Raw genomic sequence first — 56,531 nt, 5'->3', positions numbered from 1 at the left:
ATTTCAGTTATTTACTACTTGCTTATGTCGGAAAGTGACAGAAGAGGGATACAGCTGGTTGTTGGAGACTCAATGCAAGTAGTTCCGGTAAGCGATCGCCTACTTGTGCTAATTGTTGAGATAATTCCTCTGATACTTCTAGAATGATTCTTGGCATGGGGATTGCATTGGCAATTTACTATTATTAAATGATATATCTCGGATATATCTCGAAATCTTTCATTACTCTGGCGATCGCTCCGACATTACTCACCCCAGCTACTACCAAGACAATTCCTAATCCAGCCAAGCCCATTTTACATTTTATTGCCTCCTGCCTTCTGCCTCCTGCCTCCTGCCTCCTGCCCCCTGCCTTTCTTGGCAATAACAGACTAACAAAATATGTCTCACATTCTGGTCGAAAATCTCAGGAAGACTTTCTTTGTGTCTGAACGTTCCTCTGGGCTTTTCGGTTCAATACGAGGACTTGTGCAGCGAAAAACTAAAGAAGTTTATGCCCTCAAAGGAGTTTCGTTTTCCCTGGAACGGGGAGAACTTGTAGGATATATTGGCCCAAATGGAGCTGGTAAATCGACCACGATTAAAATTTTAAGCGGTATTCTCGTACCTTCTAGTGGAAAATGCCTAATTGGCGGACGAACTCCTTGGAAAGATCGAATCAAGCACGTTAATCGTATCGGTGTAGTGTTTGGTCAAAGAACACAACTCTGGTGGGATTTGCCAGTAATTGAGTCTTTCGATTTGCTGCGGGATATTTATCGCGTTCCCCAATCAGAATATCGTCAGACACGCGAAGAAATGATTGATTTGCTTGGTCTTGGAAACTTTCTCTCGACTCCGGTGAGGCAGTTAAGCCTTGGTCAAAGGATGCGATGTGACTTTGCAGCCGCAATGCTTCACAGACCGGAAATTCTTTTTCTTGATGAACCTACTATTGGGCTTGATGCAGTTTCCAAGCTTGCAGTCAGAAAATTTATCAAAGCGCTAAATAAAACTCATCAAGTAACCACCATCCTGACTACTCATGATATGGATGATATCGAGGCATTGTGCGATCGCATAATTATTATTGGTGGAGGTGAAATTCTTTGTGATGGAACTTTAACAGCATTGCGTTCTCAAGTTTCCTCGCGTCGGTATTTAAGAATCGACCTAGCAAACGATGATTTCTTTTTTGAAGAAGAAGGAGTCAGTATTATCTCTAAAGAAGGTCGCACTGTAACTCTCGCCTTCGATCCCACAAAGCTTTCTGCTGCATCTTTGATTAGCCAAGTTACCTCACAACATGAAGTAGAGGATCTTTTTGTAGAAAATCCACCTATTGAAGAGATAATTGCGGAACTTTATGCAATTTCAGCAGGAATTGTCCCATGAAAGCATATTGGTCACTGTTTGTTGCTAGATTTACACTGCTGTTGCAATACCGTGCTGCTGCTTTGGCTGGTGTTGGAACTCAGCTTTTCTGGGGGTTAGTAAAAATAATGGTTTTACAGGCATTCTTTACTCATACAACCTCTGCTCAACCTATGACTTTTCAACAAGCTGTAGGATATGTGTGGCTGGGACAGGCGTTTTTGATGGCAATTGTCCCTTGGGGAGGTGATAGAGATATTCAAGAACTCATCCGAACTGGTGCTGTAGGATACGATCTTCTCCGACCCACAGACCTTTATTATTTTTGGTTTACTCGCGCTTTGGCACTTCGCACAACGCCCCTGATACTTCGTAGTATTCCGCTTCTTGGAGTCACAATTTTTCTTTTTCGCATTTTTGGGCTTGATGAATGGTCGCTTTCTTTTCCACCCTCCTTTGCTTCTTTTGTTGCCTTTTTTATCTCTTTTATTGGCGCAATTTTACTTTCATCTGCATTAACTATGCTTCTGACTGTATCAATGATGTGGACAATTTCGGGGGAGGGAATTAATAGTATTCTACCTACTTTTGTTACTATCTTTTCTGGCATGCTTGTTCCGTTGCCACTTTTTCCTGAGTGGAGCAAGCCTTTTTTGAATGCACTTCCTTTTTCAGGACTAATCGACAAACCTTTTCGTCTTTTTACTGGAAATCTTCAACCAAATTCCCTGTTTAATATATTACTGCATCAAGCTTTTTGGATAGTTGTGATTATTATCCTTGGGCGTGTTCTTGTGAGATATGGCATTAGAAAGCTTGTAATTCAGGGAGGATAAGTCAATAATTCGTAATTCGTAATTATTTTAACTAAGAAGATAGGTTAAGTAATTTATTTTAGATAGAAATTACAACGCGACTATGAATGATTTTTTGCTTTACCTTCGATATATTTCTGTATCTTTTAAGTCGCAAATGCAGTACAAAGTTTCCTTCTGGCTGCAAGTTATAGGACAGTTTTTAGTAACTGCTGTTGAATTTTTTGGAGTCTGGGCACTTTTTAGTCGTTTTAATAGTATTGGTACGTGGACTTTAAATGAAGTTGCTCTATTTTATGGAATAATTAATATTTCTTTCGCCTGTGCTGATGCTCTTGGAAAAGGGTTTGACTCATTTTCAACAATAATTAAAAGTGGAGACTTCGACCGTTTACTTGTTCGTCCACGCACCACAGCACTTCAACTGTTAGGTAAAGAGTTTACTTTAAAACGAATCGGAAGATTATTTCAAGGGATTGTTGTTATGTGGTGGTCACTTTCATCTCTCCACATCCCTTTAACTTTTAAAAATTTATGGCTTTTAGGTACTTCATTTATTGGTGGAGTTGCGCTCTTTGTTGGCATTGTCATTATGCAAGCAACCATCACCTTCTGGACTATTGAATCTCTCGAAATTATGAATATCCTCACTTATGGAGGAGTGGAAACGGCTCAGTACCCTCTTGCAATTTATAGCAAGTGGTTTCAGCGATTCTTTACTTTCTTGATACCGCTTGCTTGCGTCAGTTATTTTCCTTTGCTTGCAGTACTTGAAAAAGAAGATACTTTTTTAGTGCCTTTGTGGTTTTGTAATGTCTCGCCAATCGCAGGCATTATCTTTCTAATAGTTGCGCTTAAGCTTTGGAAAATAGGAGAGCGATACTATTGTTCTACTGGGAGCTAAACAAAATTTTAGGTGTGTACTCAGACGTATTTTAAATGGACAGATTTACTTTTGTTGACACAGTTTGGTTTTATTGCACCGACTTACTTAAATGGGGATTCCCCATATTTATGCTGATTTACGTGTAATTACATACGCATTATCGAAAAAATGAAGTATAAAGTAACAGGGCAGAAAGAGAGTTAAAAACAAAAATAAAGATTCTTTTTAGAAAAAGTATTTTCGCCATCCTCGATTTCTACTGCCCAACTTTCACGAAACATAGTTGGAGATCATAGAATCTATGCAGCACGTATTTAAGCAAAGTTTTATATTTTCAGTCACTACTGCGATCGCTTTATTATTTGCAGGTTGTGGCGAAAGTAAAGTTGCTCAATGTAACAAAATCATAAAAGTTGCTAATCAGGGATCTACTCTAGGTCAGGAATTCGCTAAAAATCCCAATCCTGCAAAAGGTTCCAAAGCTCTAACTGAACTTTCTGGTAAGATAGATCCACTTGCCAAAGAGATGAAAGCACTGGAAATTAAAGATGAAAAATTGCAAGGTTTTCAAGGACGCTTTATCACACTTTATCAGAACATCAGCAAGCAATTGAATAATGCAGCAACAGCCATAGATAAAAAGAATCTACCAGCAGCAAAGGGATTTTTGGTATCTCTGCAAAAGAGTAGTAGCGAAGAAAGTTCAATAGTCAATGAAATTAATAGCTATTGCTCTGGTAAATAACCAACTCTTGCTCCTACCTCTGCAATTATCAGTGCTGGATCGCTCATTGAAAACAGCCTGCTCAACCGGAGTAGGCGCGGGGGGTGCAGCAGTAACGTTCTGCCCCCAACGTTGCACCAAATTAAGGGTGCGACTGCGCGATCGCAGTTTGTCGATCGCCCGCGATCAAGTCATGACAATCAGGTAGCGCATCAAACGATCGTGGTGAGCCGGGTCAATCGGACGCTGCCATAATGACAGAAAAATTTCCTGGGTTAGGTCTTCGGCTTCCGGCTGGCTTTGCAAAACTTTCAGCGCCACTCCATACACCACGCTGCCGTAGCGCTGGTAGAGACACCTTAACGCCGTTGGCAGATGTGCCTTCAGGTCATCCAAAAGTGCGGCATCGCTCTTCGATGACGGTTCTGATGAATGGCGATCGCGAGAACTTAGATCCATAGATTCAGGTGAATAGACCGAGGCTAATTTCTCTGCAAAAATGCCTAATGTATCTTGCAGCGTGAGTGCCAATCCTGATTTCATAACTTCTTTTGAGCATAGAGCAAACCTACTCTGATCTCTAAAACGATTGATGAAGCTAATTGGATGAGTCTAGCGTCGAAATTTTTTAGAAGTCGGTTATTTCGTTCTGATATAACTTGCACCCCAAACCGAACGAACCGCAAACAGCAGTCTAGCAAAGGACATTTAAAAAGTTTAAATCCAAAATTAGTTGCCAGTCGTCTTAAAGGTAGAGACAAGTAAGTAACCCAGTTAGCATTCTTTTCAGGCAGAAGTTGCAACTAAATTCCTGAGATCGCGCTAATTGCTTACCTACCCACTCCTACAGCTTTTAACACTGGCCATTTGCAATGTCCCGACGAAATTTATATCGTCAATTTGCAACGCCCTTCTTTGGCAGTTTGGATTCGACCAATTTGCCTGAAAGTTTGTGCTGCATCCCAGCATTGAAGGTCAGTAAAACCGCTGTAGCCAAACAACCAATCTTAGAGGTAATTCTATGCGACGCTCTATGCTGTTAACAACATTGCTGCTGTTTGCCGCCATTTTGCCTGCTGCCGCGCAGACCCAAACCGCACCAACCAGCTTCAATCCCTACATGGCAAAGCAACCTTCTGCAAACCAGCTTAATTCATTTAATCTGGCAACTCTTGCGTATCAAGGCTACTTAAAAGATCAAGGCATTCCCAGCAATGGTGCATTGATGTCAGCGATCGCGTCTGGAACGATCGCGGCTCAAGACATTATTCAAGCTGCTGTTAAAGCGAATCGACTACCTAAGCAAACACTAAGCGATCGAGGCTATCGCCATAACCTTGAAAATCAATTGCAAGGATTTACAGCAGACTAAAAAACTGGCGTTACTCAATTAATTATGATGAAAAACACATTTCGCAAGTACCATCGGCTAATTGCTACACTCTTTTGTTTGCCATTACTCTTTACTGCTCTGACTGGCTGCTTCGTTGCCATCGCAGACACATGGTTGCATCAAGAAGAACTGGCTGGATTTTTAATTACTGTTCACACCTTGCAAATCTTCAAACTCGATGCCATTGTGCCAGTTTTAAATGGGCTAGGTCTAATTGGCTTAGTGGCTACCGGAGTGAGCATGACTGGACTGTTTGCTAAACGCCATCAACCAAAACGGATGGAAGAACGCTGATGAAATACATTTCTTATTTTTTCATAGCGATCGCCAGTGCCTTCTTGGCCATCCTGTTGTCGTTGTCATCCTGTAGTCCAAACCATAAGGCAACGACTAACCAACCAATGGCGATGAAAGCTCAACCCAAGGAGCAACCCCAAACTACTCAACAAACTGCCGATACTACGGTCAAAATTCGTAATTTCAAATTTGAGCCAGCGAATTTGGCTCTAGCTGTTGGTAAAACTGTTCAATTTATCAATGTCGATGAAGAACCCCACACGGCTACGGCTACGGATGGTACTTTCAACTCTAAAGCACTGGATACCAATCAAACCTGGAACTACACCGCCACTAAACCCGGAACCTATCCCTATATTTGCTCAGTTCATCCCTTTATGAAAGGGACGCTGACGGTAACAAATAAGAAAAACTAACCAGAGGAATACCAATGCAACGCAGAAAATTTATTGAACACGTAGGCTGGACAGGACTCGGTATTGTCTGGGCTGTTGGTGGAAATGGCTTATTAACTGCCTGTCAGGTGGGAGAACCAAATGCTCAAAAATCATCCACGGCTTCACCGTTTTCCTTCGTTCAAATTAGCGATACGCACATCGGTTTCAAAAAACCTGCAAATGAACACGTGACCGATACACTTCAGAAAGCGATCGATGCGATTAATGCCTTACCTACTCCACCAGCCTTTGTCATTCACACCGGAGATATCTCCCATTTGTCTAAACCAGAAGAATTCGATCTGGCCAAACAACTGCTTTCTCAATTGAAAGTCCCACTATTTACCCTACCAGGGGAACACGATACGATTGGCGATCGCGGCAAAGCCTACGAGGAAGCTTTTAACCGCAAGGATGCCAAAGAAGGCTTACAGGTTTGGGATCGGGGGGGAATACACTTTGTCTCCTTGACCAATGTGCTGGACTTTGGGGCAACCGGCACGGGCAAACTAGGTGAGGCGCAATTGGACTTGCTCTCTAAAGATTTGGTAAACCAGAAACAGGATACACCTCTAGTTGTTTTCAGTCATATTCCTCTATATAACCTTTATCCCAAATGGGGATGGGCAACTGCTGATTCGGCTAAGTTGCTTTCACTGCTATCTCGCTTTGCATCGGTAACAGTGTTAACGGGGCACATCCATCAAGTGATTGAACACAGCGAAGGCAATATTCGCTTCCACACTGCTGCGGCAACTGCTTATCCCCTCCCGGCTCCAGGTCACGGCGATCAACCTGCTCCCGTCAAGCTCCCCGAAAATAATCTTTTGGCAGTGCTGGGATTCCGCACAGTTGAGGTAATTTCCGGGAAGGATACTAGAGTTGACCAACATGCTCTAAGCTAGAAATATAATTCAACAAATACTAAGAGCGATCGCATTCTGGGCGCTTTCGGATATAGTCCAATACGATTGATTCAGTTAAGAATTATTGGTCTTTGAAGACGCGATAATCGCGTCTCACATCAGGTTTTTGGGCTTAACTGAACCGTATTGTTTGAGCAGTGACAAAAGAAAGTTAAACAGACCTTAAATCAATCCTTATTAATTAACAACGCAACCGAAGAAGCTCTTTTACGCTTGCGTATCGAGACAGCACCAAACATAGTGCAAGTAAACAGCGAACCTAGAATTGTTGAGGGTTCTGGGACAGTATAGACGCTCACCTGATTACTTTTAGATTCTATTAAGGTTAAACGAGTTAACTTATCGAAAGTACGGGAATATTTCCCCTTAAAGCTAGTCAAAGCATATTCCTGTGTTCCGCCAAAAGATTTATCAATAGTAGTCTGATTTGAATCAAGAGTTATGTTACTACTCGGTTCAAATACAAAAGCATCATTGTTACCTATAGTTGATAAATTTCCAGAAATCTTGAAAGAGTCTAAAAGATTACCAGTATCGCTGTCGTATAACTGATATAAAAACTCTCCACTAGCATTTGCACGTTCAGTCACGGCATCATCAATGGATGTTTTCAGGTTAAATAAGCCACTGAAATCAAAAGAAAACTCTTTGTCAACTATGAAATCATAACCGATAATCCCAGCAAAGCTTTCCGCCGATCCTGTATAGCCATCACCCTGACCTTGAGCTTGGCTGAAGGACAAATTGGAGGCAGAGTTGTTTACATCGATATTAAACTTAGCCTCAGCGTTAGCATCAGCAGTTACTTGACCACCTGTGCTAATTGCTGTGGTTACATTATCAGTCAAAGTCCTAACATCTGAAGGGCTAGTACTAAAGTTGTTGATGTTGAATTTGGACTCAGAATATGCAAGGGTAGCAGCTTGGCTCGGTAAGGTTGCCAATATCGAAGTAGCGATCGCTGGAGTAGCCAATGCCAAAAAATGCTTTACAACTTTGGTGTAATTTTTCATACAATTTATGTTTTTATTTTCCGATGTTAAGATTGCAAATTTGTCATGCTTGTCTACTGCCTTACTAATGAGTAAGAACAAATTATAGGCAAGCAGGATGTTCAGCTTGAGAACTTTTCAAGCCATGTTTGTCTTATGTAGAAGAAATCTTCTATTTAAGGACTAATTTTTATTTACCATTTGCACACTTTTATATAAGTAATAACCGTATAAGTAATTTAGTTATTAGACTTGATGTGCGTTCAATTGGTTACATATTTATACTAGTCGTGCATCCACTAGTTTCTTGTAAAGGTAGAGTAAAAAAGAGCGTTTTTTAATTGGAATTTACGTAAGGATTCCGTAGGGAGAAGTTCACAAATTCAGTAGGGAGGAGTTCACATAAGTTCATATAAATGATGTTAGTGCCACAGCATCCTTTGATGAGCAAGCAATTCACTGTAAAATCAAGCAACGATCGCCTGTACCAATTATCGAAGTCGGATTGGTAGCAATAAGGTTCGGTTAAGGTGCATACTCTAAATAGCGCCATAGGTATGAGACTGCACCAAAGAGTTATGGCAGTTCTCGTACAAATGAGGTTTTATTAAACTCCCCTGCGGGAATGCGTTCGCGTAGCGTCTCGTAGAGAAGCGCATCTGCGTTTAAATTTCAACACTCAATTCGCCGCGATTTTAGGTAAAGCTGCACTAAGAATCATGAATAGCTAACGGCAACAACAAGCGACTGACTACCCGATTATCTGGTAACTGATAGAAATTCAACTCTCCTCCTAGTTCTTGCATGAGGTTTTGGCAGATCGCCAGATGTAAAGCTGGTGGTTGGTCGAGGTTGGAAGGAACAAGCACATCTTTCGGTGTATTATCATCTAGTTCCGTGAGTAGCTGTGGTTCGATCGCACCGTTATATGTGATTGATAATTCTAAAGATGTCTGATGTTCAGCCCCTCCAGTTGTAGAAGAAGAATATTTTATATCTAAGGGTTTTGACGCATCTAAACGGCGACACCAAATATCAATTCTGCTACCGGTTTGAGAACGGTTACAGGCAGTAACCAATAATTCATGGATCACTAATTCAATTTTGACAATATCACCAGCGATCGCCATTGCAGATTGAGCGCTGGAGGGAGGAACGCCTCTAACTAATGAAGAATTCTTGGGTGCTTCTTGCTCGTCAATTGGTTGTCCCAAACCATGTACACCAATCCACAGCTTTTGTTGTTTAAGTAAATTTTCGATCCGTTCGAGCGATCGCTTCAGTAAACTGGCTATGGGCATAGTTTCCCAACTAATATGTAGCTGCCAGTGTTCGAGTTTTAGCATTCCACTCATGGAGGTGGCTGTATGGTCTAACTGCCGCAGTAATAACTGGTAGCGCATCTGAGTCAATTCATTAGCAGGAATGCCCAAATCGTGTATTTGTTTCAGGGAATGGGCCGTTATTCTTTGAATTTCCTCTAGACGACGATGTTTGTACCAGTTGAGTTGTCGTAATTCTTCGGTTGTGGATTCTAAAAGCCGGGTAATTTGCTTTTCACGACGCCACCAAGCTAATTGAGAAATCAGAGTTGCTGTTGCACTAAGGTTTTGTTCTGACCAGCGACGCTCTTGATAGTCTACTAGCAATACTACACCTGTAGTTTCATAATCAGCAGTTGTACGTAATGCCATTACCAAAATTTGACTTTTTTCTGGAACATTCAACCATTTCCGGGTTTCTGGAGGTAAATTATCCACCTTCAAAGTCAGATAATTTTCTGTAGCAAGCGCCCACTGAATTAAGGCTTCAGCCTGGATAGAAATAGATACATCAGAAAAAATCCCAAATTGGCTATTGTCAATCACTCCAGGAATAATTTCTGCGCGACTTTCACCAGGTGCCCAAGATAGCATTAGCGCTAGGGGACAGCCCAAAATTGAGGCTATTTGTTCGAGTGCTGTAGGTTCTAAATGCTTTTTTTCGACCTCAATGCTGTTTTGGGATTGTGTCAGGATGCGTAAGCATTGCTCAAAAGCCTGGGAAGTTTTTTGCTGCTGGGTAGTGCGGTTATGTAATTGCCACTGACGAACAATTACACCAATCTGTTGACTAACAGCCCACAGCAATTCTTTTTCTAGAGTTGTCCAAGAACGATGGCTTTCATGAGTAATCACCAAAAGTGCTGCTGGTATATGCTCGTGAGTGCATTTACAAACAAGCAGCGATCGCACATTATTCTCTAATAACAAGGGTCGCCAGTTAAAAAAGCGTAAATCTTCATCTAAGTTCTCAATTTCCACCGCCTGTGTTAAACCTTGCAAAAGCTGTCCATCTAATTCTTTGAGAGTATGAAGAGTAAATGTCAACGGTCGACGATTTTGGGGCTGACTTTGGTAAGTAAATTGATAATTCTTCTGCTCGGCGTCGTACTGCAACAGCAAAAAGCGGGTAGCACCTAATCGAGCTAAAACTCTTTTAGCACAACTGTGTAAAGTTACCTGAAGGTCATGTTCGCTATAGATACCTTGAGCAACTTGGCTAGTCAGTTGAGCATCTTCTTGAATCTGTTTAATTGTACCTTCCATGCTTTCGGTAGGTACAACTAGAGAAATTAAACCAGCAACACCCTGGACAAAATTTTTGTCTGTGTCTGTCCAGATGCGAGGTTCGTTGCTTTCCACCGCCAGAAAACCGACTAAGTTCTTTTGCCAGAAAATCGGAGCTGCCAGAAGCGATCGCACCTGCAAGCGTTGCAACAATTTTGCTGTAAAATGGCTTTTTAAAGAACTGCGGGCATCACCAATGGAGACTATTTGGTTAACTGCCAAAGCATAATAAAAATCGCTCAAGTCCTGTACAGTCATTCCCGCTGCTTGCTGACTGCTAGAATTGCGATCCATTTTGACCAGCTGATTGCTCATTCGACACCAAAAGTAGCGCCCTTCGCGCTCAAACCAGTAAACATTTGTCCGGCTGGGGGAGACAAATTTATGAGTTGCTTGCACCGCTGCTTCAAGTCTTTGATTCAGGTTACTGAGGCTGCGTAAATTTTCTAGCAATTCTAATAATGGCTCGTCAGTTCGCCTGGTTTGCTTTTGGTGCTTATGCATTTCATTTTGATAAAGCACTGCTCCTAGTTCACCTAAAACCATCATCAAACGTGCTTTTGTTTCTCCTGTCAGTAGGTAGCCCCAGCGTTCTGAACCCAGTAATACCAAGCCCAAGCAACGGTCTTTGTAGCGAACCGGTAAAATAATCGTTCCTTGGATGTGGAATTTTTCGGCAACTTTTCGCCATTCGGCGGCGCGGATTTCAGTTTGCAAATCAGCTACGCCTAAAGGATGCTGTTCAATTACTACTTGCTCTAATAAATCCCCAGGACTGAGAACAACCCTTTGGCGTAAAAAGCTCATGTCGCGATCGGGTGTGATGCCTCCTTTGCCAAATAATATGTGATTCAGGCGATCGTAAAGAGCAATCCAAATCAGTTTGTAGTCAAACTCTTCCTTGAGATAAGAAATAGTAGTTTCAATCAGAACGTCAACATCATCTTCTTCTCTGAGGCTCTGGAGGACGCGCCCCAAAGAGAGGATCTGCTGTTCGGCGGCTATAGGTTTTTGTGGCTGCCCCATCTGATTTATTGGTTAACATAACTTGTAATATATAAGATGCCCAGAAAAGCACCCTGAGTAATATTGCCACAAGTGTTTAATATTGAACCTAGACAGCTTAATAGGAAATTAAGCTAATCGCCATTCAAATTGCATTCCGCGTCTTTGCGTCTTTCTAGCAATTTGAACTATGCAACTTAAAATCACTGCCTCCTGAATGTTTAACTCAAATTAAATAACTTTTGCATGAAGTATCTTTTATGCCCAAGTGGGTAATTTTCTTGAAAACCAAATACAGTGTAGCCTTGAGATTCATAAAATTCCTTAGCTTGAAAGTCTAATGTCTCAAGATGAACCCCTACACAGTTTTGCTTTTGACCTTGTTTTTCAGCAATTTTAAGGATATTGCTTCCAATCCCTTTGCCGCGTAAGCCTTCTTGAACAACTAAGACTCTGATATAAAGCCAATCGCAACCGATTTCGCCCAGAGTTCCACCAACAATCAAGCCTGATTCATCTCGCGCAAAAACTGCTACAGGTTGCCACTCTGACAACGTAAAAAAATTTTGATTGAACTGGCGAATCATTTGGATGATGCTCATCCGATCCTGCTGAGTTACTTCCTGTTCTACCTGAACTGTAATCATCCTGATTTTGCTTCTGGGTAAGGTTTTGACCAATACTCATTGTCTACTCATACATAATTTCAGAGTGAATTCTGACTTCTGATTTCTTCCTTCATTCTTTATAAAAGCTAATGGATATTTATAAATTTGCAATTAGTCCGCTTTTGTTGAATGTGGTAAAAACAGACCCGGAGTGGTTACATCAGCAGACAATTCGCAGTTTTAATTGGCTATCGCAGACGCCTGCTAGTTGGATAAACCAACGCTTAAAGCAGTCTTTATGTCTGTACGATTCCCGCTTAGAACAAAATTTGTTTGGGCTAAACTTTCCAAATCCTGTAGGGTTAGCAGCTGGCTTTGACAAGGATGGAGTCGCTGCGGACATTTGGTCTAACCTGGGTTTTGGCTTTGCAGAACTAGGAACTGTAACTTTTCACGCACAGCCCGGAAATCCCCGTCCTCGTTTGTTTCGGCTACCGTTGGATAAAGCTGCTCTCAATCGGATGGGCTTTAATAACAGTGGTGCAGCAGTAATGGCGGCACGTTTGAAACAAAGAAAGCATGAGTTAAACCGAGCAATACCCATAGGGATAAATTTGGGTAAATCTAAGATAACTCCCCTAGAAGCAGCCGCACAGGATTATCTCGATAGTTTCCGTTTACTCAAGGATTTGGGAGACTATTTTGTTGTTAATGTCTCTTCTCCCAATACACCAGGGTTACGATCGCTCCAAGATGCTTCTATGCTCAGTGCCATTTTAGATTTATTACAACAAGAAAATACTGCACATAAACCAATTTTTGTCAAGATAGCGCCAGATTTAGATTGGGTTGCGATCGCTGACATCATAACTCTTGCTAAAACCTACCAACTGGCGGGAATTATCGCCACTAACACCACCATCCGCCGTGATGGACTCAAAACCCAGGCGATCGACCAAACGGGCAAATCACCCCAGGATGAAGCAGGCGGAATTAGCGGTGAACCATTGCGCGATCGCTCCACTGAGGTAATTCGTTTTATTTGGCAGCAAACTCAAGGACAAATCCCAATTATTGGTGTTGGTGGTATTTTTTCTGCTGAAGATGCTTGGGAAAAAATTACTGCTGGTGCTAGCTTGATTCAGGTTTATACAGGCTGGATTTACGAAGGGCCAATGATGGTACGCCGAATTCTAGCTGGTTTACTTTCCAAGCTAGAACAAAGCGGATTAAATTCCATCAACGAAGCTGTGGGTTTACAAACAAAAATTCCAAAATTCTAATTACGAATTACGAATTACGAATTACGAATTGTTTTACCCTTCTTCCTCCACTGGGAAAAACTCTTTAGTTTTTTCTGAGAATGACCAGGCAATACCATCAGGGTCTTTGCTGCGGCTCCACTCAGGAAACTCTGGATCGTTTCGCCGTTTATAAACCGTGCTGGAATAGACATTGAGCCGTTTCGCAAGTTCAGATTGAATTAGAGAGCCAAAAATTAACTGTTTTTCCAGCGATCGTTTAACTTCCTCATCTGTTGGCTGTGGAAGTGATTCGGTTTCTGGTTCTTCCTCCTGCGGGGTTGGTGGTGGTGCTAATAGCGATCGCGCTGTTTTAGTAACTGGTTGAGCTGGAAATTCTTTAACAGGCTCACTACTGTCAAGAATATTGCCGAGAATGCTGGCAGTTATAAAGTAATAAGACTCCCCTGCATCTTCAGAGTTGACTATACTAGCTCCAAATTCCGAGGCTTTACTATCCAAGTAGCGTTTTGCCGTTGTTCCAGGAAAATTGCCCCTGATTGCCAAGTCCATTGGCGTCAGTCTGCCCTGATTTTCACGAACCAATTGATGAAAAATTGGGTTAACTCGATAAGTCCACTGTTGCCATTGATATTCCTGCCAAAGCTTGAAGGCAATTACTAGCACAATTACCGCCAGTAAAATTCTCCAGGTAGTAACTAGGAAAATAATCAAAAACGAGATGGGCAAAAGTAGAACGAGAAAAGCCTTGCCGTTACCTTCTATGGGTTTCTCACTCATGCCGATTTTTGCCAAGTGAATTTTGGGAAATAATATTATTATATTGGCAAAAATTGAGACACTTTTTTGTATCGTTTGGCAAAGTTGCGGCAAAATTTTCGGCAAAAGCTTTATTCAGTAAGTGTTATAAGCTTATTAACTTTTTGCTCATATAAGATTGGTCTGCGATGCCTACGGTGGTCACTGAGCCTTGCCGAAGTGCGGTAAACTACGCGCAAAAGTTTTTACTAGAGAAAATAAGCGCCATACATCTCGGCTAATCTGCTCCCTAAATTCTAAGCAATGGCTTGCTTATACTTCTCAGACTTTTCTTTACAAAGCACTTGACAACAGATAATACATATACTACATTAATAATACAAGTCAACTTTCATGAGGAAGTTAGCTTTCACCAGTAGCGAATAGCTCAAATGGCAGAGCGCCCACCTTGCCCGGAAGGGCCGACGTATCGAGGGTTATCGCATATAACTAAAACACCCCCGATCAAACTTCTGGAGGTGTAGGTAAAAATCCTACTTCGTTACAGCAAATTTAATGCTGAATTTTGAATTTATATGTAGTGGGTAGCCAAGTGGTAAGGCGCTTAATATCCTTATTCACCCCTTGCCTGCAAAGGCCGACGAATTGAGGGTTATCGTTAAAAACGAGCATTCGCGGGTTCAAATCCCGCTCCACTACACCAAATCTAGTCCTGAATTTTGAATTTTGAATTTTGAATTTTCATGTGGCGGGTAGCTCAGAGGTAGAGCGCTAAACATCCTTGTTCACCCCTTGCCTGCAAAGGCCGACGAATTAGGGTTATCGATTAGGGTTCGAGAGGTCGCAGGTTCAAATCCTGCTCCGCTACACCAAATAATTTTGATAAATTTAAAATCCAAAATCCAAAATTTTCATGTGGCAGATAGCTCAGTTGGTAGAGCGCCGAAAAACATCCTTGTTCACACCTTGCCTGAAAAGGCCGACGAATTTAGGGTTATCGCCTGATAAGCCGGATGTCGCGGGTTCAAATCCTGCTCTGCCACCTTTCATTTTTGCCCGCAAGGGCCGGGAGATGAAGCGATGAATTACAATTTTTTCACTAAAAAGAAGACAACTACACCCCAAAATCAACCTATCCCCGGACGAGAAGCAGAAATGGTTCAGGGACGTTCCGGCGGCTGGATGTTTGATGCTGGTATTTGGAAAATGCTGCGCCGTTGCTTATTGGTTGGCACAGCAAAAAGCACTTACTACGCTGGTAAACAGGAATTAACTGAGGATTTTGTGACAGTTGTAAGACTTGCTGTTGCCGAAAATCCTGGTCGTGTAGCAGAAGAAATTTTGTATGCTAGCGATGGACGCGCCATCAATAACAGCGCGCCTATCTTGGCTTTAGTGTTGCTATCGATGGGTGAAGCACCAGCAGCAAAACAGGCGTTTGGTGAAATTTTCCCGCAAGTTGTCCGCACTGGCAGCCACTTTTATGAATGGTTGAACTACACCAAATCTCTGCGGGGATTTGGCAAAGTAGTGCGGGAAGCTGGTAAAACTTGGCTCTCAAGGGAAGATGTCAAGGGTTTAGCTTATCAACTGTTGAAATATCAACAGCGTCAAGGCTTCTCCCACCGGGATGCGTTGCGGTTGTTCCATGTCAAACCGCCTACAGAAAATCACCGTCAACTATTTGAGTGGGTAGTTAGAGGCTGGGAAGAATTGCCAGCAGATATCCCCTTAGAAGCGTTAGCGCAGATTTGGTGGTATGAGTGGCTGAAGCGGAATCCTACCCAAACCCATGAAGCTATTTCCCAAGGACGCTTAACCCACGAAATGGCTGCACCAGTGGGCAAAATGGACAAGCTTGCTTGGCAGTTGCTATTTCAGGAAATGCCAATAGGTGCAATGTTGCGTAACTTGGGTTCTTTAACCGAACTGGGTGTGTTGCGAACTGACGAAACTGCCAATTTGCTGCGAGTGGAAGCAGTTCTTAACAACAAAGAACATCTGCGTAAAGGTCGCATCCATCCAATTGATGTTTTGAAAGCACTCAAAACATATCAATCTGCTGGGACATTAGGACGCAGTAAGAAAACTTGGAATCCAGTTCCTCGGATTGTAGACATTTTAGAAAAGGCGGTTGAACTGTCTTTTGATGTTGTGCAACCCACAGGTAAAGTATTCATGCACGCCGTAGACGTTTCTGGTTCTATGGGTAGCATGGTTGCAGATATGGGGCTAACTTGCTGTGAAATTGCCACCACAATGGCACTGGTGACAGCAAAAGCAGAGAAAAACTACATGATTCGCGGCTTTGCTACGGAATTCCGGGAATTAGATATTACCGCTAAAGATAGTTTTAGTTCTGCGGTTCGCAAAGCTAGCAATCAAAACTTTGGTGGAACGGATGCATCTGTAGCTTACGACTGGATGATTAAGAATAAGTTTAAAGCAGATGTAGTTTGCTTTTGGACTGACTCGGAAAGCTGGGCTGGGTATAAGCATCCAAGTCAAGCGCTGAAGGAGTACCGTAAAAAGGTAAATCCCAACGTCAAGGCGGTGTATGTCACCTTGACACCTTACCAAATTACTTTGGTAGATCCTGAAGATTCGCTGTCTTGGGATTTGGCAGGGTTCGACCCAGGTACACCTCGGATCGTTCAGATGCTAGCTACGGGTGAATTGTAGAGATTGCTGAAGGGTAAAGGATGAAACACTTTATCCTTCATACTTCATGGCGGGTTATCCTTGTTCGCAACTTGCCTTTCGGGGCCGAAGAATTTAGGGTTATCGGTTACGTCTCCACCATTGTGGGGATTAGCGGGTTCAATCCCCGCACCCGCCTTTGTTTGATTTTTTCCTTACGCAAAGAAGAAAGCGATTTAATTTTTGAATGGTCGTTTTTCTATTTCAGCGATGGGTAAGAGTAGGGTGTCTTCGATGTGCGTAGGCGCAGCCCGTCGTAGACATCGCTATTTTTAGAAGCACAACGATCGCTTATCATCTATTCACCGACTCAATGTTAATTAAATCAATGTCCCCAAAAAACCGATAATTGGTTTCCAAAAGATACCAGTTAACACATAAGGAGCATATTCTAAAAGCGGTAAACTTGAGTGCTTCGAGGGCTTCAGCGGTAAACACTCTAAGAGAAAAGGCACTATACAAGTGAGTCCATAGGCAGTTGCTAAGGCTATATTCCATTTCAGTTCATCTGCTGGTATGGGGCTACAATAAATACCCAGTAGAATGAAAGAGATCATTAAAAACTGCTTACAAAAAAACCAGGATTGGGGCGATAGAAAATAAACTAACTGGAGAAAGCTTTTGTTATTTATTTTTTGTCGCATTCCCATTAATACAGCCCAAGTCGCAGCCCCAACTACGCCATCATCTTTCAGTCCATAAGTTCTTTGAAAGCGTTTAACACCTCTTTCAGTTTCCCTACTAAAATACCCGTCGGGTTCTTTTTTGAAAAATCCTTCTTCATTAAGGATAGTTTGCAGTTCCTTAATAGCATCCTGTAATTTTGGCGACATACTTTTTTGATTGCGATAAAGCTTTGGGTAGAAAAGGCAAGCCCAACTCAGTGGGCCAACGATTCCATCCACCTGAAGATTATTGGCTTTCTGAAAATTTATTACAGCCTCTTCTGTTTCTATGTCAAATTTACCACTAATAGTTGAAAGAAAACCCTGAGCTTGTAATCGCTCTTGTAGTTCATCAATTGATTCCTGTGCAGAGTTTGGCGAAAAGTCTCGGTATAATATGGGACGTTTATTGAATACACAGACTTGTCTTTCTTCTGGGAAATAACGCCGAGATCGTTTTAGTTCAAATAAGATACTTAAGAACCTAAGTGTTGTATTTTTCATAGTTTTGTTGAGTAAACAGTTTGGAGAAGTTTTAAAGATTAGAAGCAGGCATTATCTGGAGTAACTCCCTACCTACCTAAAGACAAAAATCAATTTAGATACTAATATAGGAAGATTTACTATTAATAGCCAGTTGCAAAGTTAACAACGTGTTAATGCTTTGTAATGTTAAATAGATTGATACGATATCTGAAAATTTTGTCCGTTAAAATGTTCGTAATACAACATTTAATCAAAGACTAATAGGGCGATATTTATGTCAGATGAGCCAGAGGGTGGGAATCTGTCTGAAACCTGGTATCAAAAGGTTTTACAGGACTGGGATATAGATCGTTTATTGACTGACTTGGAGTCTAGAATTCAAAAGCGATACAGACAAAATACTAAGAAAGACCTGTTACTTGGGTTGCTGTGTGGGTATAGCTTGACAAAGATAAGTAAAGACTTATGTAGAGAAAACGCTAGTGTGAGAGTGGTATTGAGCAATATCTATCGAGATATTGAAACTTTGACAGGAGAACCAGACAACAGCGTTAGGTCAAGCAACCTTATTTGCATTCTAGAGAGACATGGATATCGCAGAGGTGTTGCTGTCCCCCACAATCTGCCATCACCAACATACACAGAATTTATTGGGCGCGAGGCAGATATGAAAAAGCTACTGGAACGCCTTTCGCCAGAGCATGGCGCTCACATGATTACAGTGCATGGCATTGGTGGCGTAGGGAAAACGGCGCTGGTGTTAGCAGCTGCTTACCTGTGCTTAGAAGCTAGTAACGAAAATAGTTCTGATGCACCTAAATTTGATGCGATTATTTTCACTTCAGCCAAACAACAAGAACTGATTCCCGATATGATTTTGCAGCGGCAGCAAGGACAGCGTAACCTACGCGAGATTTTTCGGGTAATTGCCAATGCCTTAAACGACTCTACAATTATTCAATCTCCTCCCAATGACCAATTTGAGCGTGTACGTCAATGTCTTTGTAAACAACGAACGCTTCTAATTGTTGACAATATGGAGACTATAGAAGACAGGGATGAGGTTATAGAATTCCTATATAATTTACCCATTTGCGTCAAAGTAGTAATTACTACCCGCGAACGAATTGCCCTGCTACCAATCAGTCTGCGAAACTTGCCTCTGAATGATGGTTTGCAGTTGATTCAGCAACAAGCTGAAGAGAAAGGTATAACTATCCAAGATGCAGACTCTAGCTTGCTCTACGATCGCACTGGAGGAATCCCCCTCGCTATTGTCTACGCACTCGGTCAAGTCTCCAGTGGCTACTCTTTGAACTTCGTATTGGAGCAGTTAGCCTCCGCTACAGGCGATGTGGCTCGTTTTTGCTTTGATGAATCAGTGCAAAATATCAAGGGACAGCCACCCCACAAGTTACTAATGTCATTGGCGATTTTTCCTGACTCTCCCATCCAAGCAGCTGTGGCTGAAGTAGCTGGACTGACATCTGCTCCTGATTCTGTCAATAATGGCCTGGTACGTTTGCAGCAACTCTCATTAGTGAATCTGAACTCAGAGACTAAACGATACGAAATGCTGTCTCTGACTCGTGAGTATGCCTTAGCACAATTAGCTGCTTACCCAGATTTTGAGAAAGAAGCACGGAAACGGTGGGTGAAATGGTATCTAAATTTTGCTTACAGATACGGCGGAGAAGATTGGGAGAACTGGATACATTACGACAGGTTAAAGGAAGAGGAAGGAAATCTACGGGCAGTACTTTATTGGTGTAAAAACCAAGACCATTATGCAGAAGTTAGGGATTTGTGGTTGCTCTTGAACCACTACGCCAATCTCTATGCTTATTGGGACGATCGCCTTGATTGGTTGCAATGGCTGATAGAACAATCAGAACTACGTGGTGAATGGTCATCTTTGGTGAAGTTCATGATCCGCAAAACCTGGCTGTTAATTCGGGAGTGTTCGCCTCAAAGTCTCACACAAGCAGACGAAATATTGCAGCGGGCATGGGTTTTACGCGACCATGCAGATTCATGCGTTCAAGCTGACTTAGCCGAAAGTATGGCTAGACTGCGAATCAGACAGAATAATTATATAGATGCACGCCACTGGCTAACGGTAGAAGAAAAATTAGCGATCGAGGCGAATCTAGACGGGCGACAGCACATCCGCTATTTTATTCCGGTTCTTTATCATCGGGCTGAAATCTTTTATTCAGAAGGGGAATATTTTTCAACCAAGAAGCTATTTCAAGATGTGATGAAAAGTGCAGAAAAAATAAATTGGCATCGGGTGATTAATTCTGCTCAAAATTGGCTTGCTGATATTGCCATCGACCAAGGCGATCGCGATGAAGCTCAAAAGCTATTAATTAAAGGCTTAACTGTCGCCGAAAGTAGCAATAATAAGCGGCGTCTGGCTCGTTATCAACGTTCTCTTGCGCGTTGGGAGAGAAGGTGGGGAAGTGCCCAGAAAGCTTGCCAATTATCTACTCAGGCTATTAATAGTTTTGAGCAATTGGGAATGACAAGGGATGCACAGGAGATGCAAATTTTACTAGATTGTCCATAATTATCTGCAAACAAGGTATTTCCAGTTTTTTCTAGCATGGCTGCTGCCCAAATTAGGCAATGGGTTACACGTTGTCGCCAGCGATCGCACTTCTAAGTTTTAGGCGTTTAATAAGATGCTTTATTTGTCAACAAAATGTAATATAACTTAGTAATCATTGGGCGATCGCTATTCTTTTCGATCTAATACTATTAATGCGGCAATCTGCGAAATATTAGCCAGGTTTCATCCCAAATTGTCCACCCAAAGACAGTAGATGAAGTTTTGTGTGAATAACTATAAGGTATGAAATAGCTCTGCATTCCAAAAAGTGAAAAAGGAACAGATTTTTATGACATTTGATTACGATTTGTTTGTCATTGGTGCTGGGCCTGGGGGATTGGCAGCAGCTAAAAAAGCCGCTAGTTATGGTGTACGTGTCGCCATTGCCGAACAAGAAGCTATTGGTGGCACCTGTGTAAATCGCGGCTGCGTTCCAAAAAAGCTGATTGTCTACGCTGCTGACTTCGCCCTCAAAAATCAAATCGCACAAAGTTATGGGTGGAGTGACTGTCAAACATACTTTGACTGGACATTATTTATTAAGTCAGTACATCAGCATATTGACAGCGTTAACCAATCCTATTTTCAGCAATTGCAAAAAGCTGGAATTGAATTAATTTCTCAACGTGTCACTTTCATCGATACCCATACGATCGATATTGATGGACGCAAAGTTACAGCCGACAAAATTTTAATTGCTGTGGGAGGACAACCCCTTAAGCCCAAAATCCCAGGTATAGAATACGCCATTACATCCCGCGAGATGTTTCAGCTACCCTATCTGCCAAAACGTTTAGCAATTATTGGCGGTGGCTACATTGGTGTGGAATTTTGCAGTATGATGCACGCTTTCGGTTGTGAGGTGACGGTGATTGAAAAAGACGAGATGATTTTATCGGGGTTTGACGATCGCATTTGCTCTGCTGTACAACAGGGGTTGATTAAACGCGGAATTAAGTTTTTCACCAATAGCACTGTTCAAGAAATCAAATACTCAGAAGAGGGTTTGTTGTTAACTATTACTGGTGAGAGCCAAGAAATAATTACAGCAGATACCATCTTAGTTGCCACAGGTTACACTCCAAATACCAAGAATCTTGGTTTAGAAAATGCCCATGTTGAACTTGGCGAACATGGTGCAATCAAAGTAGATGAATACAGCCGCACCAGCCAAGAAAACATTTTTGCTGTGGGTGACTGCACCAGCCGCGTGCAATTGACTCCAGTGGCTAAGGCAGAAGGTATTGTCTTTGCCGATACAGTTTTTGGGAACAAGGCGCAAAAACTAAATTATGATTATGTGCCCACTGCTGTTTTTTGCCGTCCAGAAGCGGCTAGTGTGGGGATGACGGAGGCGAAAGCACGAGAAAAATTTGGTGAATCTGTAGAATGCTACTGCACCGAGTTCCAACCACTGTTGTATCAGATGATCGAACAGGATGAGCCAACCACTATAAAGTTAGTGCTAAATAGTGATTCTGGGCAAGTTTTGGGCGCTCACATGGTGGGCGAACATGCAGCAGATATCATTCAAAGTTTAGGTGTGGCAATTCGCAAGGGCATTACCAAGGAAGATTTGGATGAAACAATAGGCATTCATCCCACGACAGGAGAAGAATTTCTGTCGTTAAATTAAATCATGTGCAGGACTGAGTGAAAAAGCCACAAATGAGAAGGGGGAAATCCTTCTTCTCATCTCCATATTTTTGTGCCCGATTATACTTTGACAACTCCAAAAATTAATACCAGTTCAATTAATTATTGCAACACATCTTTGAGTAAAGATGCGATTCATCGCGTCTCTACAAATAGTCTATTTGTCGCATTATTTTTTCAAACTGGTATAAAATATTCAAATTTTTGTATCCAATACAACTATCAGATTTGGCTTTGCCTACTTAAGAACAGTTTCCAGAGTGATTGGAGATTTTTTTATTTAGAAGTTTCTTGTCCTTCTGAGTAAGATTTTGTGGGTATGTCTAAATCGTCTAAAGTATTCATTAATAAGTCATCTTCTGGAATATAGTCTCTCTGTTGGAAATTTACCAAATTGTCAAGAGCTTTAATAGCTTCAAGATCCTTAAGAGCCTCTGATGCAGACTGATATCGCTCTTTGAAGTCAGCCACCACCATTTTACTGAGAATCTGAGCTAGGGAGTGGCTGACCTGAGTGCGTAGTTTATCGCCGTAGGCATCTCTCCATTTGATTTCCCCCTTAGCGTCTCTATCTAGCTCACGGGGTGCTACACCAGTCAAGGCTTTAATCCCAACCATGCCAACTGCATAGATATCACTACTGTACTGGGGACGCCCAAAACATTGTTCGCTTGGTGCGTAACCCTGAGTACCAATACCAATGGTGAAAGGGGTGGACTCTTGAGGATCGAGCTGTTTGATGCCGACTTCTTTAACGGCTCCAAAGTCAATCAACACCAGTTTTCCGTCTGAGTGTCGCCGGATGATATTGCTGGGTTTAATATCCCGATGAATCACGTGGTTTTCATGGACAAATGTTAATGTTTGCAATAAGTCCCTGATGATTTTGATCGCGGCAATTTCATCAATTGCTCTACCTGCTGGAAGTTCTTGATTTAAAGGATGACCAATTATCTGTTCTTGGACTAAATAAAATTCTTCATCTTCTTCAAAATAGGCCAAAAGTTGAGGAATTTGAGCGTGCCTTCCCAATTTTTCTAGCGTTTGTGCTTCTGAGTGAAATAAACGTCTGGCAAGTTGCAATCCTTCTGGTTTGGTGTTGGCTGGTTTTAGTTGTTTGACAACACATCGCGGATTTCCAGGACGTTGGGTATCTTCGGCAATGTAGGTTTCACTAAATCCACCGGAACCGAGAACTTTGACAATTTTGTAGCGTCTCGCCAAGACTTTCCCTGATAAGGCTAAATCTCGTTGTTGGATTAGGTGTTGGAAATCATCTTGTTGGCTGATAATCTCTTGGACAACGGGTGAAGTTTTATACTTCTGAAAAATGTCTACTAATTGGCGTTTTCTGATGCTTTCTCTGATGACTGAGGTTGCCAAATAGGAAATTCCGGTCATGGCGATCGCGATCGCTGGTACGCTAGTGGGAAAAATTAACTGACCATAGACAAATAACCCATAGCTAATTCCTCCCCAAGCGCCAGACAAAGCGAGGCTATAGAAAAATCTATGGATGCTACGTTTGCGTCTGCTAATCATCAAGGCTGAACTGCCAACTAGCATCAGCACAAACAAACCCTGCAATGGTGGACTCTTAATTCCTGGGGCGATCGCTTTTCCTGTCATCAAAGTTGCGATCGCATTGGCGTGAATTTCTACGCCAGACATCGGTTCAGTACTATTACTACCAGCAACTGGATAATAATCATTATGTAACCGATCTGTTGCACCAATCAGCACGATTTTGTCTTTGAACACCTTTCCTTGCTGCAAATAGCTGTTCCAGTTTTGCGGGTCGAGTACGTGCCAAAAAGGTTTTTGCTCAAATGTACCCGCAGGCCCCCAAAAATAAATGCGATCGCCTTTTGGTCGGGGATAATTTACTTGCGCTGCCTTCAGCGCGGCTTCATCAAAAGAGAGTCGCTTTTTGGTAAATAAATTATCTTCACCTAATAATTTGGGATACTCACTCGCTAATCGATGAACTTTTCCATCTACTTCTAAAGGAAAATTAACTGAACCAATGGATACTGACTTTGTACGAAACATTTGTTGTGGGTCTGTCAGTTGCGTAAAAGACCCTTGGTGCGTCTGGGAGTTTTCGTAAACGGCTGCTAAGGTAACTTTATTGCCATATTTTTGCAGTACTGCCTGAAATTGGCGATCATCTGCAACTCCATAGCTGCTTGCCGTATCAAAAACTACATCTAATGCTACAGCGCGGGCACCTGCTTCGATTAATTTTGTAATTACCTGGGAGTATGCAGCCCGTTTATAAGGATAAGATTTCAGTGTTTCTAAGTAGGCATACTGTTTCGGATCTGTTTTATAGTACTGTTCGGGAACCGATATTGACTGGTCGTCTATTGCTAAAATTACGATGTCTTCTGGAGGCGCGATCGACCCGCGCAGTTGAAAAAAGCCAGAAAGCACCTGATTTTCCATCAATTGAACCGATTCCCCACCAGAAGCGCTCAATAGTGCGCCCCCAATTGCCCAAGTACCTGCCAGTAGATGACCTAAGCGAACCATCCAGCGAGAGTGGCGAGCAGATGCTGTTGAAGTCACTTTTGTTGGTTTACTTGACAGTCTATTGGCAGTAGAGACATAGTTTTTAGTTAAGGTAGATGTAGGTTCTTCTGCCATATCGTGTTACTGATTGATTTTAGTCCAACACTTTTATTTATTCAGACCGCGTTTTAGTGTAAGCACATTGAAATAAGACTTAAATGATAATCTTATACATTTGTAAAGTATCTTCTATTCATCAACAAAATTTTATTGGCAGAGCCAGCCCCCAAAAAATTCTTACTCAACCACTACTTAATTTATTCTTTTTCTGGTGAATGAGTTACAAGTAGTGATTGTCTCATAGATCGGAGTCGGATATACTCTACCAGTACATTTGGTTCTGGCAAGATTTTACCCTAACCTAACCAACAAGTACGTTACTAACTGGGTGCTATACCATAAGCAGTCTTAGGCTGTCTTCTGTCTCTGGCGCAATGTTGGTAATCTCCAGAAAGCGTGTCCTGATACTGACAGCTTTAGCGAAATATAGGGTTTAATTTATATCTTACCTTAAGCCGATGTGATACCTCTTTAGGAGTAAACTTTAGGGTTATGCAGCGATGAATGCTGTTATTGGGTCAATTTTCTGGGTGGATTTTGATCGCCGGGTGGCTCTTGCTGTGCTGGGTGAATCAGGTTAACATCCTGGATCTCAACTCCAATATTGCAAGCGTTTTTATGTCTTGAAAGAGGTAGGATAAAAGCTATAGATAAAGAACTACGTTATAGATATTAGCAAACAAGGCATTTGAAAATTGCTATAATCTATTGTTCCATCTAAATTCATATATATTATTAGGTGTAAATTTGTATGGGTTCTCCAATGAATCGTCTATCTATTTTTGTAGATGGAAACAATATGTTCTATGCTCAACAAAAAAATGGCTGGTTTTTTGACCCGCGACGAGTCTTAGAATACTTCAAACATGAGCAATCAGAAACAACATTAATTAATGCCTTCTGGTACACTGGCTTAAAAGATCCACAAGACCAGCGAGGTTTCAGAGACGCTCTAATTAGTCTAGGATATACAGTACGAACTAAAATTCTGAAAGAATATTATGATGATACGTCAGGTCGTTACTCGCAAAAAGCGAATTTAGATATTGAAATTGTTGTAGATATGTTTAATACAGTAGACCAGTATGACCGAGTAGTATTATTCAGTGGTGATGGAGATTTTGAAAGAGCAATCGAACTATTACGCTCAAAAAATACACATATTACGGTAGTATCAACAGAAGGAATGATTGCTAGAGAACTACGCAATGCTACAGATAGATATATAGATTTAAATGATATCAGAGATCAAATAGAAAAAACTGAAGGTTAGTAGCTTTAACAATTATTTACAAAAATAAGAGTAAAAGAAAAACTAGGGTTGAAGATATATTAAGCCACAAGTAAACACTAAACACTAAACAACAAACGGCAAATGAGAAACAAAACAGATCGAATCATCATTTTTGATACAACATTGCGAGATGGAGAGCAGTGTCCGGGAGCGACTTTGAATATAGACGAAAAGCTAGTTATTGCCAAGCAATTAGCGCGTCTAGGTGTAGATGTAATTGAAGCAGGCTTTGCGTTTGCTAGTCCGGGAGATTTTGAAGCAGTCAAGAAAATTGCTCAAATTGTCGGGACAGAAAATGGCCCGGTCATTTGTAGTTTGGCAAGAGCGATTAAAGCTGATATTGAAGCGGCTGCGGAAGCATTAAAACCAGCAGTTAATGCCAGAATTCACACATTCATTTCGACTTCTGATATTCATTTAGAGTATCAATTGCGAAAGTCACGGGCAGAAGTACTAGCGATCGCCGAAGAAATGGTCGCTTATGCCAAATCTTTCATGACAGATGTGGAATTTTCGCCAATGGATGCGGCTCGTTCCGATCCAGAATTTTTGTACCAAGTGTTAGAGCGAACGATCGCAGCTGGTGCAACAACAGTTAACATTCCCGATACCGTAGGCTACACAACCCCTAGCGAATTTGGAGCCATAATTAAAGGCATTATCGAAAATGTCCCTAACATCGACCAAGCGATTATTTCCGTTCACGGTCATAATGATTTAGGCTTGGCAGTTGCTAACTTTTTAGAAGCCGTAAAAAATGGCGCACGGCAACTAGAATGTACGATCAATGGCATTGGCGAACGCGCCGGAAATGCATCACTCGAAGAATTGGTAATGGCGTTGCACGTGCGGCGGCAATATTTTAACCCTTATCTCGGCAGACCAGAAGATTCTCAAGAATCGCTGACAAATATCGACACCCGACAAATTTACAAAACCTCACGCTTAGTTTCCAATTTGACGGGAATGTTGGTACAACCAAATAAAGCGATCGTGGGGGCGAATGCCTTTGCCCATGAGTCTGGAATTCACCAAGATGGTGTATTAAAGAACAAGCTAACTTACGAAATTATGGATGCCCAATTGATTGGCTTAACAGACAATCAAATCGTTTTGGGCAAACATTCCGGGAGAAATGCTTTTCGGACTCGGTTGAAAGAATTGGGCTTTGAACTGTCAGATACCGAGTTGAATAAAGCCTTCGTTAGATTCAAAGAAGTAGCAGATAAAAAGAAAGAAATATCCGATTGGGATTTGGAAGCGATCGTTAACGATGAAATTCAACAAGCACCCGATTTGTTCCGGGTAGAGTTGGTGCAAGTTTCCTGTGGTAGCAACGCCCGTCCCACCGCTACAGTTACTCTGCGCACCCCAGAAGGTGAAGAATTAACCGATGCTGCGATCGGTACTGGGCCAGTGGATGCAGTTTACAAAGCTATCAACCGTGTGGTGAATGTACCCAACCAGTTGATTGAGTTTTCTGTGCAGTCAGTAACAGGCGGTATTGATGCCATTGGCGAAGTGACGATTCGTTTACGTTATGAGTCTAAAGTGTTTTCTGGTCATGCAGCCAACACAGATATCATCGTGGCATCCGCGCAAGCTTATGTAAATGCGTTGAATAGGTTGTATGCATCTTTGCAAACTCAAGAAAAGCCAGAGGAAGTAACTGCACAGAAAGTCTAAGATCGGAATCTGTGAAACTGCCAGTTTTTGGCTGATGCTAACAAACTCTTCTCCAACTTTAGCTACGGTGTACACACAAGTCTGAAATAGCTGATTAATCAGGGTTTTACCCCACCCTAACCCTCCCCTTGCAAAGGGGAGGGAACTAGATAGATTTTCTTGTTTCCCCCCTTGCCAAGGGGGGATTAAGGGGGGTAATTCGACTTCTGTGTACACGGTAGCCAACTTTGGGGAGGAGTTATTTGTGATTTCTAAAAAATTGTTGGAAATTATGCTGACAGAAAAACATATAACTATCAGAGAAGCCACCAGCAAAGAAGATTCAGTGATTGCACAACACTTTTATCAAATGTGGCTAGATATTGGTGTTGATGAGAGTAATCTACTTGTGGAGTGGCAGAATATTACCCTCCAATTTCTAGAAGATGCGCGTCGAGATTTGTTTTACAAGGCTTTTATTGCAGAGGTTGATAATACAGTTGTGGGTTCTGTAAGTTGTCAACTTTTTGCAGGTTTATACCCGAATGTTTTCAAAGATGAATACCGCAAATTTGGATATATTTGGGGCGTTTATGTCGAACAATCTTACCGCAGACAAGGAATTGCCAAATCTTTAACTAATAGAGCAATTGAATATTTAAAAGCGATCGGTTGCACGCGAGTGCTTCTTAATGCCTCACCATCAGGTAAACCAGTTTACTCCAGTCTCAGTTTTTCTGAAGGAAATTTAATGCAATTAGATTTGATTTAAGGACAGCAATTTGTTGCCTTGTAGTGATGATCGAGCAACTTAAATTGATGTAAAAAGATATTTGTCAAACTTACGTTAAATAGGATAGCTTAAGTGTTCAGATGTATGTAGTTACTATTATTCTGATTTGTACTATAAGTCAAGTTTATTGAGTTGATTATGAATATTGTTTACTTTTTTGGACTTTTCGATTTACTTGATAAGCATAAAACTTTATTCTGAAAAACGATGTTTATAGTCAGTTAGCTTGTATGAGTAGCGAAAAGACAACAGAATTGCCACTCTGGGTACAAGATAGAGATATAGTTATTGCTCATGATGAAGAAGTACAGTGGCGAGAAGGAAAACGCCCGGATTATTCATACACCAATGAATTTCTTCATCAAGAGAGTAAATTTCAGCATCCAGAAGGTTCTTTAGAAGCGATCGCTCAAAACTTAGTCCGCACTTTTGAGATGGAAGCTTCTAATAAATCTAATCCTCAACAGTGGCTTTCGATTGTTACTGATAAGTTTAAAATGAGTACCAATGGCGGACAACAATTCACTGCTCAGGATGTTGCAGATGAAGGTACTTATAACCTGTTTTTGGGTAAAACTGAGCAATATAACTCTGAAACAGAAACCTTTGAATCTTCATTTCAAGTTTTTCATACAGCCTTTCCTAATGGCTTCCTTTGGGAATTAACAGAAGTTCTTTCGGGGCCGCCTAATGTTACCTTTAAGTGGCGACATTGGGGAACATTTAATGGTTCCTATAAGGATTATGTACCCACAGGTGAAACAATCGAAATCGTCGGAGTTAGTATTGCTCGTGTCACTGATGATTTGAAGATTGAGTCTTTAGAGCATTATTTTGATAATAATGTCTTTCTTCAGAAATTAACGGCAGGTGGTTGCCCTTTCCATTCCCAAAATCAGTAGATATAGTGTGCGTTACGCCGTAGGCTAATACCATTTCACTATAACCCTGATACATATAGATTTCGCGTAGGGGCACAACATGTTGTGCCCCTACCAACGTATTTGTATCATAATTCAAGAACGCACCTTGAATTGTTGACAGTGCGTTGCAGCAATCTGATTCGCCTAACTCACGATCGCAGCGATCGCCCACCCATCCAGTGTTATCCTCAAGAATATTAGGAATTAATTACCAAGGCAGATGACTATTACTGTCAACCGGACTTAAGCAACTGCCAAAACATTACGATATTAGTCACCAACATTACGATATTAGTGAGTAATATTACCACCTTAGTCATCAAACATTACGATATTAATCACCAACATTACAATATTAGTCACCAACATTACGATATTAGTGAGTAATATTACGACATTAGTCATCAAACATTACGATATTAGTCACCAACATTACGATATTAGTCATTAACATGAAAGCGATCGTGAATAAACTGAAGCTTGTATAAAGTTAAAATATATTATCTCTATAAAAATCAGCATCTAGTTCTTGACTTCAGCAAAACCACTGGAATTGCCTACAAATATTATTAGAAAAAATATAATGATTTGCGAGTTTTTCTGATACAGAATACAGCTTAATTGAGGCAAGCTAGTTCTATAAATATCTTCAAGGAGTACATCCATGCCTCGTACAAAGCGGACATCGCGGATTCTAGAAAAAGCTGAATTGAGAACGTCTGGATTTAAAGCAGTTGATTCAAACATGGATTTTGGTAATAGTTGCGATTTGGAAAATCTGACTCAATCAATTGAGGAGTTTCGCACTATGCTTGATACTTATAACAACGCTTTAGCTGTGGTTGACTCTACTAAAACGAAAATCGATGAAATGGAAAAAAAGCTAAGTAAACTTTCAGATAAGATGCTGAAGGGAGTTGGTTTCAAGTATGGCACAGACAGCAGCGAATATGAAGTAGCAGGTGGCGTTCGTGACAGCGAACGTATACGCAGAAGCAGGTTGACTCGCTTAAAAGGTAGTGCAGGGCAGACATCAGACGAAAATAAGAAATCTGCCTAGTTCTCGCATAGGTAAGCTACAGAAAAAATAGTTAATCACAGATAAATTTACAGCAGATTGCAACAGGCGTGAGGTACAGATAATCGTAGGGGCACAACTGTTGTGCCCCTACCCGTGTACTTACAGCAGAAATCATGTATTTGAACCACACCTGTTGTAGGGGCGCAAGGCCTTGCGCCCCTACCGCGTGGTCTGTTTACCTGAAAATAGCTGTAATTTACCTGAAATACGCTGTACCCGCATTTCTCACAAGCGGTGCGTAGCTTGCCGCTGTAGGCATCGCTATAAAAATTATTACATTATTAAATGATTACAATGTATTTTACCCCTTATTATTAAGTATTAATACAGAATTAGAGTAAGCAAATGGATATAGTAACTTTAACTACTTTTTTGACTCCTTTTTTACCGTACTTGCTCAAAGCCGGAGAGAAAGCAACTGAAGAAGCTGGTAAGAAATTTGGTGAAGGGTTTGGCGCTAACGCCTGGGAAAAAGCTAAGGCTTTGTGGAGTAAGCTGCAACCAAAAGTAGATGCAAAGCCAATGGCAAAAGGAGCAGCAGAAGAATTGGCTAATTCTCCTAATGATGCAGATGCCAAAGAAACATTCCAGAAGCAACTCAATAAATTTCTGGATGAAGATAAAAATTTATATGCTGAGATTGCCCGTTTGATGCAGGAAGATTCAAAGGCAATCTCTAAGGTTGTTAATACCTTTAATCAGACAATTTCTAGCAATGACAACGTAGTGCAAAACATTGCGGGTGATGGTAATAAGGCAATTGGCAGAGTCGGAGGCGATGCAACTATCAATTAGTCAAACAGCCAGAATATAGGAAGTTAAAACTGTGCAGAAAAGAAGCCTGAGAAGGTTATGGAAGCAGATAATACTTTTTTTATCTAAGTTAGCTGGCTTTTTAAGAGGGAATCGTCGGAGATTAAAACGTAGGCGACATTTACTTAAAGATCGAGTTGCTCAAACCCCTTTAAATAGAGATATTCCGTCTCAGGTTGAACAACCAATTTTAGGTAACGCAGAAAATAATGAAGCTTCTGTAACCAGTTTAGCTCCCCATATTCAGTCTCAGGTTGAACAACCAATTTCAGGCAACGAAAATGTTCTTCAAAACGTCAAAGGCAACAACAATATTAATGTAGGTCGGGTAGAAGGCAGCCTCACTATTAATTATCGTCGCCCAATTGACAGACCTTTTCAAGCACCGAGTTTACCTGCCAATTTTGTAGATCGCCCACAAGTTACTGTAGAAATTAAAGCTCGTCTACTGGCAAATACATTTAATGCTGGTGCTTTGCTCATCAGTGCAATTCACGGTTTAGGTGGCATTGGCAAGACAACTTTAGTTACTGCCCTTGCCCATGATGAAGATATCCAAAAACGTTTCTCTGGTGGTGTGCTTTGGGCAACTTTGGGACAGCAACCAGATATTCTGGCGCTCCTGAGTAGCTGGGTGCAAGCATTGGGAGACTACGAATTTAGTGCCATTAATATAGAAGCAACCTCAGCCTATCTACGAAGTTTACTACATGATAAAGCAGTTTTACTGGTAGTTGATGATGCTTGGGAACCAGATAAAGTTAAACCCTTTCTGGTAGCAAGTTCCCAATCCCAGCTATTAATCACTTCGCGGCGTGCTGATGTGGCTGATAGTGTTGGTGCTTATTTGCAACAATTGAATTTGATGACGCCAGGGCGATTCAGTCTGAGTCTGATCGTGCCATAGCCTTGAGTGCCTTAGCCCAGAATCTGCCACCAGAGTTATTGCCAGAAGCCCTTGCTGCTGCCAGGGCGATTCAGTCTGAGTCTGATCGTGCTGATGCCTTGAGTGCCTTAGCCCAGAATCTGCCACCAGAGTTATTGCCAGAAGCCCTTGCTGCTGCCAGGGCGATTCAGTCTGAGTCTGATCGTGCCAATGCCTTGAGTGCCTTAGCACAGAAACTGCCAGATATATTGCCAGAAGCCCTTGCTGCTGCCAGGGCGATTCAGGGTGACGATTTTCGTGCCAATGCCTTGAGTGCCTTAGCTGACAGTTTGTCACAAATGCCATCTACAGAACTTTTCCCCCTTTGGCAAGATACACTTCATGAGCTATCCCTTCGCACTCGCCGTGATTTGCTGCAAGATATCAAAGCATTGTTTCCAGTTATCTTTGCATTAGGTGGTGAAACAGCAACGGCAGAGATTGCCCGTGCAATTGTGGATGTAGCGCGATGGTGGCGGTAATTTAACAGGGATTTACAATGCCCCTCATTCAAGGATTGCTATAAAGAATCAACAATAAATTTCAGTTAAATGTACATCATTACCTAGAAAGAGGAATTTAGCTATACTTACATCAATGCGATCGCTCATGGTATTACTGTTTGCACAGTACTAACTGGTGTGACTGAAGGTGTAAACCCAGCCAGTTTACCCAACTTCTGGGGTACAAAGTCCGTTTCTTTGCTACCTTGAACCTCAGATAAATAGCAATCTCGCACCGCCAATAACAAGCCTTTGATAGCATCTGGTGTGCCTGTTTTGACTAAATCATCTGCCTTTTTGAAAAAATGCGATCGCCATTTGCCATCGTTATTGCCATACAATTCGATTAAATACCAACCTGCAAGATACTCAGCTAAAGGGTCAAGACAAAAACGGATTCTATCTTTGGCAGAACCGATAGTTTGAATTAGGTGCAAACGTTTTTCCAGATAATTGAGGTGTGCTTCGGGGTCATCAATACCCAAAGCTGCTAATGCAGCAACCGCATCTGCACGCTTGGCGGTTCCTGGTTGATAACTTTGCTGCAAGCATTCCCAGGCGATGGTTTTGGCGATTTGATGAACAGTGCGGTCATCAAATTGATTGTCTGTAACATCACGATTGAGTTCATTGATATAACCCAGCATCAAATTAGGAATATTCTCTGGCAACGCAGAAATATTAGATGTAACATCTTTACTGGCGATTAACTGTTCAGCATAAAGTTTAGCCAGCAAGACAGTGATATTATTTTGACCTACCATTAGAGAAAGACGGTTACAAGCGTCAAAAAATTCCTGATCGGTAAAGCGATCGCGTTTACCTCGCTGCATGAGATAAGCTTCCATAAAGGACGATAGTTTATTCGCCTCAATCCGCAAGGGTTTAATTATCGTCTTATTAACCCGCCCCAGCTTTTCCTCAATTCGGGAAGTAATTACCAACGCATTCACCGGAAACTCTGGCGACTCCGGTTCAATTGCTTCTCGTGTAGTGGCATTCATTTCTGAGAACCGGTCTACAATCACTAGAATGCGTTTCTTTCTTAACAAACGTAACAGTAATTCTTGACAAATCGGCTCTGGTTCATCAATTAAAGCTTGCAACTGTCCTCTGATGGCTTCTAAAAGCGGCGACTTACCTTCAGTCACCCTAAATTCTTCTTCTAAAAGCACAGGTAACATCAAATGTTTGCAGAGTTGTTGGTCTTCAGCCTCAGCCATTGCCCATCCAGCGATTCGACACGCTAAACTAGTTTTACCTACACCCCCTTCCCCAACAATTACTAGGCAGCTACGTTGTTTCTCGAAAGTTGAGCGCAAATTCTCATTCATCAATTGGGGAACTGTTGTACCATCCAGAACAACGGGAATGGGAATATAACAGGCGCGACTGCTAACTGTATCCTTTTTGGGAAATTGTTCGCGGGCTGCTTTGATATATTTAGCTACCCACGCATCTAATACTCTGGGATGGTAATGAAACCAGCCAACAAATAGCACATATCGCAGAGGTACATTAACGCTGATAAATGGGAGAGAAAAATCTGTGTAGGGTTTGAGGGCGTTGTTAATTTTCAACAACCATAAAGGGGCTATCCGCAAGAGAATTAACCAAATAGAAGGTAATAAGATAACGTAGGCGGCAATTCCCAAAAGTAATTTATGCTTGAATAGCGATTCCAGAACTCTATCAAAGAGGCGAGTTTCTTTTTCTGCTTTCAGGGCATTGAGAGGGCGACGTATCAGCCTAATGTCCGTCTCTGTGAATTTATCTTTGTATTTTTGTATAGTTGCCAATACCTTTTCAAAGTCTGAGATGACTTTCTGCAACTTCGAGGTAGGTAAAGCATTTGCTTTGTCCTGAAAGCCTGCCGCGATTCCTCCTAAACCTTTGATAGCACCTAAACGCACGTAAAACTGGTTATCATTCAACAGGGCAATTAAATTCGGGACAGCCGATACTGCTTCTGTACCCATTGCACCCAAAGCGTAGGCAGAATTGTAACGGACAGTGGGGTTCTTATCTTTTAAGGCAGCAGTTAATACTGGGACAGCTACTTTTGCTTCTACACCAATTTTTCTGAGTGCAGAAGGAACATAAATGCGAACGAATTGCTCCTTGTCTTGTAATGCCGCCATCAACGATGGAACTGCTGCTTTGGCTGCTGTACCAATATTTCCTAAAGCTAAGGTGGCGTATAGCCGAACTTGTCCATCTTCATCCTGCAATGCGGCACTTAAGGCAGAAACGGCTGGTGCTGCTTCTGCACCCAAATCTCCTAATACCGAAGCGGCGTGCCAGCGAAGATTAATATCCTGATTTTTCAAAGCTTCAATCAGAGACGGCACTGCTGGGGAACCAATATTAACTAATGCATCTGCTGCAAGGCTTCTGATGTGGGCATCGTTATCTATCAGCTTCTCAATCAGAGGAGAAATTTTGCTGTCAGCAGTGATTTGCGCCCAACTATTGCTTGTGCATAGTAGGAACAGTGTCAGGCATAAGACAACCACCTTGAGCGCACTAAGTAATACTTGTCTGGTATGCTTTGTCATTGAATCGGATTGAATCACCCGATGAACAACTCCAGTCAGAGAAACTATACCTAAGATTGTAATCTAACTGTCAATGCGGGTTAGCGATGTCTACGACGGGCTATGACGCTCGCAGACTCGCTATCGGCGTCGCACTGCTTTACCCCCGCTTTCAACCTTTGGCTTCAACGAAAAGTCAGCACGGGAGATTATAAAGCCTTACCAAATCAACCACTCTTGTAATGGTCACAAAATTACTGACTGGGAAAAATTTGAAAAATTTGTCGAGGTTAATGGGGATAAAACTCAAGTAGAGATGGCTATTGTTTGCATAAATCCTGGAAGATTAAAAATCTAAAATTGAATACAGTTTTGTCTTTAATAAACATTTTGATGAAATTCATAAACAGATTTTTCCTGATAATCTGAAACAAAAGTATTATTAAATACTGGTATTAGGATGTCAATATCTTTACCAAAGTCCGAAACCTATGAGAGAATTAGCAACCGAGCCACCATCTACCTGGCGTTTTATCCCAATGCTTCAGACATCAGGAGGAGTACAAATGGCGATCGATGCTTGGTTGTTCAACCAATGTGAAAAGGGACAGCACCCGCCTACCTTGCGTTTTTATACCTGGCATCCCCACGCCCTCTCCTTGGGACATCTGCAAAAACAATGGCCTGCCCAATGGCATAATCTGATTTATCAGGGACAGCCACTCGATCTAGTTCGTCGTCCAACAGGAGGTAGAGCTGTTCTCCACCAAGGAAACTTGACCTACTCTGTGACTACCTCAGCTAGTACTGGAAAAAGCTGGGGTACTTATGAAAAAATCTGTAACTTTTTAATCCAAGGCTGGCAAACCTTGGGTATTGAGTTAAGTTATGGTTCTGCTGGACGGGGTTACATTCATAATCCCAGTTGTTTCAACACAGCAACAGCAGCTGACTTAGTTACTGCCGATGGAAGTAAATTTATTGGTAGTGCCCAACGCAAGGGGAAAAATACCATTCTTCAACACGGCTCGATGATTTTGTCTACAGACAAAGGTTTATTTCAGCAAATCTTTGAACAACCGGCTCCGTGGAATACCTCACTTTGCAATACACAGGACGAGGATAACTGGATTGCAAAGATTGTGGAGACATTGACAGAGACGGCAAGACAATACTTTGGTATAGAACTAGTTACCCAACCATTTACCGATCTCGAATGGGAAGATATCCTCAAATTGCGATCGCTGTATGAAGTGCGTTAGCGTAGCTCACCGTAAGTATCGCCTGTTGCAAAACTTGAGATTATGTAATAAATACGTATAATACCAAAGTTTTTTGGAAGTAAAATCGCTGTACAGTGTAGTTTTGCAGTGTAAATAAAAAGTTGACATTTCAATTTACATCATTTGCTGTAAAAGCGATCGTTTCATTCGTTGCCACACCAGAACAGCGTAACTTCAGTATCACTCAGAAGGATCTGACTGTTCAATCTCTGTTTTTGTAGATTGCATAGACGTTTGTGATTTTGACGATTAGTCTATTGAGAGCGTGTTCGCTGTGGGTGTGCCAGATCGTTTAGTAAACTACCGTTATCTCCCTATTCCCCTATATTCAGCAATTTCGCCATCGCTAACCGTTGCAGTTTACCGGTAGCACCACGAGGTAGTTGCTCTAAAATGTGAATTTGCCTGGGAACTTTGAAGTCTGCCAGCATAGTTGCACAGTGAGCTAAAAGTTCTTTTTCGCTAGCTTCTGCTTTTAGAACAACAGCTGCGTGGATATCTTCTCCTAAAGATTTGTGGGGGACGGCAAAGGCTAAGGCTTCGGCGACAACGGGATGGCGTAGCAAGACATCATCCACTTCTAAAGGAGAAATTTTTTCCCCACCCCGGTTAATCAATTCTTTAATCCGTCCAGTCAAGCGGAGGTAGCCATCTGCATCAACTGTACCTTGATCGCCTGTGCGGAACCAACCGTTTACAAAAGCAGTGGCGTTAGCTTCTGGATTGTTTTCGTAGCCATCTATAACGTTGGGTGCTTTTACCACCACCTCGCCCAAGCTTCCCTGAGATAACAGGTTGCCTTCAGAGTCCATAATGCCGACTTCTACGCCAAAGCCATAACCTACAGTACCTGGTTTTCTGACTTTTGGCGGTAGGGGATTGGTGGTCATTAAGTGAGATGCTTCAGTCATGCTGTAAGATTCCACCACGGGAGCATTCAGAGTTGCCTCTAACTGTTCAATGATAATCGGCGGCAAAGAAGCGCTACTAGAGCGAATGAAACGAAAACGGTTCGTTTTGACAATTTCTGGGTTGCGGCTAGCGCGCGCCAAAATTGTCTGGTGCATGGTTGGCGCTGCGGAGTACCAGGTGGGTTTGTAAGTATCTACCAGTTTCCAAAACTCCAAGGCATTAAAACCATTGGGACAAACTAATGTACCGCCCGAAGCCAGAGTTGCCAGCAAACAGCCCACCAATCCGTGAACATGGAACAAGGGCATTAGGCAAAGTGTAGTATCAGCTGCTGTGAGTGAGTAAGCACTAATCAGATTGCCGGCTGAAGCAATTAAGTTGCGATGACGAATCGGCACACGCTTGGGACGACTGGTAGTGCCGCTAGTGTGGAGAATCATCGCTATATCATCAGCGTTGGGGGCTGTGGGATTCGCGGATTCTGCTGGTTCTGAACCTGTTTTGACTGATTCAAAGCTTAATGTGCCGTCAGTATTTATCTTGGCATTAATCACCATCATATCAGGTGTGACACTAGCAATGGCTGCTTCTGACCCCTCAGACAACGTAATCAGTGCTTTTGCTTGGGTATCTTGGTAGTAAAAGGCAAATTCTTCTTGTTTGTATTTGGGATTTAAGGGTGCAGCAGTGCCACATAAGGCAGCAGCCAAAAAGGTAATTGCCATTGGTGAACCGTTAGTCATGGCAATGGCAATGCGTTCTCCCCGTTTCAATCCAAAGCTGTTGAGTTGAGATACCAGTGCAATAACATTCTCGCGCAATTGCTTATAGGTTAGCGATCGCCCATCAGGCGTAACTAAGGCTGGATGATTGTCTTCTCCTACTAAAAGCTCAAATAAATTCATTGGTTTTTCCGACCTGTAAATATATGATTTAGCTTAAACAAAAAATTGTTACTTAGCTTTGAGTTATGAGAGAGTGCTAGAATGCTGTTATTAACAACAATGTTTTAAACATCCTCATAACAATTTCTCTGACAGAATTTTGTTATGGAGATCATCCTGTAAAATCATAAAAGTATACATTGAATAAATTTGTGGCTCTGCGCTCAAACAGATAGAGTTATTAGGATTAATTCTCAAAATGCTTTGGGAGTACGCCCTTGGATATAAACTAGAATAAATTCATTCAATAGTTTATATAAATATCTGTGTACTCAATTTTCAAAATATATTAATAGCAATTATGAGTCCCATAAAAATTACTATGTTGGGCGAAAGCTTGGAGCGCCAAGGTGGAATAGTTTCTGTGGAAAAGCTTATTCTTGAAGAAACTACTTCTGATATTCAAATTAAACACATTACAACTTTACCAAATGGTTCTACTGTCTATAAAGTGTTAGTGTTTTTGCAAGCAATAGGTGAGTTATTTTGGAACTTATTAAACCAAAGAGCTGACCTAATTCACATCCATGTTTCAGATAGAGGTAGCGCTTTTCGTCATTCAATCACTACTCTGATTGGTTGGCTATTTCAAAAGCCAGTAATTATTCATACTCATAGTGCTGATTTTCATTTGTTTTACTCAAAACTACCCCAATGGCTTAAGCAGTGGCTAAGTTGGTCGTTTTGTAAATGTACGCGTTTCATCGTTTTATCAGATAGCTGGAAAAAATTCTACATTGAGAATCTTGGCTTGAAATCAGAACAAGTTATTGTTCTGCCTAACCCGGTAAAAATTCCCGCACAAATACCACAGCGAAGAGATTCCAAACAAATATTTTTCTTATTTTTAGGGCGCATTGGTGAGCGCAAAGGCACTTTTGATTTAATTAAAGCATTTGCTTCTATGCCTGTTGCTCAACAAAGCCAAGCTAAGTTAGTTATAGCCGGGGATGGAGATGTAGAACAAGCTCGTAGTTTGCTCCCAACTCTAAATCTTACTGACTACATCACTATTCTTGATTGGGTAGATCGAGAAAAACGCGACGATCTTTTCACTAAAGCTGATGTCTTTGTGTTACCTTCCTACAACGAAGGTTTGCCTATGGCACTATTAGAAGCAATGAGTTGGGGTTTGGCAGTTATCACTACTGGAGTGGGAGGAATACCCGAAATAGTTACTCAAAATCAGAATGGTTTATTAATTGATCCGGGGGATATTCAACAATTGTCAGAGGCAATGCAATCTTTAATTGCAGACGAAAATCTGAGAATATCTTTGGGAAATAATGCACGAGTCAGAGTTAAAGACTTGGACATCAACAAATATATTACATCTTTAAGAGGTATTTATACAGCAGTTATCAATTGATAACCATCTTGATGAAAGTAGGTTTAAGTTACTTACCCTATGTATTAAACACCAAATTCAAAAACGACGTAATTTATTCTGTATGCAAGGATAATAGATGTTATCAAGGAAGGAATTTAATTTAAAATTATGAAAATTTAAGGTAGCGATAAAGGTATTATTATTTTATTGTTCTGATTCTTCTAAACTTGGTATACTGGCTAATAAGTGAGGGAATGCAGAAATGAAAACTTTTCCGGAAGTTAAATTGCTTGATACAAGATTTCATAAAGTTCAAGTACAAGAATTAGTTGATTATTTAATAGAAGCAGCAAAAAATAAAAAAAAGACAGTTGTAGGACATGTGAATATCAGAGCAATGAATTTCGCTTATGAAAAGTCTTGGTATCGAGATTTTTTGAATAAAGCTGATTTAGTATTTTGTGACGGATTTGGTGTAATGGTAGGAGCTAGATTCAATGGTTATTCAATGCAATCTGCACATCGAATGACAGCACCAGATTACATAGAAGATTTAGCATTCAAGTGCGAGCAAGAAAACCTTTCTTTATTTTTGTTAGCTGGAAAACCTGGCGTAGTAGATAAGGCAATTACTAAGTTAGGATTGATTGCGCCTAATTTACGCGTACAAGGACATCATGGTTATTTTGATAAATCAGGAAAAGAGAATGATTTGGTAATAGAAAAAATTAATAAATTCCAACCAGATATTTTATATATTGGTTTTGGTATGCCATTACAGGAACGCTGGATTTTAGATAACTTCAATAAAATTGAAACTACTGTATTTTTACCTTTAGGTGCTTGTCTAGATTTTTATACTGACTCTATATATCGCGGCCCGCGTTGGCTGACTGATAATGGTCTGGAGTGGTTAACACGCTTAATTACTGAACCTACTCGTTTAGCAGACCGTTATATTGTAGGCATTCCATTATTTTTTTATCGCGTAGTTAAAAAGCGAATCACTCAAGGAATGATAACAAATCGCTAAATAAATTTTTCTAAATTTTGCATTTGTTATAACCATGACTGCCCAAAAGTGGCTAATTCTTTCCCCTAGCTGTGCAGCCAAGACTAGAATTAGAATTGACGTGACATTCTCCTAGTAGCCAAAGTGCCAGACTCTCTGCCATTAAGCGATCGCTATCTTGCCTTAATCGATGAAATTGTCGAAACCACCCTCAAGGGCAAAATTAGCTCTGTAGAACAGGTGTATCAAATGCTGCTTAAAGGAATCTCTTCCGGTACAGGGGAAGTCTTTGAGCTAGCTTTGAGCGATCGCCTGAATTCCCTCCAAAGCCAAGTAGATAACGAAAAAGACGAACTTAAGAAAGCCAAGGCGACTCGCTCTTTGAGAGCCATTAAGACCATTCAAAGTCAATGGCAACGCTGGCAAGAGCAAAACAAAGCAACAGAAGCGATCGCCTCCGCAGTTACAGAAATCACCACAGCCACCCCTGCCGAGCGTCTAGCGACATTTATCCGAGTTACTGACCCCAATCAGAAGTATCCGCTAAATTTACAACAGTTACAGCAGTTGTCCAAGGCATTGCAGCAATTTGCCCAGGCAGATGCTGATTTACAACAATTTTCCGAAGGGATTACCCGTGGTTTAGCTTCTTGGCAGCGATTGCAAGACAACTTGCTCAGTTGGATGTACGAGCAAAAAGAATCTCTGGGGTTTGGCGGTGTACCGGGAGAACGCGGCCCTTGGGCAAGTTGGGCAAAACAACTCAATAGTGAGTTACCCCAAGCACTGCTTCGCACTTTAGCTAGGGAAGAATCCGCAATTGAGTTTGCCAAACGACAGCGTGGTATTACCCTCAGAGATTGGGTGGAAATGGCATTAATTTTACAGTTCTTGCAACGGGGACTAATTAGCTGGTTTGACCAACAAGCTTACGATATTAAGGCTGGGCCAAAGTTGTCCATTTCCACTTTTTTGACCTTTGCGGTGATTTGGAGTCAATTAGCAAGTGGTTTTAGGAGCATTGGGACAATATACAGCGATGCCTGTTCTCAAATCATGCTCCAGATTTTGCGAACCTTTGCCCAGCGTCCGTATTTTCCCTTTTACGGCGGGATTTTTGCCTCTTTTACTGGCACTTATTTACGAGATGCCCTAGATTATTTAGATGAACCACTGCGACGAGGTGAGGGAACTCAGGAAAAGGCGCGGATTTTGACCCTTTTAGGCTATTCTCAGCGTGCTTTGGGACAATACCAGCGCTCCATTGATTTTCATCAGCAAGCGCTAGAGATAGCCAGGAATGCAGGCGATCGCACCTGTGAAATTGCCAATCTCAACCATCTCAGCCGTACCTACGTGCAACAGCAAAATTATGCTGAAGCAATTAATTACAGTCAACGAGCATTAATACTGAGTCGGCAAGCAGGCGATCGCACAGGAGAAGCAAACGCGCTGGTAAATTTGGGTTACAGCGAAGTCATGCAAGCTCAGGAATTGGAAAACTTAGAACCCGAAACCTATGAAGCCGCAATTAATTATTTGGAACAAGGTTTAAAATTATCAGAAAAATTAGGCGATCTGCAAAGTAAAGCCTTATGTGTCAGCAGCTTAGGAATTGCCTATTTAGTAATCGGAGAACACCAAACTGCAATTAAATATCTGGAAGATGGTTTTAAAACAGCGCAAGTTTCCGGTGATTTGTATCTCCAAGGGCGGAACTTAGCTTATTTAGCAGAAGCTTATTATCATCTGCAAAATTCTGAAAAAACTGTTTATACAGGTTGCTTGGGAATGTATCTTTTAGAGCAAATTGCTTCTAATGAGTGGCGTCAAGCAGCAGGATTACTGACAATTTTACAAGGACAAATCGGGGCAGAAGCTTTCCAAAAGTTCTTACAACAACATCGCCCGAAAATTATTGCGGTTATCGGTGTAGATGGTTACGATCACATTCCGCAATTGTTAGAAGAATATAAAGGAGATATGTGAGAACCGAAAAAACCAAGCGATCGCTCCACAGCTTAACAAATCACAACAGTCTCCTCAAGTATATTTTCTAGCAGAACTCTATATTTGGCTTGCTTATTTAAATGAACTGTGGTAGTTTCATTGTAGTTTAAACTACTGTAATTTGATTGACTTACAGTAGTTTTTTACACTACTGTAGTTAATAAATTTGTTGTCAATAGGTAGTTGAAAAGCTGATATCAGTAAATTAGTAACGTATTTACGGTTATTAGCCAAAAGTTATGTGTAGCATTGTCCACTGGACATGATTGAACAATACGTCTTTGCAGCGATAAAAACTGCGTAGTTTACCGCCGTAGGCATCGCCCACCGAGCCATAATTCTTTATTGTTATCGCTAGTTTAATGGTGAAGCGATCTCTATCGACAAACCTTGAGGCTTTCAGCAGCAGTGAGGCAACGCTGTAGGTCTACCCAATCCATACGTAGGAGTTGAAAATTATGGTGCAAACTTCTCTCGTCCGCCCCAGCAATCCCTTTCAGCCACCGACCTTCGTTTCCATTGAATCAGAGCGTCGCCATCGCCAAGAACGCTTGGCAGCAGCTTTTCGGGTATTTGCGCGTTTGGGTTTTGCTCAAGGATTGGCAGGACATATCACTGCCCGCGATCCCGAACTTACCGATCATTTTTGGGTAAATCCCTTTGGGATACACTTCAGTCGCATTCGCGTATCAGACCTGATATTGGTAAATAGTCAAGGTCAGGTAGTCCAAGGTGAAGGCAAAGTTAGTCAAGCAGCATTTGCCATTCACTCTCAAATCCACGAAGCCCGCCCCGATGTCATTGCAGCGGCTCATGCCCATTCTTTCTATGGCAAAACTTGGTCATCTTTGGGTCGGTTGCTCGATCCGATTACCCAAGATTCCTGTGCTTTTTACCAAGATCATGCTCTATTTGATGATTTTACAGGCATTGTCTTAGAAACAAGCGAAGGAAAACGCATTGCCCAGGCACTAGGAACGAGCAAAGCGGCGATTTTACGCAACCACGGAATATTGACCGTAGGGCAGAGTGTGGATGAAGCCGCTTGGTGGTACATCAGGTTAGAGGATACCGCTAAGGCGCAATTGCTAGCAGAAGCCGTAGGAAAACCCATCCTGATTGACCACGACATCGCCTTAAAGATCCAACAACGCGGTGGTACTCACCAAGCAGGCTGGGGTGGATTCCAGTATTTATGGGATGAAATTACCCACGACCAACCAGACTTATTGGATTAGGTATTAGGAAATAGGGATTGGGGATTGGGCATTGGTCAATAATCGAGTAATGAGTAATGGGTAATGAGTAATGAGTAATGGGTATTTACTCATTACTTGTTACTTAAAGAACGCAAAAAATAACTTTTCCCACATAAATTTACAGGCTTGGGTTGATGCACAAATGAATTGTTACTTAAAGAACGCGAAAAATAACTTTTCCCACTACAAATTTTACTCAGCAAGGATTGGAAAGGATTGTGGATGAATTTTTAACCCCTGAAAATGTACAAAATCAACATCCTACCCTGCTCTCTACTTTCACTTACCAACATTTTTAGTATAATTAATTATGCCCATTGAATTTATTGGATTGATTCGGACAAAACGGACTTCGGAATTAAATAGTGCATCAGGTGGTCTGGGCGATGACATCATCGATCCAGCTTATGTTCGTGAATTTGCCAAAGCCCATGAAGAAGGAGGCTTTGACAAAGTATTGATTGGCTATAGTTCTAGTAGCCCTGATGGTTTGACTGTTGCTAGTTTTGCTGCTTCAGCAACCGAGCGATTGGGCTTTTTAATTGCTCATCGTCCGGGTTTTGTGGCACCAACTCTGGCAGCTCGCAAAGCAGCTACCCTTGACCATTTTACCAACGGTCGGATCGCAATACATATTATTACCGGTGGCAGTGATGCTGACCAGCAAAGAGATGGTGACTGGCTAGATCATGACAGCCGTTACCGTCGCACCGATGAATATTTAGAAATTGTTCGTCGTGTCTGGACAAGCGACACTCCCTTTGATTACGAAGGTGAATTCTACCGCATCAAGGATGCTTTCTCTGCGATCAAGCCGCTGCAAAAGCCCTACATCCCGCTTTACTTTGGTGGTGCATCTGGGCCAGCCGTACAGGTAGGAGCCAAACACAGTAATGTCTATGCCTTGTGGGGTGAGCCAATTGCCGCAGTTAAAGAACGAATTGCAGAGGTGCGTGCTGCCTTACCACTCGATCGCTCCATTCGCTTCAGTGTCTCTCTGCGACCGATTCTTGGTGCTACAGAACAACAGGCTTGGGAAAAAGCACATAGTATTTTAGCGCGAATTCAAGAGTTACGAGGAGGCGCAAAATTAGCTACCCCAGCTAGACCACAGGCGGTAGGATCGCAACGTCTGCTAGATTTTGCCGCCAAAAATGAGATTTATGATAAGCGTCTATGGACACCGATCGCCGCAGCTACTGGTGCGGCAGGTAACACTACTGCTCTAGTAGGTACACCAGAACAAGTAGCAGAGGCTTTGGTTGATTATTACGATGCAGGTGTGACTACTTTATTGATTCGGGGCTTCGATCCTTTAGAGGATGCGATCGCTTATGGGCGTGATGTTATACCTTTAGTACGTGCAGAAGTCGCACGACGAGAACGGCAAACAGTTGGAGTAAGCAGTTAATACCCCGGTAAACAAAGATAAACTAGGCTAAAGCCCTCTTGCTTCTTGCTTTATTCCAACTACAAATTTTGACGCAGACCTACTTGGAATAATTTACTCAATACTCAAAGAAGTCCTGCTGATTCATATAATCGTTTAAGCATTGCTGAAATTTTTGTACCATAATCTAAATCTGCTGACCATCGCCCTGATAGCTGATCGATTAATGGCGCAATCCCGCGTGTGACAAAACGAAATCTGGGATCTACTACTTCCTGTACCAAAGGTTCTAAACTAGCGTAAGCTTTCAAATGTTGAACGTGCGCCCTAACTCCAATTCTTGCACTTGGGAAAGACGCAGCCTCCGAACCGCCACCGATCGCACCTAAGCCTGCAAAGTTATTTTGCTCAGGTTTAATATCACCACCAAACCGTAAAAATCCCGTTTCTACACACATTTGGCAAAAGGCAATATCATAGTTCACTCCCTCTATACCTGTTTCTTCCCGATAAAGTTTGGGGATGTCAGGAAACTTTGTTATAGCATTTTCATTATTATTTCTTAAAAATAATTGTAACTGTACTTCGGAAGTATTACCGTTCGACATTACCCGCGAAAATTGACCGGGGCAAACTACTAAATTCGAGCGCAAGCTAACAGTACGCGTCGCCGCATCCCAATTAACTGCAACATTAAAATCTCGCAGTTCGATTGCTTTGACATAAACTACTTTGTGATAGGTAATGCGATTGACATTAGCCGCTTTTGAAAGGTCAATTCGGAGAAGGTCTACTAAATCAATGGGGATGTAAGCATTCCCATTAACTAAAATTCCTTGCTCGGTGTAACTTTGTCCATTAATATTAATATTAATAGGTGGATAATTGACTTCGGCTGGAGTTCCGGGAGTGGGGTCAATTACACGACTCCAAGTCACCAATCCATCGACAATTCCCAAAGCAAAATCGCGGCGACGAGTTTGCAGCAAAGCCCGATCCTCTGGATTGCTGAGAAACCCCACTTGTATTACCAAAGCTGGCAGCGTTGTCTGACGACAGAATGCTAAACTACCCAATCCACTATCTGTATCTGGCTTGACTCCCCGATTCGGTAATTGGGGTACGCGGCGCAACAATCCTACTAGTAACTGTTCAGCATTGCTCTTGCGATCGCTATTATTAGTGATGTAGAAAACGCTAGCCCCACGCACAGAAGGGCTGTTAGCGGCATTAGCTGCAATTTCTAGGGCGACATCACCCCGGCGGCCGCGGGAATTGATCCAAGAGATAGTTTGGGCGGCGCTTAAGTCATCAGGAACCGCTAAAATTTCCAAACTCCGCGCTCTCAGTTCCGTGACAATCAAATCTCGCAGCAAAATCATTTCTTTTGCTTCACTTGTACCACCTGCGATCGCACCTAGGTCTATTCCTCCCGCTTCTTTGCCTCCATGAGCTGCTGATATAAAAATACGCCCCATTTTCAGTATTTCCTCTGATAAAATTAAGTTTAAGCAATTGTATACATCATTCTTGGTCTGGCAACAAGAATATAATAGCTATCAGAACTTTAAAGTCATTTGTCCTTTGGTATTTCTCCAAAGTTAAGGGGCTTCCAAATAAAAAAATATCCCATCGCTTTTAAGGCAGGGGGCAGAGGGCAGGGAGCAGGGGGAGGAAAAGTCGTTTTGATTCCAAAAATTGGATAATTTATTTTTTGGAGTTCCCTAATACCCAATGCCTAGAAACTAGGGGCTAGGAACTGCGGAAGGGAATAGGGTACAAATTATTCGCTGACATCGATATATATTGAATATATTGAGATGAGATCGATATATATTGAATATATTGAGATGAGATCAATACATATTGATCGGAAGAATATGGGAATAGGTTACAGGGTACAGATTATTCGCTCTCACCTGTCACCTTTTCCCAATGCCCAATAACTAAGATATGCAAATCCCCCGCTTGCACCCAGATACAATTGAGGAAGTTAAACTACGAGCTGATATTGTAGATGTCGTCTCAGAATACGTAGTTTTACGCAAACGCGGGAAAGATTTCGTTGGTTTGTGTCCTTTCCATGATGAGAAATCTCCCAGTTTCACTGTCAGCCAAACCAAGCAAATGTACTATTGCTTTGGCTGTCAAGCTGGGGGAAATGCCATTAAGTTTGTTATGGAGTTGGGAAAGCGTTCTTTTGCTGATGTGGTGCTGGATTTAGCACGGCGTTACCAAGTACCTATACAAACTCTCGAACCCGAACAACGCCAAGAATTACAGCGTCAGCTATCTTTGCGCGAGCAGTTATATGAAGTTCTCGCTTCTTCAGCACAGTTTTATCAACACGCCTTGAGACAATCCCAAGGACAAAAGGCACTTGAATATTTGCAATCTAACCGCCAACTCAAAGAAGAAACTATACAGCAATTTGGTTTAGGTTATGCTCCTGCAGGATGGGAAACTCTTTATCGTTATTTAGTGGATGATAAACATTACCCAGTGCAAATACTGGAAAAAGCGGGATTGATTAAGCCACGCCGGGAAGGTGGTGGGTATTATGATGTATTTCGCGATCGCTTGATGATTCCCATTCGTGATGTCCAAGGGCGCGTTATTGCCTTTGGTGGGAGAACTTTGACTGATGAACAGCCTAAATATTTGAATTCACCCGAAACCGAACTTTTTAGTAAAGGTAAAACCTTATTCGCCCTCGATCGAGCCAAAGATGGTATTTCTAAACTCGATCGAGCCGTGGTGGTGGAGGGATATTTTGATGCGATCGCTCTCCACGCTGCTGGTATTAATAACGCCGTCGCCTCACTCGGTACAGCTTTAAGCTTAGAACAAGTCCGATTAATATTACGCTACACCGAATCAAAACAATTAGTACTCAACTTTGATGCTGATAAAGCTGGAATCAATGCCGCAGAACGGGCGATTGGTGAAATTGCCGAACTCGCATACAAGGGCGAAGTTCAGCTAAAAATTCTCAATTTACCCGATGGCAAAGATGCTGATGAATACTTGCATAGTCACACTCCAGAAGATTATGGAGAACTGCTAAAAAATGCGCCACTTTGGCTAGACTGGCAGATTCAGCAAATTATTCAAGACCGAGACTTAAAACAGGCTACTGATTTTCAGCAAGTCTCCAAACAGCTAGTAAAGTTATTAAAAAACATTAATAATATTGATACACGCGACTATTACATTGACCAGTGTGCTGAAATACTCAGTTTTGGAGATGATATACTTAAACCCTTACGAGTAGAAAATCTTTTAACTCAGATTGCGCCAGTTGCCACTTCCCGTAAGCCAATGTCTTTACGCAAGCAGCAGTCTATAAACGTCAATCAAAGAAATGCTCTTACTGGAGGCAGTCTTTTAGAACTGGCAGAGGCTTTATTGCTGAAGATTTACCTACATTGCCCCGAACAGCGTCAAGCGATTATTGACAAACTAGAGGGGCAAAATTTAGAATTTAGCCTTTCTCATCACCGATTTTTGTGGCAACAGATTTTAGAGTTTAAGGTGGAGCATATAAATTTAATATCAAATCTGCAAGACAGATATCTAGAATTGGCAGAGGAATTGGAATTAGTTTCCCATTTGTTTCATCTAAATGAGAAAAGCAAGAAAGAAATATTGCGTACCTCGCACGTGGTTCAAGCTGCGATCGCTTGTATGGAACTGGTGATGAGTCAAAAGCGCTACCGTCACTTAGAGGAACAATGGAAACAAAGTGATGAGAAAGCTGAACCGGAGCGATATGAATACTATGGTAAGGCTTTTCCAGCCGAAAAACAGCGATATCTGGAGTTAAACGAACAGCGTAATTTTTCCATAGAAGAAGTACAAAGATTTAGTGATTAAGGCTGTCATGAATCTTAGTTATCTCAGCTAAATCATTTGCTAGTTGCTTATTCCGCAAGTGGTTCAAGCTGTGATCGCTTGTATGGATTTAGTGATGCTTGAAAAACGCTATCGTCACTTTTTGGAACTCTGGCAACAAACCGATCCAGAAGCGGAACCAGAGCGGTATCAATATTATTATCAGAAAAATGGGTTTAAAACCCCGCCGTTTACGGTCAGTGCTTTGATTAATTTTTGTTCTTACAGAATATCGAATATAATGTAAGAATGACACAAAAAGCTTTCAAATACCGATTCTATCCAACACCTGAGCAAGAGACTTTGCTTCGGCAAACGATGGGATGTACTCGTTTAGTCTATAACCGCGCTCTCGCCGCAAGGACACAAGCATGGTATGAAGACCAGAAACGAGTTGGTTACATTGAAACTTCAGCAATGCTGACTAATTGGAAAAAGCAAGATGACTTACAATTTCTTAATGATGTTAGCAGCGTGCCATTACAGCAGGGCTTGCGACATTTGCAAACAGCATTTAGCAACTTCTTTGCAGGACGGGCTAAATATCCGAACTTCAAGAAAAAACACAACGGGGGTAATGCTGAATTTACCAAGGCAGCTTTTAAGTTTAGAGATGGGCAAATATTTCTTGCTAAAAGTCCGACACCATTGGCTATTCGTTGGAGCAGACAACTACCCCAAGGTGCGGAACCATCCACGATTACAGTAAAACTTTCACCCTCTGGACGCTGGACTGTTTCAATATTAGTAGATGTAGAAATCTGCATATTACCTAAATCTACTAGCTCTATTGGCATTGATTTAGGTATCACCAGTTTAGTTGCCTTAAGTACAGGTGAGAAGATCGCTAATCCCAAGAGGTTTAAGGCAAAAAAAGCTAAATTGAGTAAGGCACAAAAAGCGTTAATTCGTAAGCAGAAAGGTTCTAATAATCGCCATAAGGCTCGGCTTAAAGTAGGCAAGATCCATGCCGAAATAAGTGATGCACGAAATGATTTTCTTCACAAGTTGACAACTCGATTGGTACGTGAAAACCAAACGATTGCTATTGAGGACTTGGCTGTGAAGAATATGGTGAAAAATAAAAAACTCGCTTTCTCTATTAGTGATGCTAGCTGGGCTGAATTAGTCAGACAACTTGAATATAAGTGCGATTGGTATGGTCGTACTTTTGTCAAGATTGACCGATGGTTTCCTAGTTCTAAGCGTTGTGGGAACTGCGGATACATTGTTGATAAACTGCCTCTGAATATCAGAGAGTGGGATTGCCCAAAATGCAGCATACGTCACGATCGGGATATTAACGCAAGTAAGAATATTTTGGCTGCGGGACTCGCAGTTTCAGTCTGTGGAGCGAATATAAGACCTGACAGCCTTAAGGCTGAAGGGCAGTTGCAAAAAACCCGTAAGGGAAAGAAACAGAAACCTAAGTCGTGAGTCTTAGGAATCCCCGACCGTTCACGGCGCGGTGGATGTCAACAGGCTTTCTACGCTGAAAAAATCAAGCTTCAACCAAATAGACCGACAACGGTTATTTTCTATCACAGAGCTGTTGTAGCCTTGCACTCACGCTCAACCTAAATCTTGATTAGTAGGGCGCAAGGCCTTGTGCCCTACGACAGGTATGGTTCAAATACATGAAAACTGCTGTCTTGACAAAATTTCATCCTTGCGGTTTTCAATAGCCATACGACTTCTAAAATGGTTGTATCCCCAGCAAACCTGGTAAATTCAGAGAGGCGAGGTGTTGATAAGCTCGATCTATAACTCGCTTACCTCTAAGAAATCCTGTATTAGCTCCAGGACAAATATACTGGAGAGTTTCTGGTGTAAAACGTTCTAACAATAATCGAAGACTCTGAATTTGCCTTGGCCAGTGAAAGGTTTTAGCTGTCCGTAATGGTACTGGTTGACCGTGCTGGTTAGGGAGTAAATGGCGACCAGAAAATAATATACCCCCAAGTTCGCTGTAGTATAGACAAGATGAGCCAGGAGAATGCCCTGGTGTCCAAATCACTTGCATAGCTGCATCAAGAGTAAATTCTTGTCTAAAGGTAGTTACGGTTAAGCCTGGTAATAAATACGCTTCTTGCTCTTGAATCAGCACCTCGCAGCCAAAAGCTTGCTGAAATTCAGCAGTCTTGCCAATAGCACCGCGATGGGTGACAAATAACCAACGCACGCCTCCATGCGCTGCTAAAAAATCTTGATTTGTTTTTTCTAGTGCAGGGCAATCTATGAGGATATTGCCTTCATTTCTTACAATAAAATAAGAGGTTCCCCCTAATGTGTCCCGATTGGGTGGAAAGGCAAAAATGCTCTCTTGTGCGAAGTCCGATTGCAGAGAACCTCCGCTGAAAACTTCGTCCGGGAAGACAGCCCGTGGTGGCTTAGTTGTATGACTTGGCTGTTGAGGTAAAGGGCACATAATCAAAGAACCGAAACTGAGGAGTTGTGGACAATTTGATGACAGTGCGGAAATTCTCAAGAATTGCAACTTGAGCGTTAACCAGCACTGTTAACCGTTGTGAAAAAAAATTGGGATTTGAGGTCTGCCTTGTAGTTAATGCTATGGTGCTGAAGCTACTGGTGGGGCGTTTTGTCAAAATTACTGAAGAGAACATGGCATTTTGGTTTTTGTTTATCCTCCTGCTGGGGCTTGCTACTTATCTAATGGTGCAGCGCAGCGTTGCTCGCATCACCCGCACACCAGTATGGTTGTTGTGGCTGGTTTTAATGACACCAGCATTTCTGTTGAGCGGATGGACGCTCATCTACGGAGCGAAACAACCTCCACCGCCAGGGCTGATCCTCTGGTCAGTATTTGTCTGCACAGTCTTGTATTGGGTGTTGTTTCAATGGGGGCGTCAAGTACCAAGAGATACGCAGACAGACGAAGCCCAAACCCCAGCCTCAGAATCACAACCGACTATCCAGCCTATCCCAGAACCAATAGTGCGTCCCATTGAACCAGCCGAAGAAACTCAACTGCGAAATTGTTTTCCTTGGTCTGTATACTACGTTCAAAATATTGAGTATCGTCCACAATCTGTGATTTGCCGTGGTCAGTTGCGAACTAAAGCTAGCAACGCTTACCAGCAGATTAAAACTAATATTGAAGCACAATTTGGCGATCGCTTCTTGCTGATTTTTCAAGAAGGCTTCAATGGCAAACCTTTCTTTGTCCTAGTTCCCAACACTCAAGCTGCGAAACAGACAGATACACCACGACGCAACCAGGAACGATTAACTCGACCAGGATTAGCGCTGATGCTGCTAGTAGCTACTTTGATCACTACTACCTTGGTGGGAGTGCAAAATACTGGTGTTACTCTGCCGCCTATCTGGCAAATTGGATCTTTGTTCAAACTTCTATCTAACCCAGATGTCCTATTCAAGGGATTGCCTTATGCTTTAGGACTGATGGCTATTTTGGGCACTCACGAACTTGGGCATTATTTAACAGCTAAATTTTACAAGATTCGCTCGACGTTGCCTTACTTTATTCCCGTGCCTTTCTTCTTGGGAACTTTTGGCGCATTTATTCAAATGCGTAGTCCTATTCCCAACCGCAAAGCTTTATTTGATATTAGTATCGCTGGGCCAATTGCAGGTTTTGTTGTCACCTTGCCACTACTAATATGGGGTTTGGCTCATTCTGATATAGTTTCCCTGACTGAAAAAACCCGACTTTTAAATCCTGATGCTCTCAATCCTAAGTATTCAATTTTACTGGCTATACTCTCGAAGTTAGCTTTGGGAAGTCAGTTAACAGCAACATCAGCCCTCGATTTGCATCCAGTTGCAGTAGCAGGTTTTTTAGGACTAGTTGTCACAGCGTTAAATTTAATGCCTGTGGGACAATTAGATGGAGGTCACATTGTCCATGCAATGTTTGGACAACGAACTGCGATCGTAATTGGTCAAATCGCTCGTGTGTTGTTGCTGTTACTTTCTTTAGTTCGGGAAGAATTTTTGGTGTGGGCGATTATCTTATTATTTATGCCGTTGATTGATGAACCTGCACTGAATGATGTCACTGAATTGGATAACAAACGTGACGTTTGGGGGTTACTGGCAATGGCTTTGTTGATTGTAATTATTCTGCCATTACCGCAGGCGATCGCAAACTTTTTGCAAATTTAAAAAGTAAACATATCAGCGATCGCATTCTCAAACTTTATCGTTTTGCTAATTCTGGAGTCCGCCCCTTTAAGCCAATCATCAATTTCAGCATAAATACTTTTAATATAGGTACTCGCTGCAAGAACCATAAACCCAAGCGACGAACTACCACCACGGGGAAGAAATTATTAGAGAACATCCGATCTAACAAATCGGTGAAACCTAAAATTGTCAGATTCTCTAGCTTGCGCCAGCGTTCATAACCTTTGAGAATCTGAATATCGCCAATATCTTTACCCGCTTTGTGCGCTGCTTGAATTACTTGCGCCAAAGCTGCGGCATCCCGAATACCCAAATTTAAACCTTGTCCGCCGACGGGATGGCAATTGTGCGCCGCATCACCAATTAATGCCAATCGCGGGAGAACATAGCGATCGCTTTGCATGAGTTGTACTTGAAAAACAAAGCGATCGCCGAGTAATTCCAGTTTCCCCATCCGATCGCCATAGCGGCGGCTTAGTTCTGCCAAAAATTGCTCGTCATTTAAAGCACACAAAGCTTTTGCTTCTTCATGGGGGGCTGTCCAGACAATGCGGCAACGGTTCCCCGGTAAAGGTAAAATCGCAAAAGGGCCGCTAGACCAAAATCTTTCGTAAGCGGTGTTATTGTGGGGTTTTTCTGGTTTGACAAAGGCGACAATGCAAGATTGCCAATATTTCCAGCCCGAAGTTTTGATTCCAGCCGCTTGCCGAATTGGCGATCGCGATCCATCTGCTGCTACAACTAATTTGCTGCGAACTGTCTTGAGGCGATCGGCAATTTTTATCTCGATGGCGACTATATTCTGCTGGTATTGCGTATTTACCACTTCCGCCGGACACAAATAAGTCACATTTGGGCAATTTTGGACAAACTCTTGCAACGGCTGCAATAGCGCTTGGTGTTCCGCTACATAACCCAACTCTGCTGTATTTATATCATCTGTGGTAAATTCCACCACATCGGGGTGATCGGCATCCGAAAGACGGACTCGGCAATACTTGGCTATTTGAGGTAACATTTTGTCCCAAACACCAATTCCTTGATAAATTAGCGACGAAAGTTTGTGAACTGCATAAGCTTGTCCCTTGGCTACCGCCGCAGATGCTACTTTCGCCTCAATTAGTAAGACACTCAAGCCAGAATCTTTTAAAGCAGAGGCTAGAGTTAACCCAATAATCCCACCGCCGACAATTACCAGATCGTATTCATATCCCCGCTCATTTGGCGGTGTTAATTGAGGGGAAATTTGCTCAAGCTGCGTTGTGGTCATTGTTAAGTTAGATTACAGCGTCTTAACTCTTATTTTGACGCGATCGCGCCTTCTTGAGCAAGTTAACAATTCAAAATTAAATAGGATTTACGCACCCAAAAACGTGAAAACTTGATCTCCTCTAACCCCCCGATAAATTGGGGGGGATATAAAAAGCCCCCTTTTTAAGGGGGTTGGGGGATCTCTTATTCATCTGAATTATTTGCTGACTCGATAGACTGGTCTAACCTGACGATAAGTATTAAGTAAGCTCAGAAATTTCTGACCATCAAAACTTATCGGGTCAACTTTTTTACCAGAACGGTCTACTAAATGGTGCGTAGTGATGCGATCGTCTGGGACTTGACTTTGAGCAATTAACCAAGCAAGAGAATGATATTGAGCTTCCGTGTAGCCGCTATGGGTTTGTTGACTGCCACTGTCATAACTATCTGGCGGTGTTTCCAAAGAGACGTGATAAGCAAAATTATTCACAGACGCGGGTAAAGTCGGATTAGTCTGCACAGTTTCCACTCCCTGTGGAGTCTCAAACACAGAGTTAGCTGCACCAAAAGCCCGCTTGTCTGGCGGTACTAGATAAACCACCGTTCCGTCTAACTTGATTAAAGCGTGGTAACTTGCTTGCACACTTTCATCGTTATGGGCTACTTGAAAGAAATTGATGGCGCTAGAAGCTGAATAACCAGTTTCATGGATGACGATAATTGGTTGGTTGCTGAGAGGAATGCCATTAACATCTTGAGCGTAACGTTCACCGTAGTTACTTGGATCGACTGAGACAACTTGATAATTAGGTCTGTACTGTGCAAAAGCTTGAGTGGTTATGTATCTTGCGACAGGCTGGTTAGTCTTGACTGGGGACTTGATAACATTTTGAAATTTCTTCTCTGGCTCTTTCGCTGATTGAAATTGCGCCTGGGGATATTTACTGAAAGCTGTAACCTGTGGATTGGCTGCACGGGAGGTTGTCGGATTGTTGTGTATTTTTGTTGCTCGTCCAATTAGCAGCACTACAATTAAAGTGGCGAACATCAGCCAGATTAGTAGCACCCTAGTCACCCAGTCTGTAAACTTCATTTTTCTAATACCCGTAAAACCGTAGATATTAATTTATAGCTAAACTGGCGTGTCAGTTGTAGAGGCGCACTTCTGTAAACCCCCTACCGCTTATAGTATCCAAATAATAATCGCTATAATACCTTAATTCTAGTCAAATATACCTTGAGAATCCCTGCAATAGTGCTGTTAAAAGCTATTTAATTTCAATGCCGTGGGTAGTGGATTCGTGGGTGTGAAAATCTTCATCGTGTAGCGCTGTTAATGATGTTTTACCCACATTCTCTTCACCAACTACTAGCAGTTTAGAAAGATATTATTCTTTAGCTTCTAACCTGGCTCGAAGATAGTTCAAAATCCCCTGCGTTCCCTGCTCAATAATTTCAGGCGGCGGCGATTTTAATTGTGGATTATTATTTACGGATAGCTCAGGTAGGCGTAGCCCGTCGTAGACATCGCTAACCTCGCAATTACATTCACTCATTCACGAGTATCAAAGACTCGTTAACGGAGTTCAAAGACTCATTCACGAAGCTCTGAGGTTCATCGACAAAGCTCTGAGGTTCATCGACGAAGCTCTGAGGTTCATCGACAAAGCTCTGAGGTTCATCGACAAAGCTCTGAGGTTCATCGACAAAGCTCTGAGGTT

48 protein-coding genes and 3 tRNA genes are annotated in these 56,531 nt (G+C 41.9%); 35 read left to right on the top strand and 16 right to left on the bottom strand.

The genetic code is table 11. The annotated features are described in order from the left end of the window. Window positions 1–22 precede the first annotated feature (22 nt). The gene (locus RMX89_RS17290) at window positions 23–157 is read right to left on the bottom strand and encodes a hypothetical protein (protein ID WP_322689773.1); all 135 of its coding nucleotides are present in this window, start codon (window positions 155–157) and stop codon (window positions 23–25) included. Between the two features lie 224 nt (window positions 158–381). Here RMX89_RS17290 and RMX89_RS17285 point away from each other — a divergent pair, with 224 nt between their 5' ends. The 5 genes from RMX89_RS17285 (at window position 382) to RMX89_RS17265 (ending at window position 3,986) form a co-directional block, all read left to right on the top strand. Continuing rightward, the gene (locus RMX89_RS17285) at window positions 382–1,374 is read left to right on the top strand and encodes an ABC transporter ATP-binding protein (protein WP_322689772.1); all 993 of its coding nucleotides are present in this window, start codon (window positions 382–384) and stop codon (window positions 1,372–1,374) included. Further along, window positions 1,371–2,189 (top strand): ABC transporter permease, encoded by an 819-nt coding sequence (locus RMX89_RS17280; protein ID WP_322689771.1) that lies wholly within the window; start codon window positions 1,371–1,373, stop codon window positions 2,187–2,189. Before RMX89_RS17285 ends, RMX89_RS17280 begins: the two co-directional genes overlap by 4 nt. Window positions 2,190–2,271: 82 nt before the next feature. Then, window positions 2,272–3,072, top strand: a complete 801-nt coding sequence (locus RMX89_RS17275) for an ABC transporter permease (protein WP_322689770.1) — start codon at window positions 2,272–2,274, stop codon at window positions 3,070–3,072. A gap of 283 nt (window positions 3,073–3,355) precedes the next feature. Next, the gene (locus RMX89_RS17270; protein WP_322689769.1) at window positions 3,356–3,799 is read left to right on the top strand and encodes a hypothetical protein; all 444 of its coding nucleotides are present in this window, start codon (window positions 3,356–3,358) and stop codon (window positions 3,797–3,799) included. Next, entirely contained in the window at window positions 3,768–3,986 is a 219-nt protein-coding gene (locus RMX89_RS17265) for a hypothetical protein (protein WP_322689768.1), read from the top strand. The genes RMX89_RS17270 and RMX89_RS17265 overlap by 32 nt, the downstream gene beginning before the upstream one ends. Here RMX89_RS17265 and RMX89_RS17260 read toward each other — a convergent pair. Continuing rightward, entirely contained in the window at window positions 3,965–4,309 is a 345-nt protein-coding gene (locus RMX89_RS17260; protein ID WP_322689767.1) for a sigma factor, read from the bottom strand. The genes RMX89_RS17265 and RMX89_RS17260 overlap by 22 nt on opposite strands. A gap of 490 nt (window positions 4,310–4,799) precedes the next feature. Between RMX89_RS17260 and RMX89_RS17255 the strand changes: the two genes are divergently transcribed. From RMX89_RS17255 to RMX89_RS17240, 4 genes are read left to right on the top strand one after another with little or no spacing between them, the layout of a single operon-like run. Continuing rightward, a complete protein-coding gene (locus RMX89_RS17255; RefSeq protein WP_322689766.1) occupies window positions 4,800–5,150 on the top strand; it encodes a hypothetical protein in 351 nt (116 codons plus the stop codon). Window positions 5,151–5,174: 24 nt separating this feature from the next. After that, the gene (locus RMX89_RS17250; protein WP_322672558.1) at window positions 5,175–5,465 is read left to right on the top strand and encodes a peptidase; all 291 of its coding nucleotides are present in this window, start codon (window positions 5,175–5,177) and stop codon (window positions 5,463–5,465) included. Then, window positions 5,465–5,884: a cupredoxin family copper-binding protein gene (locus tag RMX89_RS17245; RefSeq protein WP_322672557.1), complete on the top strand. Its 420-nt coding sequence runs from the start codon at window positions 5,465–5,467 to the stop codon at window positions 5,882–5,884. Before RMX89_RS17250 ends, RMX89_RS17245 begins: the two co-directional genes overlap by 1 nt. Before the next feature lie 14 nt (window positions 5,885–5,898). After that, entirely contained in the window at window positions 5,899–6,810 is a 912-nt protein-coding gene (locus RMX89_RS17240) for a metallophosphoesterase family protein (protein ID WP_322689765.1), read from the top strand. A gap of 188 nt (window positions 6,811–6,998) precedes the next feature. On the opposite strand, the gene RMX89_RS17235 is transcribed toward RMX89_RS17240, so the two are convergent. From RMX89_RS17235 to RMX89_RS17225, 3 genes are all read right to left on the bottom strand, one after another. Then, window positions 6,999–7,844 carry a PEP-CTERM sorting domain-containing protein gene (locus RMX89_RS17235; protein ID WP_322689764.1) on the bottom strand — a complete coding sequence of 282 codons (846 nt, stop codon included), beginning with the start codon at window positions 7,842–7,844 and terminating at the stop codon, window positions 6,999–7,001. A gap of 689 nt (window positions 7,845–8,533) precedes the next feature. Further along, window positions 8,534–11,458 (bottom strand): GAF domain-containing protein, encoded by a 2,925-nt coding sequence (locus RMX89_RS17230; RefSeq protein ID WP_322689763.1) that lies wholly within the window; start codon window positions 11,456–11,458, stop codon window positions 8,534–8,536. Window positions 11,459–11,658: 200 nt separating this feature from the next. Further along, entirely contained in the window at window positions 11,659–12,084 is a 426-nt protein-coding gene (locus RMX89_RS17225; RefSeq protein ID WP_322689762.1) for a GNAT family N-acetyltransferase, read from the bottom strand. A 110-nt stretch (window positions 12,085–12,194) separates the two neighbouring features. Between RMX89_RS17225 and RMX89_RS17220 the strand changes: the two genes are divergently transcribed. Beyond that, complete coding sequence (locus RMX89_RS17220; RefSeq protein ID WP_322689761.1) at window positions 12,195–13,328, top strand: quinone-dependent dihydroorotate dehydrogenase; 1,134 nt, start codon at window positions 12,195–12,197, stop codon at window positions 13,326–13,328. Between the two features lie 33 nt (window positions 13,329–13,361). Here RMX89_RS17220 and RMX89_RS17215 read toward each other — a convergent pair whose 3' ends face one another. Next, on the bottom strand, window positions 13,362–14,087 hold the full coding sequence (locus RMX89_RS17215) for a hypothetical protein (protein WP_322689760.1): 726 nt from the start codon (window positions 14,085–14,087) through the stop codon (window positions 13,362–13,364). A 556-nt stretch (window positions 14,088–14,643) separates the two neighbouring features. Between RMX89_RS17215 and RMX89_RS17210 the strand changes: the two genes are divergently transcribed. The 4 genes from RMX89_RS17210 (at window position 14,644) to RMX89_RS17195 (ending at window position 16,748) form a co-directional block, all read left to right on the top strand. Then, a tRNA-OTHER gene (locus tag RMX89_RS17210) sits at window positions 14,644–14,769 on the top strand. A gap of 42 nt (window positions 14,770–14,811) precedes the next feature. Continuing rightward, window positions 14,812–14,938 (top strand) — tRNA-OTHER (locus RMX89_RS17205). 44 nt (window positions 14,939–14,982) lie between these two features. Next, a tRNA-OTHER gene (locus tag RMX89_RS17200) sits at window positions 14,983–15,109 on the top strand. A gap of 37 nt (window positions 15,110–15,146) precedes the next feature. Then, on the top strand, window positions 15,147–16,748 hold the full coding sequence (locus RMX89_RS17195; RefSeq protein WP_322689759.1) for a TROVE domain-containing protein: 1,602 nt from the start codon (window positions 15,147–15,149) through the stop codon (window positions 16,746–16,748). Between the two features lie 338 nt (window positions 16,749–17,086). Here the strand turns inward: RMX89_RS17195 and RMX89_RS17190 are convergent, their stop codons facing one another. Continuing rightward, window positions 17,087–17,935, bottom strand: a complete 849-nt coding sequence (locus tag RMX89_RS17190; RefSeq protein WP_322689758.1) for a peptidoglycan-binding protein — start codon at window positions 17,933–17,935, stop codon at window positions 17,087–17,089. A 256-nt stretch (window positions 17,936–18,191) separates the two neighbouring features. On the opposite strand from RMX89_RS17190, the gene RMX89_RS17185 reads away from it, so the two are divergent. Both RMX89_RS17185 and gorA read left to right on the top strand, forming a co-directional pair. After that, complete coding sequence (locus tag RMX89_RS17185; RefSeq protein ID WP_322689757.1) at window positions 18,192–20,489, top strand: NB-ARC domain-containing protein; 2,298 nt, start codon at window positions 18,192–18,194, stop codon at window positions 20,487–20,489. A gap of 331 nt (window positions 20,490–20,820) precedes the next feature. Then, window positions 20,821–22,167, top strand: a complete 1,347-nt coding sequence (gene gorA, locus RMX89_RS17180; RefSeq protein WP_322689756.1) for a glutathione-disulfide reductase — start codon at window positions 20,821–20,823, stop codon at window positions 22,165–22,167. Window positions 22,168–22,463: 296 nt separating this feature from the next. On the opposite strand, the gene RMX89_RS17175 is transcribed toward gorA, so the two are convergent. Then, complete coding sequence (locus RMX89_RS17175) at window positions 22,464–24,836, bottom strand: CHASE2 domain-containing serine/threonine-protein kinase (protein ID WP_322689755.1); 2,373 nt, start codon at window positions 24,834–24,836, stop codon at window positions 22,464–22,466. Between the two features lie 736 nt (window positions 24,837–25,572). On the opposite strand from RMX89_RS17175, the gene RMX89_RS17170 reads away from it, so the two are divergent. From RMX89_RS17170 to RMX89_RS17130, 9 genes are all read left to right on the top strand, one after another. Further along, the gene (locus RMX89_RS17170; protein WP_041565194.1) at window positions 25,573–26,094 is read left to right on the top strand and encodes an NYN domain-containing protein; all 522 of its coding nucleotides are present in this window, start codon (window positions 25,573–25,575) and stop codon (window positions 26,092–26,094) included. 102 nt (window positions 26,095–26,196) lie between these two features. After that, window positions 26,197–27,801 (top strand): 2-isopropylmalate synthase, encoded by a 1,605-nt coding sequence (locus RMX89_RS17165; protein ID WP_322672541.1) that lies wholly within the window; start codon window positions 26,197–26,199, stop codon window positions 27,799–27,801. 244 nt (window positions 27,802–28,045) lie between these two features. After that, on the top strand, window positions 28,046–28,552 hold the full coding sequence (locus tag RMX89_RS17160; protein ID WP_416211988.1) for a GNAT family N-acetyltransferase: 507 nt from the start codon (window positions 28,046–28,048) through the stop codon (window positions 28,550–28,552). A 251-nt stretch (window positions 28,553–28,803) separates the two neighbouring features. After that, complete coding sequence (locus tag RMX89_RS17155; RefSeq protein ID WP_322689754.1) at window positions 28,804–29,475, top strand: SnoaL-like polyketide cyclase; 672 nt, start codon at window positions 28,804–28,806, stop codon at window positions 29,473–29,475. An 84-nt stretch (window positions 29,476–29,559) separates the two neighbouring features. Further along, a complete protein-coding gene (locus RMX89_RS17150) occupies window positions 29,560–29,697 on the top strand; it encodes a hypothetical protein (protein WP_322689753.1) in 138 nt (45 codons plus the stop codon). A 463-nt stretch (window positions 29,698–30,160) separates the two neighbouring features. Next, on the top strand, window positions 30,161–30,556 hold the full coding sequence (locus tag RMX89_RS17145; RefSeq protein WP_322672537.1) for a hypothetical protein: 396 nt from the start codon (window positions 30,161–30,163) through the stop codon (window positions 30,554–30,556). 366 nt (window positions 30,557–30,922) lie between these two features. After that, window positions 30,923–31,372 (top strand): hypothetical protein, encoded by a 450-nt coding sequence (locus tag RMX89_RS17140; protein ID WP_322689752.1) that lies wholly within the window; start codon window positions 30,923–30,925, stop codon window positions 31,370–31,372. 31 nt (window positions 31,373–31,403) lie between these two features. After that, the gene (locus RMX89_RS17135; RefSeq protein WP_322689751.1) at window positions 31,404–32,297 is read left to right on the top strand and encodes an NB-ARC domain-containing protein; all 894 of its coding nucleotides are present in this window, start codon (window positions 31,404–31,406) and stop codon (window positions 32,295–32,297) included. Window positions 32,298–32,299: 2 nt separating this feature from the next. Further along, entirely contained in the window at window positions 32,300–32,797 is a 498-nt protein-coding gene (locus tag RMX89_RS17130; RefSeq protein ID WP_322689750.1) for a hypothetical protein, read from the top strand. Between the two features lie 125 nt (window positions 32,798–32,922). Here RMX89_RS17130 and RMX89_RS17125 read toward each other — a convergent pair whose 3' ends face one another. Then, window positions 32,923–35,376 (bottom strand): HEAT repeat domain-containing protein, encoded by a 2,454-nt coding sequence (locus RMX89_RS17125; protein ID WP_322689749.1) that lies wholly within the window; start codon window positions 35,374–35,376, stop codon window positions 32,923–32,925. A gap of 470 nt (window positions 35,377–35,846) precedes the next feature. On the opposite strand from RMX89_RS17125, the gene RMX89_RS17120 reads away from it, so the two are divergent. Next, entirely contained in the window at window positions 35,847–36,617 is a 771-nt protein-coding gene (locus tag RMX89_RS17120; RefSeq protein ID WP_322689748.1) for a biotin/lipoate A/B protein ligase family protein, read from the top strand. Between the two features lie 335 nt (window positions 36,618–36,952). On the opposite strand, the gene RMX89_RS17115 is transcribed toward RMX89_RS17120, so the two are convergent. Then, the gene (locus RMX89_RS17115; protein WP_322689747.1) at window positions 36,953–38,455 is read right to left on the bottom strand and encodes an acyl--CoA ligase; all 1,503 of its coding nucleotides are present in this window, start codon (window positions 38,453–38,455) and stop codon (window positions 36,953–36,955) included. Between the two features lie 340 nt (window positions 38,456–38,795). Between RMX89_RS17115 and RMX89_RS17110 the strand changes: the two genes are divergently transcribed. The 5 genes from RMX89_RS17110 (at window position 38,796) to RMX89_RS17090 (ending at window position 45,516) form a co-directional block, all read left to right on the top strand. Further along, window positions 38,796–39,863, top strand: coding sequence for a glycosyltransferase family 4 protein (locus RMX89_RS17110; protein WP_322689746.1), 1,068 nt, complete (start codon window positions 38,796–38,798; stop codon window positions 39,861–39,863). 223 nt (window positions 39,864–40,086) lie between these two features. Beyond that, window positions 40,087–40,857, top strand: a complete 771-nt coding sequence (locus RMX89_RS17105) for a WecB/TagA/CpsF family glycosyltransferase (RefSeq protein WP_322689745.1) — start codon at window positions 40,087–40,089, stop codon at window positions 40,855–40,857. Between the two features lie 123 nt (window positions 40,858–40,980). Beyond that, window positions 40,981–42,825, top strand: a complete 1,845-nt coding sequence (locus tag RMX89_RS17100) for a tetratricopeptide repeat protein (protein ID WP_322689744.1) — start codon at window positions 40,981–40,983, stop codon at window positions 42,823–42,825. A gap of 479 nt (window positions 42,826–43,304) precedes the next feature. Next, window positions 43,305–44,084, top strand: coding sequence for a class II aldolase/adducin family protein (locus RMX89_RS17095; protein WP_322689743.1), 780 nt, complete (start codon window positions 43,305–43,307; stop codon window positions 44,082–44,084). A gap of 331 nt (window positions 44,085–44,415) precedes the next feature. After that, window positions 44,416–45,516, top strand: a complete 1,101-nt coding sequence (locus tag RMX89_RS17090; RefSeq protein ID WP_322689742.1) for an LLM class flavin-dependent oxidoreductase — start codon at window positions 44,416–44,418, stop codon at window positions 45,514–45,516. A 104-nt stretch (window positions 45,517–45,620) separates the two neighbouring features. On the opposite strand, the gene RMX89_RS17085 is transcribed toward RMX89_RS17090, so the two are convergent. Continuing rightward, on the bottom strand, window positions 45,621–46,973 hold the full coding sequence (locus tag RMX89_RS17085; protein WP_322689741.1) for an N-acetylmuramoyl-L-alanine amidase: 1,353 nt from the start codon (window positions 46,971–46,973) through the stop codon (window positions 45,621–45,623). A 475-nt stretch (window positions 46,974–47,448) separates the two neighbouring features. Between RMX89_RS17085 and dnaG the strand changes: the two genes are divergently transcribed. Genes dnaG through RMX89_RS17070 form a run of 3 tightly spaced genes read left to right on the top strand, consistent with a single transcriptional unit; the run spans window position 47,449 to window position 50,826 of the window. After that, on the top strand, window positions 47,449–49,371 hold the full coding sequence (dnaG, locus tag RMX89_RS17080; RefSeq protein ID WP_322689740.1) for a DNA primase: 1,923 nt from the start codon (window positions 47,449–47,451) through the stop codon (window positions 49,369–49,371). 58 nt (window positions 49,372–49,429) lie between these two features. After that, window positions 49,430–49,636 (top strand): hypothetical protein, encoded by a 207-nt coding sequence (locus RMX89_RS17075; RefSeq protein WP_322683179.1) that lies wholly within the window; start codon window positions 49,430–49,432, stop codon window positions 49,634–49,636. 2 nt (window positions 49,637–49,638) lie between these two features. Then, window positions 49,639–50,826, top strand: coding sequence for an RNA-guided endonuclease TnpB family protein (locus tag RMX89_RS17070; protein ID WP_322689739.1), 1,188 nt, complete (start codon window positions 49,639–49,641; stop codon window positions 50,824–50,826). A 259-nt stretch (window positions 50,827–51,085) separates the two neighbouring features. Here RMX89_RS17070 and RMX89_RS17065 read toward each other — a convergent pair whose 3' ends face one another. Next, on the bottom strand, window positions 51,086–51,817 hold the full coding sequence (locus tag RMX89_RS17065) for an MBL fold metallo-hydrolase (RefSeq protein WP_322689738.1): 732 nt from the start codon (window positions 51,815–51,817) through the stop codon (window positions 51,086–51,088). Between the two features lie 194 nt (window positions 51,818–52,011). Between RMX89_RS17065 and RMX89_RS17060 the strand changes: the two genes are divergently transcribed. Further along, the gene (locus tag RMX89_RS17060) at window positions 52,012–53,535 is read left to right on the top strand and encodes a site-2 protease family protein (protein ID WP_322683201.1); all 1,524 of its coding nucleotides are present in this window, start codon (window positions 52,012–52,014) and stop codon (window positions 53,533–53,535) included. 34 nt (window positions 53,536–53,569) lie between these two features. Here the strand turns inward: RMX89_RS17060 and RMX89_RS17055 are convergent, their stop codons facing one another. From RMX89_RS17055 to RMX89_RS17045, 4 genes are all read right to left on the bottom strand, one after another. Next, entirely contained in the window at window positions 53,570–54,826 is a 1,257-nt protein-coding gene (locus RMX89_RS17055; protein ID WP_322689737.1) for an FAD-dependent hydroxylase, read from the bottom strand. Between the two features lie 198 nt (window positions 54,827–55,024). Beyond that, complete coding sequence (locus tag RMX89_RS17050) at window positions 55,025–55,903, bottom strand: peptidoglycan recognition family protein (RefSeq protein ID WP_322689736.1); 879 nt, start codon at window positions 55,901–55,903, stop codon at window positions 55,025–55,027. A 175-nt stretch (window positions 55,904–56,078) separates the two neighbouring features. After that, window positions 56,079–56,186 (bottom strand): hypothetical protein, encoded by a 108-nt coding sequence (locus tag RMX89_RS34535; protein WP_375466736.1) that lies wholly within the window; start codon window positions 56,184–56,186, stop codon window positions 56,079–56,081. 12 nt (window positions 56,187–56,198) lie between these two features. After that, on the bottom strand, window positions 56,199–56,366 hold the full coding sequence (locus RMX89_RS17045) for a hypothetical protein (protein WP_322689735.1): 168 nt from the start codon (window positions 56,364–56,366) through the stop codon (window positions 56,199–56,201). Between the last annotated feature and the right edge of the window lie 165 nt (window positions 56,367–56,531).

Origin of the sequence: Nostoc sp. DedSLP04 (assembly GCF_034530775.1) — a bacterium.
Taxonomy (GTDB): domain Bacteria; phylum Cyanobacteriota; class Cyanobacteriia; order Cyanobacteriales; family Nostocaceae; genus Nostoc.
Note: the sequence above shows the minus strand (reverse complement) of the source record. Positions and strands in the feature narration are given on the sequence as shown.

What these genes read in the sequence shown, in the direction of transcription:
- RMX89_RS17275 (WP_322689770.1), top strand. Translation starts at nt 2,272, where the DNA reads ATGAATGATTTTTTGCTTTACCTTCGATATATTTCTGTATCTTTTAAG.
- RMX89_RS17255 (WP_322689766.1), top strand. Translation starts at nt 4,800, where the DNA reads ATGCGACGCTCTATGCTGTTAACAACATTGCTGCTGTTTGCCGCCATT.
- RMX89_RS17270 (WP_322689769.1), top strand. Translation starts at nt 3,356, where the DNA reads ATGCAGCACGTATTTAAGCAAAGTTTTATATTTTCAGTCACTACTGCG.
- RMX89_RS17045 (WP_322689735.1), bottom strand. Translation starts at nt 56,366, where the DNA reads ATGAGTGAATGTAATTGCGAGGTTAGCGATGTCTACGACGGGCTACGC.
- dnaG (WP_322689740.1), top strand. Translation starts at nt 47,449, where the DNA reads ATGCAAATCCCCCGCTTGCACCCAGATACAATTGAGGAAGTTAAACTA.
- RMX89_RS17225 (WP_322689762.1), bottom strand. Translation starts at nt 12,084, where the DNA reads ATGATTACAGTTCAGGTAGAACAGGAAGTAACTCAGCAGGATCGGATG.
- RMX89_RS17290 (WP_322689773.1), bottom strand. Translation starts at nt 157, where the DNA reads ATGCCAAGAATCATTCTAGAAGTATCAGAGGAATTATCTCAACAATTA.
- RMX89_RS17240 (WP_322689765.1), top strand. Translation starts at nt 5,899, where the DNA reads ATGCAACGCAGAAAATTTATTGAACACGTAGGCTGGACAGGACTCGGT.
- gorA (WP_322689756.1), top strand. Translation starts at nt 20,821, where the DNA reads ATGACATTTGATTACGATTTGTTTGTCATTGGTGCTGGGCCTGGGGGA.
- RMX89_RS17185 (WP_322689757.1), top strand. Translation starts at nt 18,192, where the DNA reads ATGTCAGATGAGCCAGAGGGTGGGAATCTGTCTGAAACCTGGTATCAA.
- RMX89_RS17050 (WP_322689736.1), bottom strand. Translation starts at nt 55,903, where the DNA reads ATGAAGTTTACAGACTGGGTGACTAGGGTGCTACTAATCTGGCTGATG.
- RMX89_RS17215 (WP_322689760.1), bottom strand. Translation starts at nt 14,087, where the DNA reads ATGAGTGAGAAACCCATAGAAGGTAACGGCAAGGCTTTTCTCGTTCTA.
- RMX89_RS17095 (WP_322689743.1), top strand. Translation starts at nt 43,305, where the DNA reads ATGGTGCAAACTTCTCTCGTCCGCCCCAGCAATCCCTTTCAGCCACCG.
- RMX89_RS17070 (WP_322689739.1), top strand. Translation starts at nt 49,639, where the DNA reads ATGACACAAAAAGCTTTCAAATACCGATTCTATCCAACACCTGAGCAA.
- RMX89_RS17110 (WP_322689746.1), top strand. Translation starts at nt 38,796, where the DNA reads ATGAGTCCCATAAAAATTACTATGTTGGGCGAAAGCTTGGAGCGCCAA.
- RMX89_RS17250 (WP_322672558.1), top strand. Translation starts at nt 5,175, where the DNA reads ATGATGAAAAACACATTTCGCAAGTACCATCGGCTAATTGCTACACTC.
- RMX89_RS17085 (WP_322689741.1), bottom strand. Translation starts at nt 46,973, where the DNA reads ATGGGGCGTATTTTTATATCAGCAGCTCATGGAGGCAAAGAAGCGGGA.
- RMX89_RS17065 (WP_322689738.1), bottom strand. Translation starts at nt 51,817, where the DNA reads ATGTGCCCTTTACCTCAACAGCCAAGTCATACAACTAAGCCACCACGG.
- RMX89_RS17220 (WP_322689761.1), top strand. Translation starts at nt 12,195, where the DNA reads ATGGATATTTATAAATTTGCAATTAGTCCGCTTTTGTTGAATGTGGTA.
- RMX89_RS17115 (WP_322689747.1), bottom strand. Translation starts at nt 38,455, where the DNA reads ATGAATTTATTTGAGCTTTTAGTAGGAGAAGACAATCATCCAGCCTTA.
- RMX89_RS17165 (WP_322672541.1), top strand. Translation starts at nt 26,197, where the DNA reads ATGAGAAACAAAACAGATCGAATCATCATTTTTGATACAACATTGCGA.
- RMX89_RS17155 (WP_322689754.1), top strand. Translation starts at nt 28,804, where the DNA reads ATGAGTAGCGAAAAGACAACAGAATTGCCACTCTGGGTACAAGATAGA.
- RMX89_RS17060 (WP_322683201.1), top strand. Translation starts at nt 52,012, where the DNA reads ATGGCATTTTGGTTTTTGTTTATCCTCCTGCTGGGGCTTGCTACTTAT.
- RMX89_RS17195 (WP_322689759.1), top strand. Translation starts at nt 15,147, where the DNA reads ATGAATTACAATTTTTTCACTAAAAAGAAGACAACTACACCCCAAAAT.
- RMX89_RS17265 (WP_322689768.1), top strand. Translation starts at nt 3,768, where the DNA reads ATGAAATTAATAGCTATTGCTCTGGTAAATAACCAACTCTTGCTCCTA.
- RMX89_RS17235 (WP_322689764.1), bottom strand. Translation starts at nt 7,844, where the DNA reads ATGAAAAATTACACCAAAGTTGTAAAGCATTTTTTGGCATTGGCTACT.
- RMX89_RS17285 (WP_322689772.1), top strand. Translation starts at nt 382, where the DNA reads ATGTCTCACATTCTGGTCGAAAATCTCAGGAAGACTTTCTTTGTGTCT.
- RMX89_RS17140 (WP_322689752.1), top strand. Translation starts at nt 30,923, where the DNA reads ATGGATATAGTAACTTTAACTACTTTTTTGACTCCTTTTTTACCGTAC.
- RMX89_RS17230 (WP_322689763.1), bottom strand. Translation starts at nt 11,458, where the DNA reads ATGGGGCAGCCACAAAAACCTATAGCCGCCGAACAGCAGATCCTCTCT.
- RMX89_RS17190 (WP_322689758.1), bottom strand. Translation starts at nt 17,935, where the DNA reads ATGAAAAATACAACACTTAGGTTCTTAAGTATCTTATTTGAACTAAAA.
- RMX89_RS17145 (WP_322672537.1), top strand. Translation starts at nt 30,161, where the DNA reads ATGCCTCGTACAAAGCGGACATCGCGGATTCTAGAAAAAGCTGAATTG.
- RMX89_RS17120 (WP_322689748.1), top strand. Translation starts at nt 35,847, where the DNA reads ATGAGAGAATTAGCAACCGAGCCACCATCTACCTGGCGTTTTATCCCA.
- RMX89_RS17105 (WP_322689745.1), top strand. Translation starts at nt 40,087, where the DNA reads ATGAAAACTTTTCCGGAAGTTAAATTGCTTGATACAAGATTTCATAAA.
- RMX89_RS17280 (WP_322689771.1), top strand. Translation starts at nt 1,371, where the DNA reads ATGAAAGCATATTGGTCACTGTTTGTTGCTAGATTTACACTGCTGTTG.
- RMX89_RS17055 (WP_322689737.1), bottom strand. Translation starts at nt 54,826, where the DNA reads ATGACCACAACGCAGCTTGAGCAAATTTCCCCTCAATTAACACCGCCA.
- RMX89_RS17090 (WP_322689742.1), top strand. Translation starts at nt 44,416, where the DNA reads ATGCCCATTGAATTTATTGGATTGATTCGGACAAAACGGACTTCGGAA.
- RMX89_RS17125 (WP_322689749.1), bottom strand. Translation starts at nt 35,376, where the DNA reads ATGACAAAGCATACCAGACAAGTATTACTTAGTGCGCTCAAGGTGGTT.
- RMX89_RS17175 (WP_322689755.1), bottom strand. Translation starts at nt 24,836, where the DNA reads ATGGCAGAAGAACCTACATCTACCTTAACTAAAAACTATGTCTCTACT.
- RMX89_RS17245 (WP_322672557.1), top strand. Translation starts at nt 5,465, where the DNA reads ATGAAATACATTTCTTATTTTTTCATAGCGATCGCCAGTGCCTTCTTG.
- RMX89_RS17170 (WP_041565194.1), top strand. Translation starts at nt 25,573, where the DNA reads ATGGGTTCTCCAATGAATCGTCTATCTATTTTTGTAGATGGAAACAAT.